The organism is Saccharothrix deserti (assembly GCF_009769385.1).
GTDB classification, from domain to species: Bacteria; Actinomycetota; Actinomycetes; order Mycobacteriales; family Pseudonocardiaceae; genus Actinosynnema; species Actinosynnema deserti.
On record NZ_VKAB01000049.1, the window covers coordinates 1 to 57,671 of the forward strand.

A 57,671-nucleotide genomic window follows, 5' to 3' on the forward strand; every position below is an offset into this window, starting at 1 on the left:
GCGACACGCTGACCAGCACGAACACCCCCCGTCTAGTGACACGCCATGTCACCGGGCAACCACGTATTTCCGCAGGTCAACCCGCCAATTCGTGGACTAACCAACACCCTGATCTGTGGAACCCAGGTTCGTTGAGCAGCGCAATTTGCAGCTTTTCCGCCAGGGCGCGCTTTTCGGGGTCCTTGTGGAGTGACATCGCGGCGAGCACGTCCTCGAAGTAGTCGCGCCTGCCCTGGTTGACCCGGGTCCCGTCGGGAAGCGTGCGGGCGCTGTAGTCGCCGTCCGGCCCTTTGGTCTCCTGGACGATGTAGCGAGGCTCGTCCACCCCTCGATCGTGGATCTCGAAGATCTGGTCGAACTCCCCGCTGCCCGCACCGGTGTCGTGCAGCGGCCGGACCGTCGCCAGCGGCTCGCCGGGATTGTTCGGGTCGACCACGTCGAACACTTCGCGTTTCGGGTTGTCCGGATCGGGGCGTCGCACGAACTCGACGTCCTCGCCGTACTCGCGGGCCAGTCGGTTGCGCAACGCGTACTCACCCACGTCCTCGCCGAGGTCTTCGCCCGCGTCCCTCCGCCGGGACATCGCGTCTTTTACCTGCTTCGAGTCTTCGTCGAACGACTCGGAGGTCGTCTTGTAGTGCTCGGCGGCGGCGTTGCGCTCCTCCATGGCCAGCCGGATGCGCTCGCGGTGCTCCTCACGCCACCCGTTCGTGCTCGGCCGCTCCGGGGCCTCGGCGGTGTTCGCGGGATTGTCGACGGGATCCGCCGGCCTGTCCGTGCCATCCGTGCGGTTCGGCGTGCTGATGTCCTCCGGCTCCTTCGGCAGCACTCGGTTGCCGTCCTCGTCGAACCGCTCGTGCCTGCTCTTGTCGAAGTCGGGGCGCAGCGGGGGTGGCTGGCTGTCGGCGAAATCGAGTTCGCCGTTCTTCCGGATCAGCTTGTGCGTCTCCTTGCCGTCCGAGTCCCGACGGGCGTCGCCGGGCTTGCGGGCGATGACGTCCTTGCCGTCTTTGTTCTTGTACTCGATGTAGTGCTTGTCGAAGTACTCCGGGTCGTTGATCTTCTGTCGCGGGGTCAGCCCGGACGGATGGTCCGGCTCGTCCTGCCAGGCGGTGTCGTCCGACTTCCCCCGGTCTTTGGCGGCCGCGGGGTCGAGGTCGGTCTTGTCGGTGTCCTTGGTGCCGGGGACGAAGCCGTCGTCGCTTGCTTTGGTGGTGGTGCCGTCGGGGCGGTGGGTTTGCCATTCGCCGTTCGGCGGGATCTTGGGTTGGCGGTTGCCGTCGGGGCCGATTTCGGCGTCGCTGGTGTAGACGCGGCCTTGGGTGTCGGTCCAGGCGGGTTTGGTGGGGGCGAGGACGTCGGCGCCGGTGTGGGTGGAGAGGCGGTTGGCGAAGTCGTTGCTGCCGGCATCGCAGCCGATCAGGCGGATGGGGGTTTTGCCGTCCCAGCCGTTGCGGCGCAGCAGGTCGCCGTATTCCTCCGGGGTGTAGGTGTGGTTGCCGATGCGCGCCCGGCCGTCCGGGGTGACGTGGACGTCGGCGGTGAAGTAGCGGGGGTCGTGCGGCACGCGGTGGGGCAGGTCGCCCATGTCCGGGTCGCCCCGGTGGTGCGAGATGCCCGCCGGGGTCGTCTCGCCGTGGCGGGTGTGGGCCTCGTCGATGTCCGGCCGATCCCCGTCAGGCCGGTCCGGGTTCGGCTGGTCGCCGTCGGGATCGCGGTGCGATCCGTCGGGGTCACGGTGGGGCGTGCCGGAGTCGGGGTCGCGGTATGGCGAACTGTCGGGGTCGCGGTGCGGTGGGGTCCATTGCTCGGGTTCCCTGCGCGGTCCGGGCGCGCCATCCGGGTCGCGGCGGGGTGGCGGGACATTCCCGGGGGTGCGGGGTGGGCGGGGTCCTGGCGTGGTGGTGTGCCGTCGTGGGGGCGGGGTCCGGGAGCGTCGGGGTGGCGCGGAGGCGTCGTACCACCCGGACCGGAATGGGTCGGACCGCCGGTGTGAGCAGGACCGCTGGTGCCCCTCGATGGCGCGCCTCCGGGGCTGGGGCTTCCAGGACCGACGTGGCTGGGGGCGGGGCGTGAGGGCGGCGTGCCGCCGGGACCGGTGGGGGCGGTGCTTCTTGCGGGTGGGCTCGCTGGGCCGCTACCAGGGCTTGCGTGTGCGGAGGGTGGCGTGGGGCCGGTGTTGGCGGGGCCGTACGGCGGCGTGTTGGTCGGTCCGTGCGGTGACGTGGACGTGGACGGGGTGGTCGTGTGCGGTGTGGAGGCGCTGGACGGGGCAAAGGATGACGGGCTGGCGTTGTCCGGTGTTCGTGTCGGGGGGAGGCCGGAACCCAGGTCGCCTCGGCTGCCCGGTGTTCCGGTCCAACCGCCACCACTGCCCGGCCTTGCGCCCGCGCCGCCACCATTCGGTGCGCCACCGCCGGGTGTACCGGTGGGTGTGCCGCCGGGGGTGGGTTGGCCGGTCGGTGTGACGGGCGGGTTGCCGTGCGGGTTGCCGTGCGGGCCGGTGTTCGGGCCGCCGGTCTGGGGTTGTCCGGGACGGCTTGGTGCTTCCGGTGTTGTGGCTGTGGCCGCTGCGGTGTTGTCGACGCGCGACGGCGTCGGCGCGGCGGGGGAGCCGGTGCCGCCGGTGCCACTGCCGGGAGAGCCGCCTCCGCCGGCAGGAGTGGGGCCAGGAGTGCTCGGCTGCCCCATTGGTCCGCCGCGGTGTTCGCCCGGCGGGGTGGACGGGCCCGGAGTGGTGCTGCGCGGGGCGTCGGAGTCGGTGTTGTGGGGGTCTCGGCCGGGACGTGGTGCGGAGGCGGGCGTGTCCGTCGGGTCGCCGCGTCCGGGGCGGGACGTGGCGGGGTCGGCCGTGGGTGCGGTGCCCGATGTCGTGGTCGTGTCACGTGGGCGGTCGGACGGCGGCGAGTCCGAGCCCGGTGAATTCGAGCCAGGTGAGTTCGAGCCCGGCGTGGTCGAGCCCGGAGTCGGTGAGCCAGGCGTCGTTGAGTCCGGCGTCGTCGAGTCCGGGGTGGTGTTCGGAGTGGTGTCCGGGGTGGCCTGGTCGGAAGACGGCGAGTCGCCGTCCCCGCGGCCGGTGCTGCCGGACGGGGTGTCGACATCCGCCCTACCGGTCTGGAGGAAGCCGCCCTGGCGGACGTTCTTCGAGCTGAGCACGTCCAGACCGGTGGCCTTGCCCGCCAGCTTGCCGACCGTCTTCATGATCTTCTCGAAGACCTCGACCAGGCGCTTCAGCAGCGGCGAGACCTTCTTGATCGTGTCCAGCAGGTCCTGGATGATCTTGGCGATCTTGGTCGCCCACTTGGAGATCGCGGCCACCGCCTGGGCCACGATCACCGGGGTGCCGAAGCCCAGCGAGAACACCGCTTCCAGCACCCACGCGATGAGCTTGCCCACGAGATCCGCGATCAGGTCGCGCACGATCTCGCGCACGAACGCGACGACCATGCCCATCATGCCGACGACGGTGCCCACCGTGCCCGCGGCCGACGCCGCGCCGGTCAGCGCGTCGCCGTGCACCTTCGAGTTCGCGAGGTAGCTCTCCGCCGCCGCACCGGTCCAGCCCTCCGTGCCGGACTTCACCCCCGAGGAGTACTCCTCGGCGATCTTGCCCAACTCCTCGGAGACCTTCCCCCACGTCGCCGAGTACGACTCGATCACCGGCGGGTTCCCGGCCAACCAGTCCAACATGTCCTTCAACGGCTGCACGTGCTCCATCAGGAACGACGCCGCCGACGACATCAGCGTGCCGAACGGGTCGATCGCCATGGCCGCCGCGTCCGCGGCCAACCCGACCATGCCCAGCCCGGCCTGGACCCAGTTGCCGTCCTTGATCCCGTTGAACGTGTCCATCGCCGACTCCGCGATGGAGATCCCGGTCATCCAGCCGTTGTCACCGGTGCCGGCGTTGAACAACCCGCCGGGCTCGGCGTCCGGCTTGACCACCAGATCGTTCGGCCCCGTCACAGCGCACCCCCGCGCCACCCGGATCCGCGCGCGTCACCACGTGCAGCCATGGCGCAGTCCTCCCCAGTCCGTCCGCCAGGCGATACCACCCAGGTTGACGCAAAAGGAGTACGACCGGTTCCGGAACGCCGTCGGACAACCCGGTCGGAGCAATGCGCCCGATTGTCCACAATGGACAAATGGGACCAGTCAGAGACGACCGGACGGGCGATTGCCCGCCCTGATGACCTCGACCTGCTCGGCGGTGAACGGCGGGTCGAGCAGGTCGCCGCGTTGGGCGTGACAGCGGATGTCGGCGATGTAGTGCATGCGGTCGGGCAGGTCCGCCCAGTCCCGCGCGGCGGTGTCGGTCAGACTGTCGGACGTCGGGTCGACCATTCGGAGCAACGCGAGCAGTTCGGGGTCGGACAGCTCCGCGAGGATCGGCGGGAACCGCGCCGGCAGGTCCTCCCCCAGGTCGAGCACCTGGCCGTCGGGCAACGCCATCGTCATCAGGTGCTCGGTGACCGCCCGCCGGACCAACGCGCGCACGTGGTCGGCCAACTGCTCACCGGCGATGCGAACGGCGTTCCTCCGGCCGAGCACGGTCAACAGCGCCAACCGCAGCCACCTCACCACCCGGTTGCCCGGCAACAGCAGTTCGAACAGCCGGCGTTCGAGTTCACGGGGATCGACGACCGGCGCTTCGAGCGCGGCGGCGATCTCCGGTTGCAGCCGGGTCTGCTCGTGCAGGCCGATCTCGATGTCGGCCAGGAGCAGGAGTTCGGCCCGCTGCTTGGCGTCCCGGGTGAACATCGCCCGGTAGTATCGGCCGAACGCCTGCCGCAGGTAACGCTGCCCCTCGGGCGGCTCACCCGCCCGCAACCCCGCGCAGAACTCCGCGATCCGCCCCTCGTCGGCAACGGTGTCACCGGCAAAAGTGGCCACGAAGCGGGCGAACTCGCGGGCGATCTCCTCGAAGACCTTCAGGTTGCCCCGTGCCGCCGCGCCACTGGCCGCGTCGAGCCGCGCCGTCGTCAGCACGGCCTGCCGCACCAACCGCTCAGCGCCCTCGACGGCGTCCCGGGGAACGATCCGCCGCAGGCCGCGCACCAGCAGCTCGACCCCGGCGGCCACCTCGGGCGAGGAACGCAGCAGCCGCTCCAAGGTGCGCGCCAGGTCCTCCTGCCGGATGGTCTGGCCGATCTGCTTGGACGCCCACACCGCGAACGTGCACCAGTTCGCGGACCCGCCGGTGAGACCGGCCAGCGCCCGCGACAACTCGTGGTAGCAGTGGGTGATCCGGAGGTTGCGGACGACGGGCTCGGCGTGCGCGGCGATCCGGTCGACATCGGAAACCGCGGGCGGCGCCCCGGCCGGGAGGAGTGGCCGGGGCGCCGCCGTGTCCGAGCGGTCAGGTCAGGATCAGGTCCGGATCAGGTGGGGGCCAGGTCGGGATCAGGTGTAGCAGGGCTTCTCGAACTTGAAGTCCTTCGCCGTCGGCCCGGTGAAGAAGTCCTCCACCAGGCTCACCGCGGTCGGCGCCGTCTCGTCCGGCTTGTAGATCAACGTCTGCCGGAACGTGCTGTCGTTCGCGTTCCCGGAGAAGTTGCCCGCACCGGACGGCAACATGCCCTCGTAGTCCACCGAGTTCAACTGCCGCACCGCGCCCAGCAGACCGGCGCGGGTCAGGTCCTTGTTCTCCGCCGCCTTCGTCAGCGCCGCCTTCAACGGGTACGACCACACCCACCCGGCCGTGTAGCCGTCGTTCGGCGTCACGCCCGGCAGGGCTTCACGCATCGCGTTGTGCCCCGGCGTGTCCGTCGCCCACGCCTTCCACGGCGCCGACTGCAGGTACAGCGCCTTGATCGCGGGCGCGGCGGGGCTCGCCATCAGTCCCGGGTTCCACGTCGGCGACGTGCCGATGAACTTGCCCGTGAAACCACGCGCCGCGGTCTGGCCGATGATCACCGCCGCGTCGGTCGGCCCGGTGGTCAGGATGACGACGTCCGGCTTGTTCGCCAGCACCGCGTCGATCGCGCCGCCCTGGTTGTCCTGGCCGGTCTGGGTGACCGCGTTCGTGAACGGCACCCCGCGCTTCTCCGCCGCGAGCTTCGCGCCCGCCGCCGCGTCGTCGCCGTAGTCACCGGGCAGGTGCACGGCCATCACGCTCTTCGCGCCGAGCTTCTCCACCGCGTAGTCCACCGAGTTCATCGACTCGATGCAGTAGTTCGCGCCGGATTCGAGGACGACCTCCTCCACGCCCCACAGCGACGTCCACGACGCGGGCACGCTGACCATCTGCGTGTTCTCCAGGTCGGGCAGGATCGCGGCGGTCGTGGGCGAGCCGAGGGTCTGCGCCAGGGCCAGCACCTTGCCCTTGATCTCCTGGTACACCTGGTTGTGGATCTGCGGGTTGTACTTGTTGTCCTTCACGTGCGTCGTGACGTCCACGTCGTACCCGGCGATGCCGCCCTGGTCGTTCACCCGCTTCCAGAACGCCTTCTGCGCATCGGTGATCGGCACCGCCAGCGTCTTGAACGGCCCTTCGGTCAGGTCCGAGATCGACCCGAGGTAGATGCAGCCGCGGTCACTGTGGCCGGTGTTCGGGCACGGCTCGCCGGTCACGCCGAAGTCGACCTTGATACCGCCCTTGCCCTCCTGCGGGGCCGCGCCGTCGCCACCGCGACACGCGACGGCGGCCAGCGCCACCACGGAGAACACCGCCAGCACCACTCTGTGCCTTGCCATCCCATCCACCCTTTCAGTACGAGAAAGGCCACGTGCGCCAGTAGTTGCGGACGCGCACCCAGATACCGAACAGGCCACGTGGCTCCACGATCAGGAACACCACGATCAGCAGCCCGTAGAGGACCGCCTCGACCTGGAACACCGTGACCGCCCCGGTCGCGTCGGCGCTGATGAACGGCAACACCGCGGGCAGTTCCCGGGTGATGCGCGGCAGCAGCGTGATGAACAGCGCGCCCATGATCGCGCCGGAGATCGTGCCCGCGCCGCCGATGAGCACCATGGCGATGTACTGCACCGACAGCAGCAGGCCGAACGAGCCGGGGTCGAAGAACCCGTTGACCACGAACAACAACGAGCCCGCCACCCCGGCGTAGAACGACGACACGGCGAACGCCAGCGCCTTGTACCGGGTCAGGTCCACCCCGATCACCGCCGCCGCGAGGTCGCGGTCCCGCACCGCCGCGAACGCCCGCCCGATCCGCGACCGCACCAGGTTCCGCGCCAGCACCCCGAAGATCACCAGCAGCACGAACATCAGCAGGTACAGCTGCTGCGGCCCGGTGAACAACTCCGACGGCCGGTCCAGTCGCACGCCGAACAGCTCCGGCACCGCCGCCGGCCGCCCCACGCCGGGACCACCGGTCAGCGACGTCCACTCCCGGAAGATGTGCTCGCCCAGGAACACCAGCCCCAGCGTCACGATCGCCAGGTACAGCCCGCGCAGCCGGACCGCGATCGGCGCCACGACCAGCCCCGCGAGCGCCGCCACCAGCCCGGACGCCAGCAGCCACACCGGCAGCGACGTCACACCGAACCCGAGCACCCGCCCGTCCGGGTCGCCCGACAGCGCCGCGCCCGTGTACGCGCCGATGGCCAGGAAGAACGCGTGCCCCAACGACACCTGCCCCGCGTACCCGGTCACGATGTTGAGCCCGATCGCGCCGATCGCCGCGACGAAACCCGTGGCCAACAGCATCAGCAGGTCGTCGGTGATGGCGAACGGCATCAGCAGCGCCACCACCACCAACACCCCCGTCCACGCCCGCTTGGGCCGCGTGTTCAGGAACGCCGTGTCCTGCGCGTAAGAGGTGTACAGCTCCGGACGACCCTTCACAGGCGTTCGACCTCCTTGCTGCCGAACAGCCCGTAGGGCCGCACGAGCAGCACGATCAGCATCAGCACGTACGGCGCGACCAGCGCGAAGTTCGGCCCCAGCCACGGCGCGACATCTCCCTGGTAGGTGCCGACGAGCGATTCCACGACCCCGACCGCCAGCCCGCCGACGACCGCGCCGCCCAGCGAGTCCAGGCCGCCGAGGATGATCGCGGGCAACGCCTTCAGCGCGATCACCCACAGCTGCTGGTCGACACCGGCGCCCGTCGCCACGAACACGCCCGCCAACGCCGCCAGCCCGCCCGCGATCGCCCACGACAGCGCGAACACCGAGCCGACCGAGATGCCCTGCGCCAGCGCGACCTCCTGGTCGTAGGCGACCGCGCGCATGGCCAGCCCGATCCGGGAGAACCGGAAGAACGCGAACAGCACCGCCACCACGACCACGGTCGTCCCGAGCATCACCAGGTACCGCTGCTGCACGTCCACACCGAGCAGCGACACCGTTGACAGCCCCCACGGGTCGCCGACCTGCCGCACGTCCAGCCCGATGAACGCGTTGGTCACCACCCGCACCACCACGTCCACGCCGATGGTGATGATCGCGACCACGAACACCGGCTTGCCGATCATCGGCCGCAGCACGGTCCGCTCCACGCCCAGCGCCAGCGCCGCGATCAGCACCGCCGCGACCGGCACGGCCACGAAGAACCCGACCTCCGCGGCCAGGTAGCTGACCAGCACCGCGCCCGCGAGCATGAACGCCGGCTGGGCGAAGCTGATCACGCGCGTCGACTTGTAGATGATGACGAAACCCAGCGCCAGCAACGCGTAGATCGAACCCGAGCCCAGACCGCGGATCAGCGATTGCAGGAACTCGCTCATCCGCGCCCCCCGAGGTACATGTCCTCCACGAGTTCGCCGAACACCTTGGCCAGCGCCGACCGCTTCACCTTCTGCGTCGCGGTCAGCTCGCCGTCCTCGTGGTCGAGTTCCTTGGGCAGCATGCGGAACTTCTTCACCTGCTCGACGCTGGCGAACCGCTCGTTGACGCCGTTGACGATGCCCTGCACCAACTCCCGCACCTCGTCCTTCTCCGCCAGGTCGCGGTAGGTGGTGTAGGCGATCCTGCGCTGCCGGGCCCAGTGGCCGACGGTGTCGTACTCGATGCCGATCAACGCCACCAGGTACGGGCGCTGGTCGCCGACCACGATGGCTTCCTTGATGTACGGCGAGGTCTTCAGCGCGTTCTCGATCTCCGACGGCGCCACGTTCTTGCCGCCCGCGGTGATGATGATGTCCTTCATCCGGTCGGTGATCCGCACGTGCGTGCCGTCGACCCACTCGCCGACGTCACCGGTGCGCAGCCAGCCGTCCGGGGTGATCGCGCGCCGGGTGGCGTCCTCGTCGCGCCAGTAGCCCGCGAACACGCCCGGGTGCCGGGTCTGGATCTCGCCGTCGTCGGCGATCCGCAGCTCCACGCCGGCGTGCGGCTCGCCGACCGTGCCGACCTTCACCCGGCCGGGCAGGTTGCCGGTGGCGATGGCGCTGTTCTCGGTCATCCCGTACACCTCGTGCATCGGCACGCCGATTCCCATGAAGAACCGCAGCACCTCCGGTGCGATGGGCGCGGCGCCCGACGCGGCGTAGCGGACGTGCCGCATCCCGATCCGCGCCTTCAGCGCGCGGAAGCAGAACAGCCAGCCCACGCCGTACCTCAGCCGGGTGGCGAACGTGTGCCTGCCGCCGTTGCGCACCAGCCGCTCGCCGATGCCGTCGGCCACGCGCAGCCAGAACCGGGTCGTCACGCGCTTGAGCCGGGTGGCGCTGGACGCGCTGATCGTGATGGCCGCCAACACCTTCTCCCAGATGCGCGGCACGCCGAACAGGATCGTCGGCTGCACCTCGCGCAGGTTCGCCTGCACGGTCTCGATGGACTCGGCGAAGTGCACCTGGATGCCGGCCGACGCGCTGAACCACGTGGTGAAGATGCGTTCGGCGACGTGGCACAGCGGCAGGTACGAGAGCGTGATGTCCTCCGGCGACGGCGGTGGCGAGGTGAACCCGCCGCCCTCGACCAGGGTCTTGATGGCGAACTCGACGTTGGCCACGGTGAGCATCGCGCCCTTGGGCGGCCCGGTGGTGCCGGAGGTGTAGATCAACGTCATCACGTCGTCCGGCTCGACCTCGCGCATCCGGCGCTCCACCGCGTCCGGGTGGCTGTCCCGGTGTTCCGCGCCGAGCGCGAGGAAGTCGTCCCAGGACATCAGCTTCGGGTTGTCGTAGCGGTGCCGGATGCCGCGCGGTTCCAGGTAGACGATGCGCTCCAGGTCGGGCAGGGCGTCCAGCACAGCCAGCGCCTTGTCCACCTGCTCCTGGTCTTCCGCGATGAGCACACGTGCGCCGGAGTGCGACAGCAGGTAGGCGACCTCGCTGGCCGGGTTCGTGGGGTACAGGCCGACGGTGATCGCCCGCACGGCAACCGTGCCGATGTCGGCGTAGAGCCATTCGCGGCGGTTCTCGGAGTGGATCGCGACCCGGTCGCCCGCGTCGATGCCGAGCGCCAGCAGGGCGTGCCCGGCGAGTTCGGCCTGCGCCCAGTACCGGGCCCAGGTGACCTCCTGCCAGATGCCGAAGTCCTTGGCGCGCAACGCCACCGCGTCCGGCGTGGCCTTCGCCCGGTCCCGCACGCGGGTGGCTATGGTGGTGAGTCCGGTGGCGGTCGTGGTCTGCGTGGTCACGCGGCACCTCCCACGGTCTTGTGCGCCTCGCCGAGGTAGGCGCGGACGACGTCCGGGTCCTGCTGCACCTCGTCGGGCGTGCCGGTGCGGATCGGCTTGCCGAAGTCCAGCACCATCACCCGGTCCGCGAGGTCCATCACCAGGCCCATGTCGTGCTCGACCATGACCATCGCGATGCCGAGTTCGTCGCGGACGTCGAGCACGAACCGCGCCATGTCCTCGGTCTCCTCGACGTTCATGCCCGCGACCGGCTCGTCGAGCAGCAGCAGCTTCGGCTCCATCGCCAACGCCCGCCCCAGCTCCACGCGCTTCTGCACGCCGTACGGCAGCAGGCCCACCGGCAGCCGCCGCCACTGCTCCAGCTCCAGGAAGTCGACGACCTCCTCGACGGCCTCCCGGTTGGCCAGCTCCTCGCGCCGGGCCCGGCCGACCCACGCGAACGCGGCCAGCGCGCCGTAGCGCATGTGGTTGTGCCGTCCCAGCATCAGGTTCTCGACCACGGTGAGGTGCGCGAACAGCTCGATGTTCTGGAACGTCCTGGCGACGCCCATGGCGGCGATCCGGTGCGGGCGCCTGCCCAGCAGGTCTTCGCCCAGGAACCGGACCGCGCCCGACTGCGGCCGGTACACGCCGGACAGCACGTTGAAGATCGACGTCTTGCCCGCGCCGTTCGGCCCGATGATGGCGAACAGCTCGCCCGCGGCGACGTGGAACGACACGCCGTCCACGGCGGTGACGCCGTCGAACGCCAGCGTCACGTCCTCGACCTCCAGCACCCTTTCTTCCGCCGGGGTGCGCACGTCTGGGGTGCGCAGGTCTGGGCGGCTCACGTCTGGGCGACTCACGTCTGGGCGGCTCACGACAACCACCGCTTCCGCCGCTTGTAGTGCTTCACGTCGCGGAACGACTGCGCGGTCGCCTCACCGCGCAGGCCCAGGTAGAACTCGCGCACGTCCTCGTCGGCCAGCAGCGCGGCGGCCGGTTTGTCCATCACGACCTTGCCGGTCTCCAGCACGTAGCCGTGGTCGGCGATGGACAGCGCCATGGTCGCGTTCTGCTCGACCAGCAGCACGGTCGTGCCCGCCGCGTTGATCTTCACGATGAGGTCGCGGATCTGCTGGACCATGAGCGGCGCGAGGCCCAGGCTCGGCTCGTCCAGCAGCAGGTAGCGGGGCTCGGACATGAGCGCCCGGCCGATGGACAGCATCTGCTGCTCGCCGCCGGACAGGTACCCGGCGCTCTGCCTGCGCCGTTCCCTCAGCCGGGGGAACAACTCGTACATCCGTTCCAGGTTCTGCTTGATGCCGCGCGGCCTGCTGTGCCCGCCGATGCGCAGGTTCTCCTCGACCGACAGCTCGGCCAGGATGCGCCTGCCCTCCAACGCCTGCTTGACGCCGAGCGACGCGATGCGCGTCGGCGACGAGCGGTGGATCGGTTTGCCGTCCAAGGTGATCCGGCCTCGGGTCACCTTGCCGTCGTGCACGTCGAGCAGGCCGGACAGCGCTCTCAGCAGGGTCGTCTTGCCCGCGCCGTTCGCTCCGAGCAGTGCGACGATCCGCCCCTCGGGGACTCTCAGGCTCACGCCGCGGAGCACCAACATCACATCGTCGTAGACCACCTCAAGGTTGTTCGCCTCGAGCACCAGGCGCCTCCGGGGGTGTCGGGAGGCGATCAGTATGACTCCGATCACACCATTACCTACCACCGTTCGCAAACCGTGATGAACCAGCGCACGGCGTGTTCGGCTTTCACGATTCTGTTGCTGAGTCCTGTGTGGACTGGTGTAGCGGGAGGGGTGCGTGGGTATGCCCCCGGCGACGACACTGGGCTTGTGAGGAGCGTTCGCCACACATGGACGGCTCGGAGGTGGAGCTCAGGGTGGCGGCGAGACCCGTCCACCTCTCGACCGTCCGCGCGGTCGCCGGGGCGATCGCCCGGTCCACCCCGGAGCTGGCAATCGACCTGGTCATCGCGGTCGACGAGGCGTGCACCGCGCTCATCGCCCGGTCGCTCGACCCTTCCGCCGAATTGCGGTGCCAATTCGCCCGGGAAGGTGATTCCGTGCGCTTTCGGGCGGAGGTCCGGTCATCGGCCGTCACCGTCCCCGATCATGACTCGTTGTACTGGAGGGTCGTCAGCTCCGTGACCGACGCGGTGGCCACCTGGGTCGACGGGGAGGGCCGGTTGCGGGTCGAGCTGAGGTGCCGGGCATGAACGCGGTGGACTACCAGCCGTTGTTCCACGAGTTGGCGGAGGCGGAACCGGACGGTGAGCGGTACCAGCGGCTGCGGGACCGCCTGGTGACCGAGCACCTGCCCATGGCCAGGCACATCGCCGACCGGTTCGCCGAGCGCGGCGAGTCCGTCGAGGACCTGCGGCAGGTGGCGGCGGTCGGGTTGATCAACGCGGTGGACCGGTTCGACGTGAACCGCGGTATCGACTTCCTCGCGTTCGCCGTGCCGACCATCACCGGCGAGGTGCGGCGGTACCTGCGCGACCAGGGGTGGGCGGTGCGCGTGCCGCGCCGGTTGAAGGAGCTGTGCGTCGCCATCGACACCGCGCGGGTGGAGCTGTCCCGGCACACCGGCCGCACGCCAACGCCCAGCGAGGTCGCCCGGCACCTCGGCATCGAGGTGGACGAGGTGTACGAGGGGCTGCACGCGACGTCGGCGAACCACCTGCTGTCGTTGGACGAGCAGTCGATCAGCGACGAGCTGAACCACGCCGACGCGCTGATCTGCGACGATCCGGCGCTGGAGGTCGTCGAACTGCACCACGCGCTGGACCCGATGCTGCGCGGGCTGCCCAAGCGGGAGAGACGGATCGTGGTGCTGCGGTTCTTCCGGAACATGACGCAGAGCCAGATCGCGGACTCGGTCGGCGTGTCGCAGATGCACGTCTCGCGGCTCTTGAGCCGATCTCTGGCCCGTTTGCGGTCTCTGCTCGATGATGAGTAGCGCTCGGGTGGCGGGGTGGCGCTCGGGTGATGGGTGGTGCTCGGGTGACGGGTGGCGCTCGGTGACCGACGGATCTTCCGGCGAGACGAAAAGGGGTGGTCGCAGTGGTGACAAGCCTGACCGGGCTCGCGTGGCCGCAGCGGACAGCCCTGCTCCTGGGCGTGGGACTGGCGCTGTGGGGGCTGGCCGACTTCGCACGCGGCGAGGCACCGCTGGGGGTGCTGCACGTGGTGACCGGGCTGGTGATCGGGGCGGCGGCGGTGCGGACCCGCGTGGCCCGGCTCGTGGGGAGCTTGATGGGCGTGGTGTTCCTGGTCGTGTTCGCGTTCGGCGTGGGTGAGGCCGGCGGGGCGATGGATGCCGGCATCGTGGGGAACGCGGTGCACCTGCTGGTCGGGTTCGCGTCCGTGGCGGTGGCCGAGAGCTGCGCGTGGTGCGAACAACGCGCCCGCCGCGCCACCGGCTCCCGCTGACCGACCACACCTGCCGCACTCCCCCGTCCACGTTGCATCCCCCCTTTCCGCCCGCGCTGCCCCTCCCGGCCCGCACCGACCTCCCCTCTCCCGCCCCCACCGATCTCCCCTTCCGACCCTGCCGACACACGGCCGTTCCAACCTTGCCGAAACACCGCCACCGAGGCCGAAGGCGGTTGCGTGGCCCCCCTTTCGGGTATCTCCCGTGTGACCCGAACGGGGAGGACCGATGCACACGGCGAGTCTGCACAACCTGGTCGACGTCGAGGGGCCCTTCATCTCCCTGTTCCTCGACGTGGGCGACCACGTGGACCTGCGGTGGCGGGCGATGCGCGACCAACTCCAGGCGATGGCGGCGGACCCGTACCTGGTGGCGTTGGCGCACAAGGCGATCACCTCGGGCGTGACACCACGCGGCCTCGCCGGACGCGGCCTGATCGTGGGCGGCGGCCAGGTGCTGGTGGACCGCTACGTCCCCGTGCCACCCGCCGGCTACACCGCCCGCTCCGGGCCGCTGCCCTACGTGCTGCCCCTGATCGACCTGTCCGAACCCCTGCTGCCGCACGTGGTCGTGCAGGTCGGCGAACACGGCGCGGACCTGCGCGGCGTGGACCCGACCGGCCGGCCGGTGGCCGTGGCGTCGGTGGGCGCGCGCAGGCCGGGACGGCGGTTGGACGCAGCGGAGTTGGCCGACGTCGCAGAGGAGGCGACCGCGCTCGTGGACCGGCTGGGCGCGCCGCTGCTGGTGCTGGCCGGGCCGCCGGCCGGCCGGCAGTCGCTGCGGGTGGCGCTGCCGACCCGCTACCACCACCTGGTGGTCGAAGTCGAGGGATCACCCGACCGGGCCGTGCTGCACCTGGCCGGCCGGGCGAACCAGGACGCGCGGCGGGTGGTGGTCGAGCGGTTCCGCGACGAGTCGACCCGGCTCACCGGACGCGCGGTGCACGGGCTGGAGGCGGTCGGGCGGGAGCTGGAGGCCGGCCGGGTCGAGACGCTGCTGCTCACCGACACCCTCGTCGGCTCGCGGGAGGTCGACGGCGGGCGGGCCGACGAGGTGCTGCCGTTGCGGGCGGTGGAGTGCGAGGCCGAGATCATGCTGGTCGGCGGGGCCGTTCGGCTGCACGAGGACGTCGGGGCGTTGCTTCGCGAGTGAGGCGTCACTTCGTCAGTGAGCGTGTTGCTTCAGCGAGGGCGTTGCTTCGCGAGTGGGCGGGGCGAGTGGGCGGGGCGAGTGGGCGGGGCGAGCGGGTGGGCGAGCGGGTCGGTGGCCGGGTGTGCGGACGGGGGTGGCGGTCTCGGGGCTCCTCATGGTTTTACCGACGTTTGAGGTGAAAAATAACAGCGTTTCCCTTATGTCGTTTTACCATGATCACCCGATCGTGTCGCGAGACTTCCTCAGCATCCTCATGACCGCACGTTCCACTGTCTCACGATCATCCGACTTCGGCTTGATCACCGTCCCCTCGTGGAACAGCCGCACGACCCTCGGATCGACATAGGACTTCCGCGCCACCGCGGGCGTGTTCCCCAACTGCTCGGCCACTTCCCGCATCACCGCCACCTCCACCCGCTTCCGCCCGCGCTGCGACTCCGGCCGACCCTCCCGCGCGAACGCCACCGCCGCCGACACCGTCGCGTGCCACGTCCGCAGGTCCTTCACCGAGAACTCCGCGCCCACCAGCTCCTTGAACCGCTCGTTCACGTCATCCGACCCGATCTGGTACCCGCCCACGTCCGTCAGCAGCCGCTCCTCACCGGACCGCCCGCGCAGCAACGACTTCACCGCCCGCGTCACCGCCTCGTCCTCCACCGAAGTGGTGAACTCGATCCCGCCCTTCACCGGGTAGCTGAAGTCCACAATGGACCCGCGCACGGTCACGTGCGAGCACAGCAGCGTGGCAACGCCGTACGTGCCGTTGTCCGCCGCGTACGTCTCACCGCCCACCCGGAACACGCCCCGGTCGAGCAGCGCCAACGCCACCGCGAGCACCCGTTCCCGCGACCGCCCCCGCCCCTCCAGCTCCCGCGCCACCTCCGCCCGGAACGCGGGCAGCGCGGGCGCCAGCGCCAGCACCCGGTCGTGCTTCTCCTCGTCCCGGTCCTGCCGCCACCGCTGGTGGTACAGGTACTGACGACGCCCGGCCGCGTCCGTGCCCATGGCCTGGATGTGGCCGTTCGGGTAGGGGCACACCCACACGTCGCGCCACGCGGGCGGGATGGCGAGGGACTTGATCCGCTCCACCGACTCGGCGTCGACCGGCGCGCCCTCGACATCGGTGTAGCTGAAACCCCGTCCGCGGGCGCGGCGGTGCCAGCCGGGGCCGGACGGGTCGCTGCGGCGCAGTCTCACAGCGGGCAGGTTCCCGGACGCGCTGATCTGAAACACCTTCACGACCAGCGAAACGCAACAACGTGGTTGAACCCGCCGCCGGCTGGGTATGGGATCGGCATGACCCAGCCGTGGACCGCGGGCGTCGAACAGGAGTTCCTGCTCGTCGACCCCGACACGCGCCGACCCGTGCCACTGGCCGAGTCGGTCGCGCAGCACGCGGGCGACAGCCTCGACGTGCAGCGCGAGCTGACACCGTTCCAGATCGAGGTCGCCACCCCGGTGTGCGCGACGGCCGAGGAGTTGGCCGAGCAGGTCCGGCTCGGCCGCACCCACCTGGCGAAGGCCGCGCACGCGGCGGGCTGCCGGCTGATGGCCGCGGCGGTGCCGCCGATCGGCACGCTCGGCCCGCCGCCGGGCACCGACGACCGCCGCTACCGGCTGATGGAGTACTCGCACCGCAAGATCATCGGCGGTCAGGGCGTGTGCGGGATGCACGTCCACGTGGGCGTGCCGGACCGGGACGTCGCGGTGCGCGTCGCGAACGCCCTGCGGCCGTGGCTGCCGACGCTGCTCGGGTTGAGCGTGAACTCCCCGATCGAGCAGGGCGAGGACACCGGGTACGCGAGTTGGCGTTCGATCGTGTGGTCGCGCTGGCCGATCAGCGGTCCGCCGCCGCACCTGGCCTCCGCCGCCGAGTACGACCGGCTGGTGAGCGCCCTGGAGTCGACCGAGGTGCTGCTCGACACCGGGATGGTCTACTGGGACGTCCGCCCGTCCGCGCAGCACCCGACGGTGGAGGTGCGGGTGTCGGACATCCCGATGACGGCGCGCGAGGCCGTCGTCATCGCCGAGATCATCCGGGCGTTCGCCCGCACCGCCGCCGAATCGGGTGAACCCGAACGGGTTGACGACGTATTGCTGCGCGCCGCTTACTGGCGGGCCGCGCGCGACGGCGTGGACGGCCTGGCCGTCGACCCGCGCACCGGCCACCTGGTCCAGGCCCGCGAACGCGTCGCCGAACTCGTGTCCTGGTGCGCGGACGCGCTCGGTGACGCCGACGCACTGTCCACTGTGGAAGATCACGTGGCGTGGCTGGACGCGCACGGCAGCGGCGCGGCACGGCAGCGCCGGGCGTTCGGGGCCTCACCCGACGCCCGTGAGCTGGTCGATCGGGTCCTGGCCGAGACCGTCGGCGAAGCCGGTTGAGGTCTACCGTGGAAGTCGACGCCGCGCCGGCGTCGCTGAGTGAGAGGAGAACCGGCGTGCCTGAACCCGCGGCGACGCTCGCTTCCGTGCGGGTCGACAGACCCTCGGACGGCGTGGTGGTGCTGCACGTGTCGGGTGAGTTGGACACGAGCAGCGCGGACGAGTTGGCCAGGCCGCTCAAGGAGCACCTGGTCGAGAACGTGCGGGCCGTGGTGGTGGACCTCGGCGGGGTGCGCTTCCTCGGTTCGGCCGGACTGGAGTCGCTGGTCGTCGGCAGTCAGCGGGCGAGAGACCTGGGCATCGCGCTGGTGCTGGTGGCGACGAGTCGGGCGACCCAGCGGCCGATCGAGGCGACCGGACTGGACTCCGTGTTCACGGTCGTCGGTTCCGTCGACGAGGCCCTGACCCGGTTCTAGAGATCCTGTTCCGGAAGAACCGGCGGATCTAGAAGAACCGGCGGACCGTCCTGATGGCGCAGCGCACCGCCCCCAGCGGGGGCAGTGCGCCCGCCGGGGGCACGACCCACCTGGATTCGGCCGCCGGGATCCGGCGGGGGCCGTGCCAGTAGCGGACGTGCGGCGGCAGCACGTGGCGCGGCGCGGGTTCGGGGTCGGGTCTGGCCAGGAACAGCCAGCGCAGCCTCGGGCCGGGGATGGCGAGGATCGGTCCGAGGGGGCCGGCCGAGCGGAGTTGGTGGCTGACCTCGGCGCCCCAGCTGGCGGGCACCTCCACCGCCACCGCGCCTTCGTCCAGCACCAGGGAATCCAGGGATTCGTCGACGTGCCAACGTTCCATGCCCGCTGATGTTGGCCACGCCCCGTGTCGGAATTGTGTCGGCGTGCGGCCTGCCGCGTTAATCCTTGCCGATGTCCTCGAACCAGAGCTCCGGTTTGGCGGCGATGAAGTCCGTCATCATCCCGACGCACTCGGGGTCGTCCAGAAGGGTGATTTGGACCCCGTGTTCGGCGAGCCAGTCGTGACCGCCGTGGAACGTCCGGGCCTCTCCGATCACCACGTGGGGGATCCCGAATTGGCGAACGAGACCGCTGCAATACCAGCAGGGTGACAACGTGGTGACCATGATCGTGCCCCGGTAGGTCGCCCGACGGCCTGCGTTGCGGAACGCGGCGGTCTCGGCGTGGGTGGAGGCGTCACCGTCCTGCACCCGCCGGTTGTGGCCGCGCCCGAGCAGCGTGCCGTCGGCGGCGAACAGCGCCGCGCCGATCGGGATGCCGCCCTCGGCGAGCCCCGCGCGGGCCTCGGCCACCGCCACCGCCAGCATGTCGCGCGTGTCCACGCGCCGAACGTCGTCCACGCGAATCGACCTCGTCCTGTGCTCGACCCCTTTGGCGTGCCAACCTACTTGGGCGGCAGCGTCTCCACGAACTCCCGCGCCCGCCCGATCCAGTCGGACAGGCCGGAATCCTCGTCCAGCACGGCGCCGTCGACCACGACCCAGCCGCTCATCGCCCGGCCCCCGTTCTCGAAGGCCCTGGCGCCGGGCAGCGCGAGGCACGCCTCCGCCGCGTCCGTGCCGACGCGGGCGATCAGGTCGTCGTCGCGCACACCGACCAGCATGTTGCCGTGGAGCAGGAACGCGATGCCGCCGAACATGCGCTTGGCGCTGAGGCCGGGCAGGTCGCCGATCTCGTCACGGATCCGTTCGACGAGGTGCTCATCGAAGGCCATCTCCACTCCTCCTCTTGGGCGGCCGGCAGTTGTCCACAGGCCAGGGTCGGCCGGCCGGGGATTGTCGGCCTGTTCTGGCATGATCAAAGCAAGGGATCCCCTTGCCGGGGACCCCTGCGAAGCCGTCGCGATCGACACCGCGATCGGGCGCACCGGTCGGCGTACCTTCGGTGGTGTCCGGACTGCTCGGCGAAGCAGCCCGGCTATCCTCGGACTTGCGGGGAGGTGCGGATGGACGACACAGACAGCCCGGGGCCGGAGCCCAGTCCGTCCGAGATCGGCGAACGGGTACAGACGATCCGCAGGCGACGCGGCCTCGGGCTCGACACCGCCGCCGGACTGGCCGGGATCACCAAGAGCTACCTGTCCATGCTCGAACGCGGACAGCGTCGGTTCGAGCGGCGAGGGCTGCTGGAGGACATCGCTCGCGCGCTGGGCTGCTCCGTCGCAGACCTCACCGGGCAGCCGTATCTGCCGGGCGACCGCGCCAGCGCCGACGCCTTGGCCACGCTGCCCGGAATCTCCGTCGCCCTGTACGACGCCACCCTTGACGACGTGCCGGACATGCCTGCCCGACCGCTGCGTGACCTCGTGGACCGGGTGGCACGCGCCAACGAGCACACTGCGCACAGCCGCTACGGTGCGGCGGGGCGTGACCTTGGCGCACTGCTCACCGACCTGCACGTCCACGCCGTCACCGGCAACGGTGATGATCGCCGTATCGCGCTGGCGGCCTTGGCGGAGGCGTGCGTTGTGGCGTGCGGCGTCGCGCGCAGCCTCGGCAGCATGGACCTGGCGGTGACGGCAGCCGCACGCGGCCAGGACGCGGCACGGCGGCTCCAATCCCCGGCGGTGGCCGGGTTCACGGCGATGACCAGCACCGGGGCTCTGAGTCGGCTGGGTGCCAGGCATCGTGCGCAGCGGGTGGCCGCGGTGGCCTTGAACGAGCTGCTGGACACTGCGGACCCGACCGCGCCGGACACGGCGACGGCGGAAGCCGCCGGGATGCTGCACTTGTCGTCCGCGCAGATGGCCGCGAAGTCGGGGCGGGCGTGGGACGCAGCGGCACACCTGGTGGAGGCCGCCGAGTTTGCGGAACGCACCGGCGAGCGCAACACCCTCTGGTTCAGCTTCGGCCCTGCGAACGTGCGGGCGTGGGCGCTGTCGGTGGCGGTCGAATCGGGCGATGGCCCGGCGGAGGCGGAGCGGATCGAGGCCACCCCCGGCTACGCCGACGCGCTGACCGCCGCCGACCGCCGAGCCGCACTGCACTTCGACCTGGCCCGCGCCTACGGCCAGGCAGGCGGTGCGCGGGACGCGGCAGCGCTGCGGCACCTGGACACCGCCGACCGGATCGCGCCGCAACGCATCCGCCACGACCCCGTGGCCCGCGAACTGCTGGTGGAGTTGGACCACCGCGCCCGTGTGCGGGCGTGGGAACTCAAGTCGTTGAAGAACAGGCTCGGGGTTCGTTCACAAATTGTGAACGGCTGACCATCCGAGGGTCCTAGCGTCCCCGTTGTGATCGTCGTCCTGATCCTGATAGGCGCGGGCGCCGTGCTTGCCGCCGCCTTGTGCAGGCACCACGTCCGCCGTGAGGTGTTGCGCCGCCGCCAGATCACCCGCGTGCCGGCCGCCGGGGAACCGCCCCGATATCCGCGACTCCGGCCGGTAACCCAGGCTGCCGGCTCGGTCGGCACCGTCACGAAGGCGATGGAGGGGACGTGGTGAACCTGATCGCGCCCGGTGCCGGTGACGCGGCGGTAGTGGCTGCGTACCCCGAGCTCCAGCACCTGCTGGACTTGCGAGACGGCGGCTGGCGGTTCCTGCCGATCGAGGCCGGGCGGGATCGGATCGACGGCTTTCGACAGTGGCCGGGTGGTTGGCGTGACGCCATCCGGTTAAAGGACTCCGGCGACGCGCTGGGACTGCGCCTGGACCGTGACTACGCGATCACGTGGGAATACACGGGTTCACTCGCCGATGTCGTCCAAGAGCTGCTGTTGCTGCCGAACCCTGGTTCACGACTCGCCCCACGTTTGGCGAGGGGACGAGGGCCACGCCTGGGCTGACGCGAATGCCGACCACGCACTCGCGACGTCCGTCTGCCTCCCTGCCGAAGTTACCAAGATTCCTGCCCTCGATCCGGTCCGCTTCCGGTCGGGGAGCGCACTCGCGCGGTGCCGTTCGTCACCGCACAAGCCAATGAATGAGGAGACCGTGAAGGCCGAGGACAAACAGCAGCAGCCCACCAGGATGAGCACCGCGCACAGCCGGGAACTGGGCGAGGAACTACGCAGGGTCCGGCACCGGGCGCGGATGTCGTCCGGTTCTGTCGCCGAGGCGTTGGGTTGGTCGTTGGGCAAGTTGTCCAAATTGGAGACGGGCAGTCGCGGTACCGGCTCGTGGGACATCGCGACCCTGCTGGGCCGGTGCGGCGCGGACAAACCGAGCCGCGACCGCGTCATGGCCCTCGCCGTCGAGCAGGACACCGGCAACTTCCTGCGCATGCACGGCCAATTGCCCGACACGCTGGCCGCGCTGTCGGTCCACGAACGCGCCGCCGCCACGATCACCACCTACGAGCCCTTGGCCATCCCGAACCTCGCCCAGACCGAGGACTACGCCCACGCGCTCACCGGCGATGCCGCGATCGCCCGGACTCGTATCGGACGTCAACAGCAAATGGGACCGAGCCGCCCACGGACGGTCTTCTACATCCACGAGGCCGCCCTACGCCTACCAGTCGGCTCACGGGAGGTCATGCGCGACCAACTGCTGCACCTGACCTTGATGTGCGGATGGGCCAGGACCACCCTCCGGATCGTCCCGATGACCGGCCGCTCCCACACGGTGCTGCGCAGCCCGGCAACCCTGCTGACCTTCGACGCGCCCATCCGCCCCCTGGCCTACACCGAGGCTGAAGCCGCCACCATCTTCCACGACGCCCCCGACGCGGTAGCCGCCTACCAGCACAAGATGCGGCACCTCGATGCGGTGGCCCTCGACCTCGAGGAATCCCGCCAGCTGCTCGCCCGATGGGCCAACGCCTACGACCATCAGGCCGCCTGAGATCGCCTCAAGACTTCCGGGACAGCGCGAGGAATGACGACGAGCCCACGACCCCCGACCCTGTCGGAGCTGCTGTACGACATCCGGCAGGCACGACGTGTGCCCGACTGGTTCGCCGAGGAACCCGACAACGTCCTCGACGCTCTGCACACGGGCATCCTGGACGGTCAACCGGAAAAGGCGGCGGAGCTGTTGGTCGAGATATGGCCACTGATCCCCGACGACGTCGACGACGACTGGCTGCGCCGCCTGCACGAGTGCGGTGTCGCCGTGGCCCCGGTGCTGCCCACCTCACTGCTGCTTGCCAGGGCGTTCCGTCTGGGTGCGGGCGTACTGCGCGCCCGAGGACTGCTCCGGCTCGCCGCCGCCCAGGGCATGCGAGAACTGGCCGTCCACCGCCTGCACGACGACCCCGACGCCACCGCGTCCGCCCTGGCGGACTTGTCCACGACCTACCGCGCGCAGGGGCTCATGCACAAAGTGATCGGCTGCGCCGACGAGACACTGGAGACCTACGGCCACCACAACCACCCGGTCGGCTTCGCCCGCACCCTGACCCACCTCGGCAGCCTCATGATCGAGGTCGGCCGGTACGACTCGGCGGCCGACTACCTCACCCGCGCGACCGCCGCCCACGAGCAGTGGGACGACGTCGTGTCCCTGGCACTGTGTCGCGCCCTGCTCAGCCGAGCCCACCGGCTGTCCGGCGACCACCGCGCCGCGGACCGGCACCTCAATCGCGCACTCGCGCCCGTCGTCGGGTTCGATGACGCCACAGCCCAACAAGTCCGCGACCTCGCCGCCGGCAGATGTGCGCCCACAGCTCGGCCGTGAACTCAGCGCCGGACACCGTCGTCGCCCGCACCGACGTGACCGTCCACGTGATCCCACACAGCGCCAGCGTGTGCCCCGGCGTACTCACGATCGACACGACGAAACGCAACAGAGCAGGTCAATATCATGATCATCAGACGGATCCCGACTGGCGGCCACCCCGACAGGTCCCAGACCACGTGCCCCACCCACGAGGACCCATGGCCGACCGTCACCTGATCGACGTCCACATCCTCCTCGTGCACGACAACCGCGTGCTGCTCACCCGCCGCCGGGACGGCGACCCGGCCTTCGACGGCCTGTGGCACCTGCCCTCCGGCAAGCTCGACGCCGGCGAGTCGGTCCTCGACGCCGCCGTCCGCGAAGCCGAGGAAGAAGTCGGCGTCCACCTCGATCCCGCCGACCTGCGCCTGGTCCACACCCTGCACGTCAACGGCTCCGGTCCCGAACCGCGTCTCGGTCTCTTCTTCGAAGCTCGGCGCTGGACCGGCAACCCCGCCAACCTCGAACCCGACAAGTGCTCAGCGGTGCGCTGGTTCCCGCTCGACGCCCTCCCCGACCGGATCATCGACTACCCGGCCGCCGGCATCCGCGCCTACCGCACCGGGACCGCCTTCGGCACCCGGGGCTGGGCCCGCCGGCCGGCCACGCGCTGAAACCGGACAAGGCAGCGATCAAGCGCCGAAGCACAGGAAGCCGGCGCTCGCGGCGAACGCGGCGTCGCCGTTCTCCCGGTGCGCCTCCTGCGCGCCCGCCAGCGCCACCGCGGGCGAGTCGCCCTTGCCCAACCTGCGGTGCAGGTCGATCATCAGCGGGGTGGTCACCTCGGCCGGTACCGGGATGACGGGGGCGACCAGGGTGCGGGTGCCGAGGCCCAGCAGTGCCGCGGTGAAGCCCATCAGCTCGTCGCCCGGCCGCACCGCCGACAGGCCCGAGTCGCACGCCGACAGCACGACCCGCGCCGGCGGTGTGCGCAGGCGTTCGAGGTCGTAGACCGTCAACGGGCCGTCGGCCAGTTCCAGCGCGGAGAACAGCGGGTTGTCCGCGCGGAACGAGCCGTGCGCCGCCACGTGCGCCAGCGGCGCGCCGTCCATCGCGGACGCCACCGCGTCGACGGTCGCCGAATCCCCCACCAACACCGACGCCGGACCGGCCAGCGGCGTGATGGCCGAGATCTCCGTCGGCGCGGCCGGCAACCGCGGACCCGCCGCCAAGACCGCCCGATCGTGTGAAACGAGGGTGGACGTCGCGGCACGCAGCCACACCGTCGCCGACGGCACCACCGTCACCGAACGACCCCGGCACGCGGGCAGCGCCGACCACGGCAGACCGCCCAGCCGCCCGGTCGGCGCGAGCACCAGCGGCCGGTCGTCCAGCCGACGTCGCAGCGGCTCCAGCAGCCTGGTCTGCAGCAACCGGGCCGCGTGCTCCGCGCCCGCGCGCACCGCCGTCCGGTCGACGTGCTCGGGCAGCGTCACCAGCCGGTGCAGGGCGAACCGCAGCAGCCGCAGCTCGCGCAACGCGCCATCCGACCGCCCGAGCCGGTGCAGCGACGCCCGACCACCCGCCACCACCACGGCCAGCAGCGCGCCGTCGTGGTCGATGTACTCCACCAACGCCGACGAGCCCAGCGCCCGCGCCAGGTCCCGCACCGCCGGCGGCTTGAACACCGCGCCCCCGCCGCTGGTCCGCCGGGTCAGCTCGCGCACCCGCTGCTCACCGCGCACCTGCCGTTGCCGCAACGCCGCCGACGGACGCCCCGACGTGGACGCCGCCTCCAGGTCCGCCGTCACCGCCCGCAGCTCCGCCAGCGCGTCGGCCAGTCCGGAATCCTCCGGCGGCCGGGCCGGCGTCATCCGCAGCGCGCCCGCCCGCCACGCCTCGGCCCACGAGAGCACCCGTCCCGCCCGACCGCCGGCCACCGCCGTCCGCAGGCCTTCCAACGCCAACGCCTTGCCCTGGGCCCCGCTCAACGCCCGCAGTTCCAACGCGCCCAACGACACCCGGTACTCGTCCAGCAGCGCCAGCCCGCGCCGCAACGCGATCTGCGCCCCACGCGCGTTGCCGAGGAGATCGCGCCGCAACGCCTCGGCGTACCAGCCCTGCACGCGGTGCGCCGCCGGGCCGCCGCGCCGGGCCGCGCCCGCCGTGGTCAACTCCGCCACCGCCCGTTCGCGGTCACCGAGTTCGCTGGCGACCAGGGCCGCGTCGACCCGTGCCTCCAGGCCCGCCATCGGCCGGCCCAGCGAGTCCAATCTGGACGCCACCCGCGTCAACGCCGTCACCAGCGCCCGCGTCCGCTGCCCGCTCAAGTACGCCGCACGCAGCTCCAGGTGCCGCGCGCCCTCCGCCCACACCTCGCGCTTCTCCCGGCGGAACCACTTGCGCGCCGCCACCGCCATCTCCACGGCCGACTCCAGATCACCCTCCAGCAAAGCGATCCGGGCCCGGTAGAACAACGCCTCCGACCGCGCCAGCACGAGCGAGCCGCCCAGTTCCTCCAACGCCCGGTCGGCCGCCGCCCGCGCCTCCTCCAGCAGCGGCACGGACACCAGCAGCTCCAGCCTGTTGATCAGCAGCGCGGGCCGCGGCACCTCCAGCCGCCGGTACTCGCGCTCGGCCTCGGCGAACATCGTCAACGCCCGCGGCACGTCACCCGCCCGCGACGCGGAGATGCCCGCGTTCCACCGCACGTCCGCCACCGCGAGCGCCTGGTCCAACTCCCGGTACAGCACGGCCGCGCGGTCGAAGTCCTCGTCCGCCGCGCGCAGGCCGCCGGTGTAGGCGCGCAGCAGCCCCCGGTTGTTCAGCGCCCGAGCCTCGCCGAGCTTGTCGCCGCTGCGCCGGGCCGCGTCGATGGCCCAGTTGTACTCGCGCCGCGCCTCGTCGTAGCGGCACAGGTAGTGCAGCACGAGCCCGCGCTGCATGCGGGCGATGTCCGCGTCGCCGCCGCGCAGCTCGGGCAAGGCGGCGTTGACCGTGCGCAGCGCCTGCGCGTGCCGCCCGGTGTTGGACAGCACGAACGCCAGGCTCACCCTGGCGAGCGCGGCCAGCCGCGCCGAACCCGCGCGCTCGGCGACCCGGATCGACCGGCGCAGGTGTCTCAGGGCGCCGTCGAAATCGTGCAGCTCGCGCAGGGACAGCCCGATCGCGCGCTCCGCGATCGACGCCTCACCCGCGTCCCCCGCCGCCCGGGCCGCCTTGAGCGCCGAACGACCCATCTCGATCGCCGCGTGCGGATCCCGTTGCCGGGCTTCCAGCGCTGCGGCGGCGGAAACCCCTGCCACGAACCCACCTTATTACCAGGACCGCCGTGGTAGCTTGCTCTGGCTCAGCACCCGTCGACGCTGCTGTGAGGCCCTCGGTGTCCGAACCATCGAACAGATCGGCGCTCTACCAAGAAGCCTTCCAACAGGCGATCCTCGACCACAAGAGCTACCGGCTCCACGCCGAGCGCGGGCGGGAATTCGTGTTCGTCGCCGGTGAGCTGCTGACCATTCGCGAGGACGCCGACCGGGTCAGCCGGAAACTGGTGCAGAACAACATCGGCAACGAGCGCGGCAAGGATTTCGACGGAATGGTCCGGTTGGTGCTGCCGCGCAATTCCGACGACATCCCGGACATCGTCCGCCTGCTGCGCGACCCGCGGCAGTGGCCCGGCGAGCGCACGCCGTTCGTCCAGCCGCACCACGTGCTGTTCGGCCACGGCGGCAACATGCACGGCCACCCCGGTCAGCCGCCGCACGTCGGCACGCCGCTCGCGGACCCGGACAAGAGCACCTCCGAGCACGGCAAGGGTGTGGTCGTCGGCATCCTCGACACGGGCATCTCCCGGACCGCCGGGAGCGATCACCCGCTGTGGCTGGCCGACGCGTTCATCCCGAAACCCGAAGAGGTCGACGCCGCTTACGCGCACGACGACGTGTTCGCCTTGGAGGGCGGGCACGGCACGTTCGTCGCGGGCGTGATGCGCCAGGCCGCGCCGGGCGTCCGGTTCGACCCGGAGAAGGCGCTCGACCCGACGGGCCTGGGCACCGAGGAGGACTTCGTCCGGGCGCTGTCGTCGTTCGACGAGAAGGTCCGGATCGTCAACATCTCGATGGGCTGCTTCACCCAGGACGACACGGCGTCCGAACCGATCCGCCGGGCGCTCGCGACCCTGCCCGACGACGTCGTGGTCGTCGCGTCGGCGGGCAACCAGGGCACCACCAGACCCAGCTGGCCCGCCGCGCTCTACGGCGTGGTCGCGGTGGCCGCGGTCGCCGAGGAGCGCGACGGCAGCCGTGCGCCCGCCTGCTACTCCAACCACGGGCACTGGGTGGACGCGTGCGCCGTCGGCAACCGGACCAGCACGTTCCTCAAGGGCCGGTGGGAGCTGCCGGGCCTGCCGGCGGACGTCTACGACCGGTTCGCCTACTGGCTGGGTACCTCGTTCGCCGCACCGCACGTCGCCGGCCGGATCGCCGCCACGATGACCGAGCACGGCCTGTCCGCGATCGACGCGCGGGACAAGCTGCTCAGCGGCCGACCGGAGTTCTTCCCCGGCTACGGAGTTCTGGTCGAGTAACCCGCCGGGCACGAGTGTCCGCCGGTGCGTGTATCTGCCGGTGCGTGTATCTGCCGGTGCGTGTATCTGTTGGTGCGTGTATCTGTTGGCCGGGTGGTCGCTCCGTAGTGTGTGGCAGCAACGAATCCGAAGTCCGTGACCCGGCTGGGGTCCGCGCCGGCGACGACCGGGGCGGAGGCGCAGCATCCCCTGGACAAGAGGAGGGGACGTGACCCCTGCATCCCCGATCGCCACGCTGGTGGCCGCCGCCGCGGAGGGCGACCGACGAGCGTGGAACGAGATCGTGGAGCGCTACACGCCCCTGGTGCTGGCGGTGGTCCACCGGCACCGGTTGCGTCCCGCGGACGTGGCGGACGTGAACCAGACGGTGTGGTTGCGGCTGGTCGAGCAGGTCGGCAGGCTCCGCGAAGCGGACGCGCTGCCCGGCTGGATCGCCACCACGACCCGCAACGAGTGCCTGCGGGTGCTGCGGGTGCAGCAGCGCGTCCAACCGTTCGACCCGCAGTCCGAGGACGAGCCGGTGAGCCCGGACGACGCGGTCGCGGACCTGGACGAGGAGATGGAGGCCGCGCAGCGGCGGCAGGCGCTGCGCGAGGGTTTCCGGTCGCTGTCCCGGCAGTGCCAGGTGTTGTTGACGAGGTTGATGGCGGACCCGCCGCCCAGCTACGCGGTGGTCAGCGAGCAGTTGGCGATGCCGGTGGGCAGCATCGGGCCCACCCGGATCAGGTGCCTGGACAAGTTGCGGAAGACTCCCGCGGTGCTGAGGCTGGTCAGCCCGCGACCGGTGGACGGAGGAGGTGTGCTCGGTGTTGAGGGACGATCCGGGGTGGGAAAGCGATGAGGTGCTGCTGCGGGAGCTGCGGGCGGCGCTCGCCGAGGAGCACGACGTGCCCGAGCACATCCTCCAGGCGGCGCGTGCCGCGTACACGTGGCGCACGGTCGACGCCGAGCTGATCGCGCTGACCAGCTACGACTCGGTCCTGGACACGGAGTTGGCGGTGCGGGCGCGGGCGGCGACGACGGCGCGGCAGCTCGTGTTCGACGCCGAGGGCGTGTCCGTGCAGGTCGAGGTGACCGAGGCGGGTGTCGCGGGCCAGGTGCTGCCCGCGCGGCCGGGCCGTGTGCTGCTGGTCACCGCGACCAGGCCGGGGAAGGAAGCGGAGTCGGAGGAGGCGGAGTTGGACGAGATGGGCATGTTCCTGCTCGGCCCGCCGCCCTCGGGTCCGGTGCGGTTCCGGTGTGAGATCGACGGCACGACCGTGGTGACGGACTGGGTCAACGTCTAGTTTTGTCGCGGTCGTCCGCGCCGCGGCGGTTTCGGGTCGGCGCAAGCCTTGACGGCGGTGGCTGTGGGTCCGGAAGATTCACCCACCCGATCTTCGACCCCACCACCGCACCCCACTACCGCACACACCCCGCACACCACCACATGACCAAGCCGGACGGAACCACCCTCGCCGCGGCGAACGCTCCCGCGGTGGCCGAGGTGTGCCTGGACGACGAGGCGTGGACACACGCGCTGCCGGCGATGTTCCGGCAGGTCTTCATCGACTCCGCCGCGGGCATCGCGGTGTTCGACGCGGACGGCACGCTGGTGGGGGTCAACCCGGCGCTGGTGGAGATGCTGCCCTCGGTCGACCCGGCGAAGTTGTTCTCCCCCCGGACGGGCCGGGTGCAACGGCAGTTCACCAACGCCGACGGCGATCCGGTGTGGACGACCGTGGCGGTGTCCGTGGTGCGCGACCCGGACGGTCGGCCCCAGTGGCACGTCGCCGTGGTCGAGGACACGACCGAGCAGCGGGTGCTGCGGGACTACCTGCGCCACCAGGCGCTGCACGACGTGCTGACCGGTCTGCCGAACCGGCAGAGCTTCCTGCCGAAGCTGGAGCAGGTGCTGAGCCGGCCGGGCTCGATCACGTTGTGCTACCTGGACGTGGACAGCGTCGCCATCGTCAACGACGGCCTCGGCTACGAGGCCGGTGACGAGCTGCTGAAGGTGGTGGCGCAGCGGCTGACCGCGGTGGTGGCCGACGAGAACGCCACGGTGGCGCGCATCGGCGGCGACGAGTTCGTGGTGCTGATCGAGGACTCGCCCACCACGCCGGGGATCTCCGCGCTGGCCGAGGCGATCGAGGCCGCGCTCACCGAGCCGGTGCACCTCGCCGGGCACGGTGTCGGCGTGTCGGCGGGCATGGGTTTCGTCCGCACGTCGGCGCGCGGGTCGGACGCGATGGCGTTGCTGCGCCAGGCGCACAGCACGCTGCGCCGCGCGGAGAGCGGTGGCAAGGGCCAGTGGGGCATCTACGACGCCGGGCAGGACGCCCGCGACCGCACCCGCCTGTCGCTGCTCGCGACGATGCCGGGCGCGTTGCAGAACGGCGAGATCGCGCTGGACTACCCGTCGGTGGAACGGGACGGCGAGCGGGTCGCGGTGGCGGTACGGCTGCGGTGGCACGAGGCGGAGTTCGGCCCGGTGTCGCACGAGGAGTGCCTGCGGTTCGCCGACGAGCTGGGCCTCAGCGGTCAGCTGGCCGAGTGGGTGCTGGAGGAGGCGTGCGGTTTCGCGGTGTCCGAGGAGCTGCCGGTGCTGGTGCGGCTGTCACCGGACCAGTCGCGGGACCCGGACCTGACCGCGCAGGTCGCGGAGGCGTTGCGCGCCTCGGGCCTGGCGCCGCAGTGGCTGTGGCTCAGCCTGGCCGCGCCGACCCTGGTCGAGGACCTGGACGCGGTGGAGGACAACCTGACCACGTTGGCGGACATGGGTGTCCGCCGCCTGCTGCACGGGGTCACGTTCGCCCTGCCGGAACTGTCCGTTGTGGAGCGTCAGGTGCTGCACGGCGTGGAGCCCGCCGCGCTGCCGCCGGAACCGTTGGCGCGCAAGGCGTTGGCCGCGGTGCTGCCGCTGGTGCGGGCGACCGGCGCGCTGGTCGTCAGCGACGGGGAGCTGCCGGAGGCGGACCTGGTCGTGCGATCGAGATGATCTCGCGGCTGGTGTCGGTCAACGGGCTGCGATCCCAGAAGCCGTAGCGCTCGGCCACCTCGAACCCGGTCTCCCGCAGCAGCGCGTCGAGGTGATCGGCCTCGGTGAACCGGAGCGTGCCCCAGTCGACGACCGGCTCGGGCCAGTCGGGGCTGCTGTGCGTCTCGCTGAACCGCACCAGGCCGTTCTCCACGCTCGCCACGTGGTGCTCGACGCGCACCCGCTCGCCGCGCTCGCCGACGATGTCCATGCCGTACTCGGGCGCCCACCGCTCCCACGCCCGCGCGCCGGGGTTGCGGGTCTCGAACGCGAACCGCCCGCCCGGTCCGAGCGCCTGGCGGATGGCGGTGAACTGCTCGCGCACCTCGTCGTCGGTGAGGAAGATCTGGAAAACGTGCCCCGCCATGACGACCAGGTCGAACTCGCCGTCGAACGACACCGTGCCGAGGTGGCCCTCGACCCATTCCACGTCGGGGGTCCGGCGGGCCACCGCGAGCATCGCCGGGTCGGGGTCGAGCCCGACGAGGCGGCCGGGATGACCGCTGGTCCGCGCCACGCTGAGCAGCATGCCGGTGCCGCAGCCGACGTCGAGCACGGCGTCCGCGGCCATCACCAGGTCGAGGTAGAAGTCGTCGCTCGGGCCCCACTCGTTGACCAGGTCGTAGTAGGCGGCCACGTCCTGGTTCACCGGTTGCTCGGTCACCCGCCCGAGTGTGGCCCGGACACGCTCCGGCCGCGAGCGAATTTCCGCTCGCGGCCGGAGCGGCGGGTCTCGGGTCGGGTGTCAGGCGAAGGTCGGCTGCATCATCGCGTGCTGGACCAACGTGATCAGCGTCTGCTTGGTGGACTGCCGGTTGCGCGCGTCGCAGGGCACGATCGGCACCGACTGGTCGATCGTCAGCGCCTCCCGGATGTCCTCGATGCGGTGGTGCAGCAACCCGTCGAAGCAGTTCACGCCCACCACGTAGGGCAGCTCGCGGTCCTCGAAGAAGTCGATCGAGGCGAACGCGTCCGACAGCCTGCGGGTGTCGACCAGCACGACCGCGCCGATCGCGCCCCGCACCAGGTCGTCCCACATGAACCAGAAGCGGTGCTGGCCCGGTGTGCCGAACAGGTACAGGATCAGGTCGCTGTCCAGCGACACCCGGCCGAAGTCCATGGCCACCGTGGTGGTCATCTTGTTCGGCGTGGCCGACAGGTCGTCCACGCCGACGCTGGCCTCGGTCATCACCGCCTCGGTGGTCAGCGGCACGATCTCCGAGACCGACCCGACGAAGGTCGTCTTGCCGACACCGAACCCACCCGCGACCACGATCTTGGTCGATGTGACGGACAGGCTCGCCGCGGATGACCCCGGCCGTCCGGGAGCGCCACCGCTCATGTTGCTCTGCTTTCCCTTAGTAGTAGGACCTCGCCGGGTGGTGGGACCTCAGACCTCAGCCGCGCATGGCGACGTGCAGCTGCGAGCGGATCTCCGGGGTGAGCTGGACGCCGACCCGCTCGACCAGCCGCGTCATCGCGTAGCCGATGAGGCCGATGTCGCAGTTGGGCGCGGCCAGCACGGCCAGGCACGAGCCGTCGCTGATCGACATCAGGAACAGGTAGCCCCGCTCCATCTCCACCACGGTCTGCTTGACGTCGCCCGCCTCGAAACAGCGGGCGGCGCCGAGGTTCAGGCTCACCAGACCGGACGCGACCGCCGCGAGCTGTTCGGCGCGGTCGATCGGCAACCGCTCCGAGGACGCGAGCAACAGGCCGTCCGCGGAGACCACGATCGCGTGCGCGACGCCCGCGACCCGGGCGACGAAGTCATCGACCAGCCAACTGAAGTTGTCGAGTTCCTCGGCTGCGGTGGTCACTTCTGCTCCTTGGTCGGATTGCCGCCTCGGGCGGCGTTGTCTTCAGTACCGAACGACGGGCCTTCCCAGGGCATTCCGGCGTCGTCGCCGGATTGGCGGCCGAGTTGCACGCCGCGCTGGTAGGTGGCGAAGCGCTGGCGCAGCCGGTCGGCGGAACGGCGCGGCGGCGCGGCGGTCGCGACACCGGACGGCGACGTCGAGCCGTTCGCGGACGGCTGGGCCGTCGTCGGCGTCGACCCGCGCGGCGCGGGTGCGGTGAGCGAACCGGGCATCAGGCGCGCCTTGGGGACGCGCTTGGGCAGGCCCGCGGTGGTGGTGTCGTCCACCGGCGCCTTGAGCGCGTTGCTGGCCACCGACCAGCTGTCGTCGCCCCAGCCGGGCGACGACGCGCCGGACGACGGGATCGCGGACGGCGCGGGCTCGCGCTTGGGCAGGCCCGCCGGCGTGGAGCCGCGCGGAGCGGGCGGCGTCGGCTTGGCCGGTGCGGGCGGCGGCGTGATCAGGTCGGAACTGTTGGTGTAGACGGTCTGTTCCGACGCCGTCCGCTCGTGGCCGTTGGAGCCGGCCTGGTTGTCCGTGCCCATCAGCTCGGCGCGGTCGGCGAACATCGTCTTCTCGGCGGCGGTCTCCGGCGGCACGGCGGACGCCGGCTGTTCGCCGCCCTGTTCGCCGCCGCCCAGCTCGCCGTGCACCCCGGCCTCGGCCTCGCCGCCCTGGAACCAGCGCGACAGCACGTCCTCGTAGATCGGCAGCCGCTGGGTGGAGGCGTCGTCTTCCTCCACCTCGACCACGGCCGGTTCCGACTTCGCGGCCGACGGCGGGTAGGAGTAGTCCGGCACCTGTTCGCCGGGCGGCGGCACGGTCTCGGTCACCGTGGCGGTGAACAGGTCGGCCGCCGGGGTCTGCTCGATCTCGAAGTAGCCGCCCGGCTCGGCCTCGTGCGTCTGCACCACCTGCGGGAACGGCGCGGGCGTCGTCTCCAGCGGCTGGTAGCCACCGGGCGCGATCTCCGGCGTCCACTTGGGCACGCCGGCCAGCACGCCGACACCGCTGTCCTCCAGCTGCGGGTTGGCCTGGCGCTGCGGCAGCGCCAGCGGCGCCGGCCGGGGCGCGAGCGGTTCGGGACCGCGGTGCAGCAGTCCGACCGGCAGCACGACCTGCGCCGTAACCCCACCCTCTATGTCGTCGTTGTTGCTCAACGTGACCCGGATCTCGTGCCGCTTGGCGAGCTGGCCGACCACGTACAGACCCATCTCGCGGGCCACCGACACGTCGACCTCGGGCGGGTCGGCGAGCTTGATGTTGGCGTCGACGACGTCCTGCTCCTGCATGCCGACACCGCGGTCGTGGATGCGGATGGACACCTCGCCGCGCCGGGTCTCGATCGCCCGCACGGTCACCTTGGTGGTGGGCTTGGAGAACGCGGTCGCGTTGTCCAGCAGCTCGGCGATGAGGTGCGCGAGGTCGTTGACCACGCGGCCCTGGACCTTCAGCTCCGGCGCGGGCGCGATCTGGATGCGGGCGTACTTCTCCACCTCGGAGACCGCGGCGCCCAGCACCTCGGAGATCGGCACCGGCCGGGTGACCCGGCGGTTGACCGTGGTGCCGGACAGCACCAGCAGGTTCTCGCTGTTGCGGCGCATCTGGGTGGCCAGGTGGTCCAGCTCGAACAGGCTGGCCAGCTGGTCCGGGTCCTGCTCGTCCTGCTCCAGCCGGTCGATGACGGTGATCTGCCGCTCGACCAGCGCCTGCGAGCGCCGGGACAGGTTGATGAACATGTCGTTGACGTTCGCGCGCAGCGCCACCTGCTCGACCGCGAGGCGGACGGCTTCGCGCTGCACGGCGTCGAACGCCCGCGCCACCTGGCCGACCTCTTCGGTCGTGTTGATCGGCACCGGCACCAGCGCCTCTTCCGCGGCACGCGCCGGGTCGCGGTGGGTCCGGATCCTCTTGATGGCGTCCGGCAACCGGTTCCGGGCCACGTCCAACGCGGTGCGGCGCAGCACGCGCAGCGGCGTCAGCATCGAGCGGGCGACGAAGGCCATGAGGGCGAACGCGATCACCAGCGCGGCGGCGACCAGTGCCGCGTCACGCCACGCGGACGCGCGGGCCTCTTCGGTCAGGTCGAGCGACGCGCGGTCGGCCTGCCGCTCGATGTCCTCCGACACGTCGCGCAGCAGTCCGGCGGTCTCCTCGCCGACGCGCAGGACGTCGGCGTCCGAAATGGACACCGAATCCGTGTCGGCCTGCTGCACCAACGCCAGCTGCACCAACAGGTTGCGGCCGTCCACCGAGGCGCCGGACACGGTGTCCGACAGCAGCTGGCGGTTCTCCTGGCTCGCGGTGTTGGCGAAGTCGGTGAGCGCGGCGTCCAGTCGGGACTGGGCCGCGCGCAGCGCGTTGGCCTGGCCGGGGGCGAACTCGCCGCGCTCGGCCGTGGACAGCAGGATCGAGTTCTGCTGGGACAGCTGCTCCTTCGCGGTGTAGAGCGCGAGGTTGGCGCCGGCCAGCGGGGTGATCGTCTCGTTGCTCAGGCTGCTCGCGGTGGCGCGGTGCACCTGGGCGAGCGCGGCCAGGATCTGGCTGTAGGCGCTGTGCACCGAGATGTCGGGGTACTTGGTGGTCTTCACCGTGTTCCGCAGCGCGTTGAGGCCGTCCAGCGCCTGCAGCGACTTCTGGAACGACTCGCGCACGGCGTCGTCGATGCCGGTCGTGGAAGCCGCGACGTCCCGCAGCCTGAGGACCTCGGTGTCGACCTTGCTCGACCGGGTCTCGAACTCGGGCTGGTTCTCCTGCCTACCGCCCGCGACGTACCAGACCGCCGCGTCGCGCTCCAGTTGCAGCGCGTCCGAGGCCGACGCCACCTGGGCGGACAGCTGGAGCTCCCGCTGGACCTGGCCGAACAGCTCCACGTCGTCCAGCTGGGTGTTCAGCCGCAGCCCCGCGAGGGCGAGCGTGCTCAGCGCGGGCACCAGGAGCACCACGGCCAGTTTGCTGCGCAGGCGCCAGTTCCGCAGACGCCACCGGGAGACTCCCCGGTCGGCGGTCACGGCGCCTGTGCTGGGACCCGAGTCGGGTGGACCGCTCTTCGCGGCACCCGTGTCGAGTTGAATCCGCTCCGGATCTCTCCCGGAGGCGTGGTCATCGTGACCGCGCACCGTCAGCACACTCCCCAGCCCGGAGAAACGACACATCCCTACAAACCCGGTGGATCTTGGTGGAAAATCCAGCCGAGTCATACCGCCGTTCGGACGAGATGGCCGGTACTTTGCAAATCAACCATTGTCGCGCAGACCACAGCGGGACGCGCTAAACGATCGCTAACCGGCGTTCATGGTTTTTTCACGCTCTCGACCCGAACGGGAAACACCCGAGGGGGAGCCCGGCGACGGGCTCCCCCGTCGGATCAGCCACCCGGCGTACTGACCAACATCGACTTGACGTCGAAGTCCTTCTCCAGCAAGCCGTAGGTTCGCATCAACGTCGCGACCCGCTGCAGGCGGGTGGCGTCCAGGGTCGTCGGGAACTCGCCGAAGTGCACGAGGCTGGCGGTTTCCTTGTCGACCTTGGCGTACTCGACCAGCAGCGGCTCGACCGTGGGGCGGTCAGCCGCGTCGCGCTGACCCTTCGCCATCGCGCGCTGGAACGCGGCGACGGTGTTGGGGTTCTCCTTCACGAACTTGCCGGTCGTGCCGTAGCCCGCGATCGGGATGCTGTCCGTCGGGCCGGACGCCGCGTCGAGCACCGTGATCTGGCCGCTCGCCCGCTGGGCGCGGCTGATGAACGGCTCCACCATGAAGGCCGCGTCGACCGTGCCGTTCTGGACCGCGGCTTCCATGTCCGGGAACGGGAACTCCTTGAACGTCACCTTGTTGGGGTCCACGTCGTTGGCTTGCAACGTGGCCCGCGCGGTGAGCTCGGCGATGTTCTTGAACGTGTTGATCGCGATGGTCTTGCCCTCGAGGTCCTTCGGCGTCTTGATCGACGAGTCGGCCTTGGCGAGGATCAGGAACATCTCGGGCTTGGCCTGGTAGCCGTCGTTGATCAGCTTGAGGCCGTCGACGTCCTTGGCGATCCCCTTGACCTCGGCACCGAAGAACGAGACCCAGTTGCCGAAGGAGATGTCGAGGTCGCCGCTGATCAGACCGGGGATGGCCGCGGCGCCACCCTGGATGATCTTGGGCTCGACCTCGAGGCCCTCCTCCCTGAAGTAGCCGTTCTTGATCGCGACGTGGACCGACGCGACGTCGAGGATGGGGAGCAGGCCGAGAGTGATCTTGGCCTTTTCGACCTTGCCCGGGGCGGCGGCCGTGGTGGTCTCGATCGTGGAACCACCGAGGAGACCGCAGCCGGAGACCACGGCGAGCATCGCGACAGCGGACGCTACGCCGAAGATCCTTCGAGCCGAGAGGCCGACTCTTCGAGTCATGGGGGGCATCTCCTGTTGGAGTGACGACTTTGCGGGGCAGGATGCACGGGCGACAGTGGCGTGCGGAACCACTCTGAGTGTTGCGAGCGGTTCGGCAAGACCCCAGTCGACCGACACTCGAAGGCTGATCCACTACCTTCGGTGAGCATCTTTGCACAGGCTGTCCAGAGGTTGGGGTATGCGGTGAGCGATCTTGACGCGGAATGGGCCGTACAGAGCAACCGGCGTCCCGTGGGTATCGTCGGAGCGGGCCCGGCGGGATTGACCTTGGGGAACCTGCTGCGCGAGGCCGGAATCCCCTGCGTTGTGCTGGAAAAAGGCACTCGGGAGCACATCGAGACCCGGCCGCGCGCCGGGGTGCTGGAGCACCGCGCGGTGCAAATGTTGACCGAGCACGGGCTCGCGGACCGGTTACTCCAAGAGGCCGACAGACACGGCGCCTGCGAATTCCGGGTCAACGGCGAGGCGTACGAAGTGGACTACGCCACGCTCTACGACGGCCAAACGCACTACATCTACCCGCAGCAGGAGGTCGTCCAGGACCTCGTGCGGCACTACGTGGACGAGCGCGGCGGTGACGTGCGGTGGTCCGTCACGGACGTCGAACTGCACGACATCGAGTCACCGGAACCGGCTCTGACCTGGACGACCGCCGACGGCACGCGGGAGCGGCTCGACTGCTCGTTCATCGCGGGCGCGGACGGGTTCCACGGCGTGACGCGGGCCAGCATCCCGGCCGGCGCGGTCCAGGAGTTCACCCACCAGCACGGCATCGAGTGGCTGAGCATCCTGGCCGAGGCGCCGCCATCCACCCACAAGGTGATTTACGCACTTCACCCGGATGGATTCGCAGGTCATATGCTCCGCAGTTCTACGGTTTCGCGCTACTACCTCCAGGTTCCGGTGGACGACACGGTGGACAACTGGCCGGACGAGCGGGTGTGGACCGAGCTGCACAAGCGGCTGGCGCTGCGGGACTCGGACTGGAAGCTCACCGAGGGCCGCATCGTGGAGAAGCGCATCCTGGACATGCGCAGCCACGTGGTCGAACCGATGAACCACGGCAGCCTGTACCTGCTCGGCGACGCCGCCCACATCATCACTCCGGTGGGGGCCAAGGGAATGAACCTCGCATTGCACGACGCCGAGGTCCTGGCCGCCGCCCTGACGAGCTACCACCGAACGGGTGATGAGACGGGCCTGCGGAGCTACTCCGAGGTCTGCCTCCGGCGCGTGTGGCGTGCGCAGGAGTTCTCGCAGTGGATGGTGTTCATGATCCACCGGTCGCCGGAGCCGTTCCTGAGCCGGTTGGGTCAAGCCCGGCTCGAACACCTCATCGCCTCCGGGGCGTCCGCCGGATATTTCGCGCAGAACTACGTGGGCCCCTGAAGGAACACCTCGCGACGATCCGGACCGTTCTCCGCGGCAACGGGCCGCAAAGGCAGGGAATGTCGCCGCCTTGTTCTCCGCCGAAGCACATCGGAGTGCTTCCCCGGAGAACAAGGCGAGGGCCCCGTCAATGAGCCGCCCCCATTCGAAGTCGCAATGAATACAACAGTGAAGACCACACCGAATGTCACGCTGTGCATCACGCCGGACGCGACACTCGCACGCGAAGCCCGAATGCATTCGCCGCCGATTCCACTCCCCGGACGGTCGAACCCGTCCCGCGACACTCTCCCCGCCGCCCTCGCGACCCATGCGAATCACTGATTGAATGCCCCGCCACGGCCGCGAAAAGCCGTCGACGCCCACTGAACGTGATCAACCCGCCACCGCCCGATGATCATGCCTGCGCGATTTCGTCACGGTCCGCGATCTTCCCGCCGGCGTCCCCCGAGGCAGAACGATGTCGAATTGTTGCGAACGATCCCCGTCGAATCCCAGCCTTCGGACCACCCCGCCGACCCACACCCCGACCGCACCCCGACGCACTCCGACCGTCCCCGGACACGACAACGGGCGACCCCCGGCGCCGCCCCTGAGAGGGCCGACGAGCCGCGGATCGCCCGCTGGGCGCTCCTTTTAACCTACGTGAGGACGTTTCACGTCGTAGCGCGCTCCTCGGCCTCGTCCCGCGAGACCTCCGCGCGCTCCGTCTCTGCTCTTTCGGCTTCGGCCCACTTCGCCGCCTGCTGCTCGTTCGCCTTGCGCCGGGCCTTGACCTCCTCCGAGGTCTTGCCGACGTTCAGCAGCCGCGCCACCTCGGCCCGCAGCGCGACGAACGCCTCGGACTCGCGGGTGGTGATCTGGTCGCGCTGCGCGGGCAGGTCGACCTTCAGGTCCGCCACCACCGACGCGGGCGACGTGGACAGCACCAGGATCCGGTCGCCCAGGTAGACGCTCTCGTCGATGTCGTGCGTCACCACGAGGACCGTGGTGTCCTGCTCGGTCCGCACCTTCAGCAGCAGGTCTTCCAGCTCGAACCGGGTCTGCGCGTCCACCGAGGCGAACGGCTCGTCCATCAGCAGCAACGCGGGCCGGTAGGCCAGCGCCCTGGCGATCGCGACGCGCTGCTGCATGCCGCCGGACAGCTGCCACGGGTACTTGCGGTCGGCGTCGGACAGGCCGACCCACTCCAGCGCCTCCGCCGCGCGCGCACGGCGTTCGGCGCGGCCCAGGCTGCGGCGGAGCGGGAACTCCACGTTCTTCTGCACCGTCAGCCACGGGAACAGCGAGCGGCTGTAGTCCTGGAACACGACGGCCAGGTCGTCGGGCACGCCGCGGACCTCGTTGCCGTGCAGGCTGATCTCGCCGCGGGTCGGGCGGATCAGGCCGGAGATCGTGCGCAGCAGCGTGGACTTGCCGCAGCCGGACGGGCCGACCACGCAGACCAGCTCGCCGGTTCCGACGGTGAACGACAGGTCGGCGATCGCGGTGTGCGCGCCGTCCTTCGCCTGGTACGTGTGGCCGAGGTCGGCCACTTCGAGCATCGCGGTCATACTTTTTCCTCCACCGTCGCGGGGGTGCGCTCCTGCTTCGGTTGCCACGCAAGGGCTTTGCGCTCGAAGGCGAGGAGCACGGTGTTGAGGGCGTAGCCGAGGACTCCCAACAGGAGGATCCCGGCCCACATGTCGGGGAAGTCGAACTCCCGCTGTGCGACGAGGAGTTGCGACCCGATCCCGTTGTCGGTCCCGACCAGTTCGGACACGACCATGAGCACCAGCGACAGCGACAGGGAGACCCGCAGCCCGGCGAAGATCTTCGGCGCCGCGGAAGGCAGGACGACACCGAGGATCCACTGCGCCTTGGGGATGCGGAACACCGCCGAGGTCTCGAACTTCGTGGTGTCGACGGAGCGGGCGCCGTCGACGCTGTTGAGCAGGATCGGCCACAGCACGCCGAAGACGATCGTGGCGAGCTGCATCTGGGTGCCGGCGCTGAACACGAGCAGGAACACCGGCACCAGCAGCGGCGGCGGGATCGAGCGCATGAACGTCAGCAGCGGCCCGGCGTAGTCGGTGGCCGTCGCGGAACGGCCGAGCGCCACGCCGAGCGAGATGCCGAGCACGGCGGCGATGGACCACCCGGCGAGCAGCCGACCGATGCTCGGCAGCATGTGCTCGAACACCGCGTCGGTCAGGAACAGGTCCCCGGGAGGACCGGAGAACCACAACCCGTGCGCCGCCACGACGATCTCGGACGGGCGCGGGAAGAACGGGTCCTCGGCGAACCAGGTGAGCAGTTCCCAGACCACGACGAGGCCGACGAACACCGCCCACCGCTGCACGAACCGGTTCACGACCGACCTCCGGTGACCGAGCTCCAGCCGACCCAGCGGCGCTGCGCGCGTTCCAGCCCTTCGTTGAGCAGGTACCCGATCACGCCCGCGACCACGGTGCCGGCCAGCACGATGTCCATCCGCCCGGCGCCGCTGCGCGCGTCACCGATGAACTGCCCGATGCCGCCGGAACCGCCGGCGAGCAGCTCCACGCTGACCACCACGACCAGGCTCGTCGTGGCGGCCAGCCGGATACCGGTCAGCACGAACGGCAACGCGCTGGGCAGCGCCACGGACACCAGCACGCGCAACCGGCCGGTGCCGAACGCCCGCGCGGTCTCGACCAGCAGCGGGTCCAGCTCGTCGAGCGCGTAGATGGTGTTGAACAGGATGGGCCAGATCGCCGCGTACACCGCGAGGGTGATCTTGGTTTCCGGCCCGATGCCGAGCAGCACCATCGCCAGCGGGATCAGCGCCACCGACGGGATGGGGCGCAGGAACTCGACCACGGCGCGGGTGGCGTGGCGCACCGAGGCCACGCTGCCGAGCACGAGGCCGAGCGGGACGGCGATCCCGACCGACAGCCCCACCGCGATGAGCAACGCGAGGACCGTCGCGATGACGTCCCTCAGGAAAGCCTCATCCACCAACAACTTCAGCAGTTCCACCGCTACTACGGACGGCGGTGGCAAGTACTCCGCGGGAACCAGCGCGGACCGGCCGAACAGCTCCCAAACTACGAGGAACCCGGCCACACCGAGCAGTCCTCGGGTGAGCGCACGCACGCGCAACGCCTCTTCCCAGTTGATCAACGCCAGCCAACCCGGCTCAATCTAGAGAGTGAAGTCCTTCGCCACAATGAGTGGCGGTGAAACTTCAGCATGTGATCTTGCCCTGTGCTGTCGGCTCACACTGACGTGACCAAGCCCCCTTCCGCCCAGTGGGATGAGGGGTTGGCGCAGGGCGGATCGCAGGGCAGGCGGATCGCAGGGCAGGTCGGGGAAGCAGCCGGGGTGCTACAGACCGACGGTGCCTACAGACCGACGGCTTTGTAGAGGGAGCCGACTTCCTGGCGGTTGAGGACCCGCATCGAGCCGGGGCGCTGGTTGCCCAGCCGGACGTCGCCGACGGCGGTGCGGACCAGGTGCTCCACGGGGTGGCCGACGTGGTCCAGCAGGCGGCGCACGATGTGCTTGCGGCCCTCGTGCAGGACCACCTCGACCAGCGCCTTGCCCGGCATGGAGGAGACCAGCTTGAACGAGTCGACCTGGATCGGGCCGTCCTCCAGCTCGACACCCGCGCGCAGGCGCTTGCCGAGGTCCTTCGGGATCGGACCGGGCACCTCGGCCAGGTAGGTCTTGGAGATCTCGTAGGACGGGTGCATCAGCCGGTGGGACAGGTCGCCGTCGTTGGTCAGCAGCAACAGGCCCTCGGTGTCGGCGTCCAGCCTGCCGACGTGGAACAGGCGTTCCTTGCGGTTGTGCAGGTAGTCGCCGACGCACGGGCGGTGCGCGTCGTCGTGCATGGTGGAGAGCACGCCGCGCGGCTTGTTGAACGCGATGGTGACCACGTCCTCCTTGAGCACCACGCGCACGCCGTCCACGTGCACGACCGCGGTGTCCGGGTCGACGCGGCGGCCCTGCTCGCGGACCACCTCGCCGTCGACCTGGACGCGGCCGAGTTCGATCAGCTCCTCGGCGACCCGCCGCGAGGCGATGCCCGCCTTGGCGAGCACCTTCTGCAGCCGGATCCCCTCCGACTGTTCTGAGGGGTTCGGGCCGGCCTGGTCAGACATCGTCGATCGCATCCACTTCGGGCAGCAGGGGAGCGATCGGTGGCAGGTCGCCCAACGACGACAGCCCCAACCGCTCCAGGAACAGTTCGGTCGTGCGGTAAAGGATGCCACCCGTGTCGGAGTCCGTGCCCGTCTCGGCGATCAGGCCGCGCGCGACGAGCGTGCGGATGACCCCGTCGACGTTCACCCCGCGCACCGCCGCGATCCGGGCCCTGGTCACGGGCTGCCGGTAGGCGATGACCGCGAGGGTTTCCAACGCGGCCCGGGTGAGCTTGGCGCGCTGCCCGTCGAGCAGCAGCTTCTCCACGAATGGCGCGAAGCGGTCCCGCGTGTAGAACCGCCAGCCGTCTCCGATTCTACGCAGGTCGATGCCACTGTTCTGCTCGGTGTACCGGGCGGCCAGCCGGTGGAGGGCGGCGGTGACGCGCTTCACGGACTGTTCGAGGACTCCGGCGAGCTGCTCCTCGGCGATCGGGGTGTCCACGACGAGGAGGATGGACTCCAACGCGCCCTCGAACTCGCCCTCATCAGCGAGGTCGGGCAGCCCACCGGCCTCGACCTCCTCATCCGCAACCGCCTCAGGCAGCCCCGCCCCAGCCCGCTCGGCCCGCTCATCCAGCTCGGCCTGCTCGACGGCGGGCTCGGGCCCGGTTGCTCGGTGGTCGCTCACCCGTACTCCTCGTCCTCGTCGCGGGCCTCGGCCTGTGCATCCTCGATCGTCCCGCCGACCCACGTGATGCGCAGCTCACCCAGCGGGTCCGGCTGTTCGAAGGCCAGGGACCTCTCGCGGTACAGCTCCAGCAGCGCCAGGAACCGGGCGACGACCTCCATCGTCTCCGTGCAGTCCGCGATCAGCTCGGTGAACGTCGCCGTGCCCGCCTCGGCCAGCCGCGCGCGCAGCATGTCGGCGTGCTCGCGCACCGACACCCGGTGCTGGTGGATGTGCGACGTCGACACCGTCGGCGGCGGCTTGGGCCGGAACACGACCGCCGCGATCTCGGCGAACCTCTGGGCGTCCACACCCAGCATCACCTCGGGCAACAGCCCCTCGTACCGCTGCTCCAACGCCACCGACCGCGGGTAGCGCCGGTACGCGCCCCGCTCCAGTTCCGCGAACAGCGCCGCGACCTGCTTGTACGCCCGGTACTGCAGCAGCCGCGCGAACAGCAGGTCCCGCGCCTCCAGCAGCGCCAGGTCCTCCTCGTCCTCCACGTCGCCCGAGGGCAGCAGGCGGGCCGCCTTGAGGTCGAGCAGGGTCGCCGCGATGACCAGGAACTCGGTCGTCTCGTCCAGGTCCCACTGGTCGCCCAACGCCCGGATGTACGCGATGAAGTCGTCCGTGACCGTGTGCAACGCCACCTCGGTCACGTCCAGCGTGTGCTGCGAGATGAGCTGGAGCAGCAGGTCGAACGGGCCCTCGAAGTTGGTCAGCTTGACCTTGAACCGGCCGTCGTCCGGCGGCGCGGCCACCACGGGCTCGGGCTCCGCCGCCACGGGCTCCGCCGGCACGGCTTCGGCAGCTACCGCCTCGACCGGCACTTCGGTTTCGGTTTCGGTACGGGGTGCGTCACCGCTCACTGCTCGCGCAACCTACGCACCAGGAGCGAGTCCTCGCCGTGCCCTTCGAGGTCGTCGAGCACGATCGCGATGGCCTCGCGCACCACACGTCCCCGGTCGACCGCCAGCCCGTGGTCGCCGCGCAACGCCAGCCGCGCGTGCTCCAACGCCAGCAGCTCCTCGTCGGACACGTACACGGTGATCTTCGTCGAGTGCTTCTGCCGCCCGGTCCCGCGACGCTGCGCCGGCTGCTCCTGCGCCGGGACGTCGGCCGCGTCCGAAATCTCGGGCACGCCGGTGGAAGCGGAACTGGTCGTGAGGCGGAACAGCTCGGACGCGCCCGGCAGTGATGGGCGTCGGGTCACCGGGCGATCACCTCGCGCGCCAACGCGCGGTACGCCTTCGCACCCGCCGAGCGCGGCGCCCAGCTGGTGATCGGCTCACCGGCGACGGTCGTCTCCGGGAACCGGACCGTGCGGTTGATCACCGTGTCGAACACGACGTCGCCGAACGCCTCGACCACGCGCGCCATCACCTCGCGGGAGTGCAGCGTGCGCGGGTCGTACATGGTGGCGAGGATTCCGGTGATCTCCAGCTTCGGGTTCAACCGCTCCCTGACCTTCTCGATGGTGTCTATCAACAAGGCGACCCCGCGCAGGCTGAAGAACTCGCACTCCAGCGGGATGAGGACGCCGTCAGCCGCCGCGAGGGCGTTGACCGTGAGCAGGCCGAGCGACGGCTGGCAGTCCACCAGCACGTAGTCGTAGTGCTCTATCACCGGCCGCAGCGTGCGCACCAGCGTGTGCTCCCGGCCCACCTCGGACACCAGCTGGATCTCCGCGGCGGACAGGTCGATGTTGCTGGGCAGCAGGTCCATGCCCTCGACCGGGGTGCGCATGATCACGTCGCCGACGCCGACGTCGCGTTCCATGATCACGTTGTAGATCGTCTGGTCGAGCTGGTGCGGGTGCACGCCCAGGCCGACCGACAGCGCGCCCTGCGGGTCGAAGTCGACCAGCAGCACCTTCCGGCCGTACTCGCTGAGGGCGGCGCCGAGGTTGATGGTGGACGTGGTCTTGCCGACCCCGCCCTTCTGGTTGCACACCGCGAGGATCTTCGCCGGACCGTGCCCGGCGATCAGCGGTGGTTCGGCGACGAAGCGCAGCGGGCGGCCGGTCGGCCCCATCTCGCCCGCGACCTGCTCGGTGTGGTCCTCGTCCGCGGGTGCGGCGTGCGGGGCGAGGCTCAGCTCGACCGAGGCGCGCGGCACACCGGACGGGGACGGGGGCGGTGGGGGCGCGCCCCACGTCTGGCCCGCGTGCTCCGGTGTCGACATCGCCTTCCCGATTCCTAGTCCTCTGCCTGGGCGCAGCCTAGGCACACCGAGGTCCAGCAGCAACGCGCCCCGCCGAAGCGCCCGCAGTCGTTCTCAGCGCGTCTCAGCGGGTCTCAGCGCGTCGCATCCGCCCGGTCGTCTACCCGGTCGTCTGCCCGCTCGTCCGTCCGGTCGGCCGGCGCGCCGGTCCGGTCGACGGCGCGGAGCACCACGTCGAGCAGTCCGGGGAACAGCTCGTCGAGGTCGTCGCGCCGCAGCGACACCCACCGCTGGTTGCCGCACGCCCTGGTCCGGGTGATACCGGCCTCCCGCAGCACGCGCAGGTGCTGCGACAGGGTGGACTTGGCGACGTCCACCATCAGCGCGCCGCACAGGCGCTCGCCGTCGGCTTCGATCTGCCGCACCACCGCCAGCCGGGTGGGGTCGCTCAACGCGTGCAGCACCGCGCTCAGCTCGATCGCAGTGCGCTTGGGCTCGTCCAAGTTCGGCACCTGGTCGGCACCTCCAGCTCGTCGGGCTCTGTGAATCGTGGGTGGGTACCCGGTCAGGTGTGCGCCCACGGTACCCGTGGCGCGCTCATGTTCCACCCGATGCGCGAGGATGAGCGGTCGCGTAGACCTCGCGCAAGGTGTTGACCGTGACCAACGTGTAGACCTGCGTCGTCGTCACGGAGGCGTGGCCCAGCAACTCCTGCACGACGCGCACGTCCGCGCCGCCTTCCAGGAGGTGGGTGGCGAACGAGTGACGCAGCGTGTGCGGCGAGACTTCGGCTTCGATACCCGCACGGTCGGCCGCCGTCTTGAGCACGTGCCACGCCGTCTGCCGGGACAGCCTGCCGCCTCGCGCGTTGAGGAACAACGCGGGCGTGCCGCGTTTGGCCAGCACGGGGCGGGCCCGCACCAGGTAGGCGTCCAGTGCTTCGAGTGCCGGGCGTCCGACGGGCACGATGCGCTGCTTGCCGCCCTTGCCGTCCAGCAGCACGGTGCGCTCGGCGGCGTCCACGTCGTCCACGTCGAGGCCGACGACCTCGGAGATCCGCGCGCCGCTGGAGTACAGCAGTTCCAGCAGGGCGCGGTCGCGCAGGTGCGCGGGGGTTTCGCAGGGGCCTTCGAGCAGCTTCAGCACGTCGTCCACCGGCAGCGCCTTGGGGAGCCGGCGCGGCGGGGTCGGCGGGTGGACGGCGCGGGCCGGGTCGTGCCCGGTGATGCCCTCGCGGTGGGCGAACCGGTGCAGCCCGCGCACCGCGACCAGGGTGCGTGCGGCGGAGGAGGCGGCCAGGCCCGCTTCGCGCAGCGACGCCAGGAAGTCCCCGACCAGGGCCTCGGTGACGTCGGCCAGGTCCTCGACGCCCTTGCCCACCAGGTGCTCGGCGTACCGGCGCAGGTCCCGGCCGTACGACTCGAGCGTGTTGCGCGACGTGCCCCGCTCCACCGTCAGGTGGTCCATGTAGGCGCCCATTGCACGCCCCGCAGGGGTCCCCGCCAAGGGGACCCCTGCTTTTACCTTACCGACGGGGTCCGACAATTCCGGCACCTCGACGCCGCCCACCACCGAACCACCCACCGCCGGACCACCCACCACCGGACCGTCCACCGCCGGGCCACTCGACACGACGCCACTCGACTCCGGGCCGCTCACAGCTGGGCCAGCGGAACGTGCCGCATGTGGTGCGCCTTGGCCACCTCGGCCTGCACGATGGTGCCGCGCACCGCGTTCACACCCTTCGCCAACGCCGGATCGTCGCTGATCGCCCGTCGGAAACCCTTGTCCGCCAACGCAGTCACGTACGGCAGTGTGACGTTCGTGAGCGCCCACGTCGAGGTGTGCGGCACCGCGCCCGGCATGTTCGCCACGCAATAGAAGACGGAATCGTGCACCCGGTAAGTCGGATCGTCGTGCGTGGTGGGCCGCGAGTCGGCGAAGCACCCGCCCTGGTCGATGGCGATGTCCACGAGCACCGACCCGGACCGCATGGTCGACACCAGGTGGTTGTCCACCAGCGTCGGCGCCTTCGCCCCCGGCACCAGCACCGCGCCGATCACCAGGTCCGCCCACCGACAGGCCTTCTCCACCTCGTACGAGTTGCTGGCCACCGTCTGCAGGTGGCCGCGGTAGCCGAAGTCGATCTGGCGCAGCCGGTTGACGTTGGTGTCCAGCACGACCACCTCCGCCTGCATGCCGAGCGCCACCGCGGCGGCGTTCATCCCGGCCACGCCCGCCCCGATCACCACGACCTTGCCCGCCGGCACCCCCGGCACGCCGCCGAGCAGCACACCGCGCCCGCCCTGGTTGCGTTCCAGGCAGTGCGCGCCGACCTGGGCGGCCATCCGTCCCGCGACCTCGCTCATCGGCGCGAGCAACGGCAGCGAACCGTCGGCCAGTTGCACGGTCTCGTAGGCGATGGCGTCGATCCCGGAGGCGACGACAGCGCGCGTGCACTGGGCGTTGGCGGCGAGGTGCAGGTAGGCGAACAGGGTCTGGCCCGGTCGCATCCGGTGGAACTCCTCGGTGACCGGCTCCTTGACCTTGAGCACCAGCTCGGCGTCGCCCCACACGTCGTCGGCGTGCGGCGCGATGTGCGCGCCGGCCGCGACGAACTCGTCGTCCGGGATCGAGGACCCGTCGCCCGCGCCGGCCTCGATCAGCACGCGGTGCCCCCGCCGCACCAGTTCCACCACACCCGCCGGGGTGATGGCGACCCGGTACTCGCGGACCTTCACCTCTCGTGGAATTCCGACCAGCACCTTTGAAGCGTAGGTCGACCAGCGAGTTCCGGCTCGACCAGCGCTCGCGGGCTGTTAGCGTTTTACCCGTGTCGGAACCACACCAGGTGCGCATCGGCGACCAGCAGCGCGAAGAGGCGATCAGTGCGCTGAACGACCACTTCGCGGCCGGTCGGCTTGAGATCGGCGAGTACGAGCAGCGCGTCGGCTACGCGTCCGCGGCCCAGTCCGCGCAGGAGCTGGCCGCCCTGTTCCACGACCTGCCGCTGCCGCACCCGGTGTTCGTGCCGCCCACGTACCCGCCGACGGCCACGTACCCGCCTCCGCCGCCCGGCTACCCGACCACTCCCGGCCACGGCATCCCCGGCCACGGCACCGCGGGCTACCCGCCTCCCGGCTACGCGCCCGGTTACGCGGACCCGTCCCAGGCCTACCCGCCCGGCTTCAACCCGAACGCGCCGTACGGCGTGGACCCGTTCACCGGCCAGCCGCTGTCGGACAAGTCGCGCATCGCGGCGGGCGTGCTGCAACTGGCGCTGCCGTTCGGCATCGGCCGGTTCTACATCGGCGACACCGCGATCGGCATCGCGCAGCTGCTCACGTGCGGCGGCTGCGGCATCTGGTCGTTGATCGACGGGATCATCCTGCTGGTCAACGGCGGCACCGACGCCCAGGGCCGCAAGCTACGCGACTAGGTTCCGCACGAGCATCCACGTGACGGCCAGCGCCACCACCGGCACGCCGACCTTCCGCGACACCGGAGGCGTCGGCCTGCCGTCCCTGGCCGCCCGGAACCACCGCACCCACAGCCACGCCAGCAACGGCAGCCCGGCGACCAGCATGACGGCGTTGAAGTGCCAGGCGCCGACCAGATCGCCGTGCAACAGGGCGTGGACCATCCGGGTCGACCCGCAGGCCGGGCACTGGATCCCGGTCAACGCATAAAGCGGACAGGGCGGCAACAACGACCCGGGCTGGTTGGGGTCGACGACCAGCAGCACCCCGCACCCGACCACCGCCGCCGCGGCCACCGCCAACGGACCTCGCACCCCGCCCACACCCCCATCATCCCGAGAGTCCTACGTTCAGAACGCGTGTGTCCTACATTCAGAGCGCGAGTGTCCTACATTCAGAACGCGAGAGTCCTACATTCAGAACGCGAGAGTCCTACGTTCGCGTACCCCGAGTTCAACACTCAGGTTCGCCGGCCGCCGTTCTGAGCGTTGAACTCAGGTGTTCTGAACGTAGGACACACGCAACGCGAACGTAGGACACACCGGTGGGTTGTGCGGTCAGGACTGGCGGGCGGCGAAGCGGGTCGGGCGGTCGCGGAACGGGGCGTCGGACGGGCGGCCGTGGGCGTGGCCGGTGACCACGGCGTGCGCGGCGAGGAGGCCGGACACGGCGGGGCCGTTCACGATCTCCCCCGCCAATGCCATGTCCACCGCCTCGGCCAACGGGAAGCTCTTCGCCTCCATGTCGGCCTCTTCCTCGCCTTGCACGTCGCGGTCCACCACGGTGATCCCTCGGGCCAGGAACACCCGCACCACCTCGTCGGTGAACCCGGGCGACACGGCGACGTCCACCAACGTCACCCACTCCGACGCGGCGAGCCCGACCTCCTCGGCCAGTTCCCGCCGCGCCGCCGCCAACGGCGACTCGTCACCCTCGTCCAACAACCCGGCCGGCAGCTCCCACAGCCGCCGCCCCAACGGGTGCCGGTACTGGTGGACCAACGTCACCGCACCGGCCTCGTCCAAGGCCACCACCGCCACCGCACCGAGGTGTTCCACCACCTCGCGCGACGCCGTACCGCCACCAGGCATGGCGACCTCGTCCACCCGCAACGCCACGACCCGCCCGACGTGCACGTCCCGGGACGACACCGCCTCGAACGCGTGCCGCCCCAACCCGGAACCGCCCGACGCCGAACCGCCCGACGCCGAAGAACCGCCCGACACCCCGGAACCGCCCGACGTCACTGCGCGGCCCCCGCGGTCTCGGGCAGCGGCAGCCGGTCGGCCAGCCGGTAGTCCAACGCCGCCTTCACGAACGCCGCGAACAGCGGGTGCGGACGCGTCGGACGCGACTTCAGCTCCGGGTGCGCCTGCGTCGCCACGAAGAACGGGTGCACGTCGGCGGGCAGCTCCACGAACTCCACCAGCCGCCCGTCCGGCGACGTCCCGGAGAACACCAACCCCGCCGACGACAACCGCTCCCGGTAAGCGTTGTTGACCTCGTACCGGTGCCGGTGCCGCTCGGACACCTCCAGCGACCCGTACGCCGAAGCCACCTGCGACCCGGGCACCAGCGACGCCGGGTACGCGCCGAGCCGCATCGTGCCGCCCATGTCCCGCTGCCCGGAGACGACGTCCTCCTGGTCGGCCATGGTGCTGATCACCGGCGAACCGGTGTCCTCGAACTCCGACGAGTTCGCGTCCGCGATACCCGCGAGGTTCCGCGCCGCCTCGATGACCAGGCACTGCAACCCCAGGCACAGCCCCAGCAGCGGGATGCCGCGGGTCCGCGCGTAGGTGATCGCACCGATCTTGCCCTCGATGCCGCGCACCCCGAACCCGCCGGGGATGAGGACCGCGTCGAGCCCGCCCAGGGCGTGCGAGGCGCCGGACGGCGTCTGGCACTCGTCGGACGGCACCCACACGATCTCGACCTTGGTGCGGTGCGCGAACCCGCCCGCGCGCAGCGCCTCGGTCACCGACAGGTAGGCGTCGGGCAGGTCGACGTACTTGCCGACCAGAGCGATGCGCACCTTCTCGGACGGGTTGTGCACGCGGTCGAGCAGATCGCCCCACACGGTCCAGTCGACGTCGCGGAACGGCAGGTCGAGCCGCCGCACCACGTACGCGTCCAGGCCCTCGCCGTGCAGCACCTTGGGGATGTCGTAGATGGACCGCGCGTCCACCGCCGCCACCACGGCCTCGGTGTCCACGTCGCACATCAGGCCGATCTTGCGCTTCAACGCGTCCGGGATCTCCCGGTCCGCCCGGCACACGATGGCGTCGGGCTGGATGCCGATGTTGCGCAGCGCGGCGACGGAGTGCTGCGTCGGCTTGGTCTTCAGCTCGCCCGACGGCGCCAGGTACGGCACCAGCGAGACGTGCAGGAAGAACACGTTGTCGCGGCCGACGTCGTGGCGCACCTGCCGGCACGCCTCCAGGAACGGCAGCGACTCGATGTCGCCGACCGTGCCGCCGACCTCGGTGATCACCACGTCGGGCTTGACGCCGTCGGCGCCGGGCTCGGCCATGGCCCGGATGCGCCGCTTGATCTCGTCGGTGATGTGCGGGATCACCTGGACGGTGTCGCCCAGGTACTCGCCGCGCCGCTCCTTGGCGATGACCTCGGAGTACACCTGCCCGGTGGTGACGTTCGCGTCACCGGACAGGTCGCGCGCCAGGAACCGCTCGTAGTGGCCGATGTCGAGGTCGGTCTCCGCGCCGTCGTCGGTGACGAACACCTCGCCGTGCTGAAACGGGTTCATCGTGCCCGGATCCACGTTCAGGTAAGGATCCAGCTTCTGCATGGTCACCCGAAGACCACGTGCGGTGAGCAGCTGACCGAGGCTCGACGCGGTCAACCCCTTGCCGAGGGACGACGCGACACCCCCGGTGACGAAAACGTGCTTGGTCGTACGTGCCTGCTGCACCAAGGAGGCTCCCCGTGGTCTGGATTTCCGCTAGGGGCCGGCTGCGGTGGTTCCGCACAGCTCAGCGCCCTGTCCACGGGCCCTAACGCTAACACGCCACCGGTCACCCAGCGCGCTGGTGGGTCCGATGGCGTGTCACTCGGATGGCCTACGGCCGCTCGAACAGGAGATCACCGGCCCGCGAACGACGCGGAAACACCCGTTCCACCCCTCCGAACCCCCGGCGTGGTCAGCCCGCCATCCCCGGCGCGGGCCCCTCCGCGTTGCCCGCCACCCCGTACCGCCCGGCCTTGTCCTTCAGCTGCTCCCGCAACGCCAGCACCGTCACCACCCGCCCGGCCGCGGTGTCCAGGTTGTCCACGGTCGACAGCACCGACGTCGCCGCCGTGTCCGCCCGCACGACACCGACCGGGCCGGTCCCGTCAGCCGACCCCGCGCCACCCGCCAGCACCGCGCCCGCACCGGACCGGTCGAGCTGGGTCGCGAACCTCGCCACCACCGCCGCCCGGTCGGCCGCCGAGTCGCCGCCCACCGCGCCACCGGTCAGCACCACGGCCAGCTGCGCCGGCCGCAACCCCTGCCCCGGCCTGACGAACCCGGCGCTCGCCAACCCGCCCAACGCCGCCGCCAGCTCGTCCGGCGTGGCCTGCGGCTGGTTGTCCGCCTTGTCGATCAACAGCAGCGAGCCGAGCAGACCGCCCGCCCGCGTGCCGGGATCGGAACCGGTGGGCAGCTGGGTGCCCGCGGGCTGGAGCCGGGCGACCAGGTTGAGCAGCTGGTCGGCCTTGTCCGGGTCGGCGAACGACTCGGTGAGCTGGAGTTCGCCGGTGACCGTCGCACCCGCCGCGCGCAGCAGCTCGGCCAGCGCGTCCCGGTCGTTCGGCTTGGCGTCGGCGGTGGTGACGAGCACGACGGTCCGCTCGGCCAGCTGCCCCTTCACCGCCAGCGGGCCGATGGAGGTGGCGAACCGGTCCGCGTCGGCGAGCCGCGCGTCCAGCGCGTTGCGCTGCGCCTGCAGCGAGGCGACCTCCTTGCCCAACGCGCTGTTGTCGTCGTTGAGCCCGGACAGCAGCCGGCCGCTGATCGCGGTGGAACCCAGCACCACCCCGACGGCCAGGGACAGGAACACCGCGGTGAGGGAGACGATGTGGTAGCGCAGCGAGATCACCCGAACAACCCCTTCAACCAGTCGACGACGGATCGGAACGCGTCAGCGGCGAGGTCGACGTAGACCTGCCCGATCCCGGACACCGCCAGCGCGGCCACCATCGCCACGACGACGGCCAGCACCAGCAGCACGATCGAGCCCGACGACACCCGGTTGCGGTGCAGCGTCGCGACGGCGTGCCCGTCCACGAGCTTGTTGCCGAGCTTCAACCGGGTCAGGAACGTCGAGGGCGTGGACCCGCAGTTGCCGCGGTCGAGGAACTCGCGCAGACCGGCCTGGACGCCGACGGTCACCACGAGGGTCGCGCCGTGCGCCTCGGCCACCAGCAGCGCCAGGTCCTCGGAGTTGCCGGTCGCGGGGAACGTCACCGCGCCGATGCCCAGGTCCTGGATGCGCTCCAGACCGGGCGCGTGGCCGTCGATCTGCGCGGGCACCACCACCTCGGAGGCGGACTTCAACGTCGCGGTGCCGATGGCGTCCGGGTCGCCCACGATGATGTCCGGTTTGAACCCGGCGTCGTGCAGGGTGTCCGCGCCCGCGTCCACACCGATCAGCACCGGCCGGTACTCGCGGATGTACTTGCGCAGTTTGCGCAGCTCCTCGGCGTGCCGGGGACCGCCCGCGACGACCAGCACCTGCCGGTCGCGGATCGGCACGTACACCTCGGGCACGCCGACGCCGTCGAGGATCAGCGCCCGCTCCCGGCGCAGGAACTCGATGGTGTTCGCGGAGAACGCCTCCAGCTGCGCGGCCATGCCCGCCTTGGCCTCGATCATCGAGTCGGCGATCGACTCGGCGTTCTGCTCGACGCCGCGCGCGACCACCCGCTTTCCGACGAACACCATGCCCTCGTGCAGCCGCAGCTCCGTGCCGTCCTTCACCTCGCGCAGCACCGACGTGCCGACGCCGTCGATCAACGGGATGCCCGCCTCGACCAGCAGCTCCGGACCGAGGTTCGGGAACCGGCCGGAGATGGACGGCGAGGCGTTGACCACGCCCACCACCTCGGCGTGGACCAGGGCCTCGGCCGTGCGGCGGTCGATGTCGACGTGGTCGATGACCGCGATGTCACCGGGACTCAGCCGGCGCAGCAGGTCGCCCGACCGGCGATCGACCCGTGCCACGCCGGTGACGCCTGGCAGTTCGTCGTGCGTGCGGCCGAGCAACCCGGAGAGCTTCATGAACCGATGGTGACTCAGATCGCACGCGGTTAGGCGGCCAACACGCCGAGTGGTCCGGGCTGGTCAGTGGCGTCAGTGCTCCACAGTGGACGGATTACCCCCGGTAGGGTGACGGCGGTCGTCGTCCGCCGGACCGGGCTCGGCGGGCGGCGCGGGGGACACCGGATCGACCACCGGATCAGCCACCGGATCGGCCGCGGGCACGTCCAGCTCGGAGACCGGGATCGCGATGCCGAACGGCGGCGTGTCGTCGTCGTCCACCTGGTACACCGACACCCCGCCGGGACGCGGCGCGCGCGGCGGCCAGTCCTGCGCCAGCACGCCGCCGACGAGCATCACCACGGCCGCGACCCCGAGCACCCACGTGCCCGCGCCGACGAACTCCTTCGTGTTGCTGATGGAGGCCGGGGCGCTGCCGAACAGCAGTCGCAACGTCTCCAGCGCCGTCCACAGCGTGCCGACGAGCAGCCCGAACCCGGCGAGCACACCGAACCGGCCGATCGCCGCCTGCAACGACGAGCGCAGCTGCAGACCAGCGCCGAGACCGGCCAGGACGGCGGCGGCCACCAGGCTGTACCCGTAAGTGGGGTAGACCGACGCGTCGTTCACGTTCACCGGCGGCGCCGGCTCCTCCACCAGCTCCCACGGGGTGAGCGCGTACATCCTCCGCACACCGCCCGGTGGCCCGTCCGTCCCGTACACGACGACGGTGTCCACCCCGTACAGCGGGAACAACGAACCCAGCACCACCAGCAGCGCCCCCGCGCCGATCGTGATGGCGGCGATCGCACGCCGGCTCATGTGGCCTTCTCCTCGGGTCCGGAGGGATGCCGGGGCTCAGCGGGACGCCGAACGGCGGGATACCCAGTGTCCCCGTCGCCCAGCCGCCACACCACCACCGTCCCGGCGACCCGTCGGCACGCGCGGCACGCAGGCCACCCGCCTCACGACGAACCGCCCGGCCCGTCGTCGGACCGGCGCCCGTACTCGGACTCCGGGATCTGCGCGATCTCGATGCTCTGCACCGGGATCCCGAACGGCGGCGTGTCCGTGTCGTCGTCCACCCCGTCGTCCGCGCTGTCGTCCACCCGGTACACCACCGGCCCCTCGGGACGCGGCTCCGCGCCGCCGCGACCCCCGTGCACCAGCACCACGCCCGCCACCGCGACCAGCACCGCCCCGATCAGCACACCGACACCGGAACCTGCTTCCGTGGTGTAGCCGGGGAAGTCCGAATCGCGGGCGTTGCCGACCGCCGCCACGACGGCCATGACCACCGCCCACACCGCGCCGGCCAGCAGACCCGTGCCGACGATCGCGGTGTAGCGGCCGGCCAGGCGCTGCGTCTCCGGCAGGAACACCAACGCCGACGCGACCGCCAGCAGCACCGCGGCGATCACGATCGGCACCCCGTACTGCGGGGTCCGGAACAACGCGAGGTCCGCCTCCGTGGTCCCGCCCACGCCGGTGACCTCCCACGACGTCATGGCGAACCCGAGCCGGATGCCCGCGACCTCGTTGCCCTCCCAGAACAACGGCAGGAACGTGCCGACCGCGGCCGTGACACCGGCCACCACCAGCAAGGCCGCGCCGAGCGGCCGCCGGCTCACTTCTTCTTCGCCTTGCGCCGCACCACGGGCACGCTCTCCTTGTCGGCCTTCGCCGCCGCCAGCAGCTCCTCGGCGTGCGCACGGCCCGTGTCGGTGGAGTCCATGCCCGCGAGCATCCGGGCCAGCTCGACCACCCGCTGCGACTCGTCCAGCCTCCGCACACCGCTGCGGGTCAGCACGCCGTCCGCGGTCTTGTCGACCACCAGGTGCCGGTCCGCGAACGCGGCGACCTGCGGCAGGTGCGTGACCACGATGACCTGGTGGCTGCGCGCCAACCGGGCCAGCCGGCGGCCGACCTCCACCGCCGCCCGACCGCCGACACCGGCGTCGACCTCGTCGAACACCAGCGTGGGCACCGGGTCGGAGTGCGACAGCACGACCTCCAACGCCAGCATCACCCGCGACAGCTCACCACCGGACGCGCCCTTGTGCACCGGCAGCGCGGGCGCGCCGGGGTGCGCGATCAGCCGCAGCTCCACGTCGTCCACACCGCTGGCGCCCGCGTGCAGCAGCTGCCCGCCGACCTTCAACGCCTGCGCGTCACCCTGCTCGGCCACCCGCGGCCGCACCGCGACCTCCACCGTGGCGTGCGGCATGGCCAGGCCCGTCAACTCCTCGGACACCGCCCGGCCCAGCTCCGCCGCCGCGGCGACCCGCTCCGCCGTCACCTGCTTCGCGTACCCGGCCAGCTCCACGGCCAGCTCGTCACGCCGCGCGGCCAGCGCCGCCAACGCCTCGTCCGACGTGTCGAGCCCGGCCAGCCGCGACGACGCGTCCTGCGCCCACGCGATCACACCGTCCACGTCCGCCGCGTACTTGCGCGTCAACGACTTCAGCTCGGCCTGGCGGGCGAGCACCTGCTCCAACCGCGCCGGGTCCGCGTCCAGGTGCTCCAGGTACGACGCGATCTCCGCGCCCACGTCGGCCAGCAGCGTCTCCGCCTCCACCAGCCGGGACTCCAGGTCGCGCAGCTTCGGGTCGTCGGAGGCCACCAGCCGCCGCCGCGCCTCGCCGATCAACCCCAGCGCGCCGGGGACGTCCGGGTCGCCGTCCGGCGAACCCGCCACCGCGTACTGCGCGCCGGACGCGGCCTCGCGCAACTGGTCGGCGTCGGCGAGCCGGCGCGCCTCGTCGACGAGTTCCTCGTCCTCACCCGGCTTCGGGTCGACCGCGGTGATCTCGGCCAGGCCGTGCCGCAGCATCTCGGCTTCACGGGCCAGCTCGTGCGACCGCGCGGTGCGCTCGGTCAGCTCCGTCGCCACCCGCAGCCACTCGTCGCGGACCTTCCGGTACGACCGCAGCGGCTCGGCGACCTCGTCACCGGCGAACCGGTCGAGCACCGCCCGCTGCTCGGCGGGCCGCAGCAGCCGCAGCTGGTCGTTCTGCCCGTGCACCGCGAGCAGCTGCTCGGCCAGCTCGGCCAGCACGCCGACCGGCACGGAACGACCGCCCAGGTGGGCCCGCGAACGACCGTCGGCGCCGACGGTGCGGATCGCGATCACGCTGCCGTCGTCGTCCGGCTCACCGCCGACCTCCTCGGCGACCTTCGCCGCCGGGCTGCCCGCGGGCGCCTGGAACCGCCCCTCGACCACCGCCTTGTCCGCGCCGTTGCGCACGCGGGACGCTTCGGCCCGACCACCGCTCAACAGGTGGAGCCCGGTGACCACCATCGTCTTGCCCGCACCGGTCTCGCCCGTCAACACGGTGAAACCGGCGTCGAGCTCAAGGGTGGCCTCGTCGATCACACCGAGGCCCTGGATGCGCATCTCGGCCAGCACATCGGAAACACTACTGGGCGACGCGGACAAAGCGTGTGTTCGGGGGCGGGTGTCCTCGTGTTGATCTAGCGGTAACCGGACCTCCCCGGCCTGATCGGGCTAGCCGGCGGGCGGACCGCGCCACCCCTGCACCGGCAGCTCGAACTTCTCCACCAGCCGGTCGGTGAACGGCCCCTGCCGCAACCGG

Annotated in this window: 56 protein-coding genes (1 of these 56 running past the window's edge); 18 read left to right on the forward strand and 38 right to left on the reverse strand. The window is 70.9% G+C overall.

The features are described from left to right. Positions 1 to 1,419: 1,419 nt before the first annotated feature. The 8 genes from FM051_RS43500 to FM051_RS43535 form a co-directional block, all read right to left on the reverse strand. Entirely contained in the window at positions 1,420 to 3,966 is a 2,547-nt protein-coding gene (locus FM051_RS43500; RefSeq protein WP_158852953.1) for a hypothetical protein, read from the reverse strand. A 189-nt stretch (positions 3,967 to 4,155) separates the two neighbouring features. Continuing rightward, positions 4,156 to 5,226 carry a hypothetical protein gene (locus FM051_RS43505; protein WP_158852954.1) on the reverse strand — a complete coding sequence of 357 codons (1,071 nt, stop codon included), beginning with the start codon at positions 5,224 to 5,226 and terminating at the stop codon, positions 4,156 to 4,158. Positions 5,227 to 5,403: 177 nt separating this feature from the next. After that, positions 5,404 to 6,696, reverse strand: a complete 1,293-nt coding sequence (locus tag FM051_RS43510; RefSeq protein WP_202919353.1) for an ABC transporter substrate-binding protein — start codon at positions 6,694 to 6,696, stop codon at positions 5,404 to 5,406. 13 nt (positions 6,697 to 6,709) lie between these two features. Next, positions 6,710 to 7,810 carry a branched-chain amino acid ABC transporter permease gene (locus tag FM051_RS43515; protein ID WP_158852955.1) on the reverse strand — a complete coding sequence of 367 codons (1,101 nt, stop codon included), beginning with the start codon at positions 7,808 to 7,810 and terminating at the stop codon, positions 6,710 to 6,712. After that, positions 7,807 to 8,694, reverse strand: coding sequence for a branched-chain amino acid ABC transporter permease (locus tag FM051_RS43520; protein WP_158852956.1), 888 nt, complete (start codon positions 8,692 to 8,694; stop codon positions 7,807 to 7,809). Before FM051_RS43520 ends, FM051_RS43515 begins: the two co-directional genes overlap by 4 nt. Further along, positions 8,691 to 10,550 (reverse strand): AMP-dependent synthetase/ligase, encoded by a 1,860-nt coding sequence (locus FM051_RS43525; protein WP_158852957.1) that lies wholly within the window; start codon positions 10,548 to 10,550, stop codon positions 8,691 to 8,693. Before FM051_RS43525 ends, FM051_RS43520 begins: the two co-directional genes overlap by 4 nt. Beyond that, a complete protein-coding gene (locus FM051_RS43530; RefSeq protein ID WP_158852958.1) occupies positions 10,547 to 11,380 on the reverse strand; it encodes an ABC transporter ATP-binding protein in 834 nt (277 codons plus the stop codon). Before FM051_RS43530 ends, FM051_RS43525 begins: the two co-directional genes overlap by 4 nt. 26 nt (positions 11,381 to 11,406) lie before the next feature. After that, positions 11,407 to 12,192 (reverse strand): ABC transporter ATP-binding protein, encoded by a 786-nt coding sequence (locus FM051_RS43535; protein WP_158852959.1) that lies wholly within the window; start codon positions 12,190 to 12,192, stop codon positions 11,407 to 11,409. A gap of 209 nt (positions 12,193 to 12,401) precedes the next feature. On the opposite strand from FM051_RS43535, the gene FM051_RS43540 reads away from it, so the two are divergent. From FM051_RS43540 to FM051_RS43555, 4 genes are all read left to right on the forward strand, one after another. After that, a complete protein-coding gene (locus FM051_RS43540) occupies positions 12,402 to 12,764 on the forward strand; it encodes an ATP-binding protein (protein WP_158852960.1) in 363 nt (120 codons plus the stop codon). Further along, positions 12,761 to 13,507, forward strand: coding sequence for a SigB/SigF/SigG family RNA polymerase sigma factor (locus FM051_RS43545; RefSeq protein ID WP_158852961.1), 747 nt, complete (start codon positions 12,761 to 12,763; stop codon positions 13,505 to 13,507). Before FM051_RS43540 ends, FM051_RS43545 begins: the two co-directional genes overlap by 4 nt. Positions 13,508 to 13,614: 107 nt before the next feature. Beyond that, positions 13,615 to 13,980, forward strand: a complete 366-nt coding sequence (locus tag FM051_RS43550) for a hypothetical protein (RefSeq protein WP_158852962.1) — start codon at positions 13,615 to 13,617, stop codon at positions 13,978 to 13,980. 229 nt (positions 13,981 to 14,209) lie between these two features. Next, entirely contained in the window at positions 14,210 to 15,133 is a 924-nt protein-coding gene (locus FM051_RS43555; protein WP_158852963.1) for a baeRF2 domain-containing protein, read from the forward strand. 216 nt (positions 15,134 to 15,349) lie between these two features. Here the strand turns inward: FM051_RS43555 and FM051_RS43560 are convergent, their stop codons facing one another. Continuing rightward, entirely contained in the window at positions 15,350 to 16,330 is a 981-nt protein-coding gene (locus FM051_RS43560) for a DNA topoisomerase IB (protein WP_158852964.1), read from the reverse strand. A 99-nt stretch (positions 16,331 to 16,429) separates the two neighbouring features. Here FM051_RS43560 and FM051_RS43565 point away from each other — a divergent pair, with 99 nt between their 5' ends. Both FM051_RS43565 and FM051_RS43570 read left to right on the forward strand, forming a co-directional pair. Beyond that, positions 16,430 to 17,518: a carboxylate-amine ligase gene (locus tag FM051_RS43565; RefSeq protein ID WP_158852965.1), complete on the forward strand. Its 1,089-nt coding sequence runs from the start codon at positions 16,430 to 16,432 to the stop codon at positions 17,516 to 17,518. Positions 17,519 to 17,574: 56 nt separating this feature from the next. Further along, positions 17,575 to 17,934: an STAS domain-containing protein gene (locus tag FM051_RS43570; RefSeq protein ID WP_158852966.1), complete on the forward strand. Its 360-nt coding sequence runs from the start codon at positions 17,575 to 17,577 to the stop codon at positions 17,932 to 17,934. Between the two features lie 28 nt (positions 17,935 to 17,962). Here the strand turns inward: FM051_RS43570 and FM051_RS43575 are convergent, their stop codons facing one another. The 3 genes from FM051_RS43575 to FM051_RS43585 form a co-directional block, all read right to left on the reverse strand. Next, complete coding sequence (locus FM051_RS43575) at positions 17,963 to 18,313, reverse strand: hypothetical protein (protein ID WP_158852967.1); 351 nt, start codon at positions 18,311 to 18,313, stop codon at positions 17,963 to 17,965. Positions 18,314 to 18,371: 58 nt separating this feature from the next. Beyond that, the gene (locus tag FM051_RS43580; RefSeq protein WP_158853004.1) at positions 18,372 to 18,800 is read right to left on the reverse strand and encodes a nucleoside deaminase; all 429 of its coding nucleotides are present in this window, start codon (positions 18,798 to 18,800) and stop codon (positions 18,372 to 18,374) included. 77 nt (positions 18,801 to 18,877) lie between these two features. After that, on the reverse strand, positions 18,878 to 19,207 hold the full coding sequence (locus FM051_RS43585) for a TfoX/Sxy family protein (RefSeq protein ID WP_158852968.1): 330 nt from the start codon (positions 19,205 to 19,207) through the stop codon (positions 18,878 to 18,880). A 231-nt stretch (positions 19,208 to 19,438) separates the two neighbouring features. Here FM051_RS43585 and FM051_RS43590 point away from each other — a divergent pair, with 231 nt between their 5' ends. The 6 genes from FM051_RS43590 (at position 19,439) to FM051_RS43615 (ending at position 23,769) form a co-directional block, all read left to right on the forward strand. Further along, the gene (locus FM051_RS43590) at positions 19,439 to 20,701 is read left to right on the forward strand and encodes a helix-turn-helix domain-containing protein (RefSeq protein ID WP_158852969.1); all 1,263 of its coding nucleotides are present in this window, start codon (positions 19,439 to 19,441) and stop codon (positions 20,699 to 20,701) included. A gap of 27 nt (positions 20,702 to 20,728) precedes the next feature. Next, positions 20,729 to 20,938, forward strand: coding sequence for a hypothetical protein (locus FM051_RS43595; protein ID WP_158852970.1), 210 nt, complete (start codon positions 20,729 to 20,731; stop codon positions 20,936 to 20,938). Continuing rightward, positions 20,932 to 21,279: a hypothetical protein gene (locus FM051_RS43600; RefSeq protein ID WP_158852971.1), complete on the forward strand. Its 348-nt coding sequence runs from the start codon at positions 20,932 to 20,934 to the stop codon at positions 21,277 to 21,279. The genes FM051_RS43595 and FM051_RS43600 overlap by 7 nt, the downstream gene beginning before the upstream one ends. A 133-nt stretch (positions 21,280 to 21,412) precedes the next feature. Further along, a complete protein-coding gene (locus FM051_RS43605; protein WP_158852972.1) occupies positions 21,413 to 22,279 on the forward strand; it encodes a helix-turn-helix domain-containing protein in 867 nt (288 codons plus the stop codon). Positions 22,280 to 22,312: 33 nt separating this feature from the next. Then, positions 22,313 to 23,113, forward strand: a complete 801-nt coding sequence (locus FM051_RS43610) for a tetratricopeptide repeat protein (protein WP_158852973.1) — start codon at positions 22,313 to 22,315, stop codon at positions 23,111 to 23,113. A 200-nt stretch (positions 23,114 to 23,313) separates the two neighbouring features. After that, positions 23,314 to 23,769 carry an NUDIX hydrolase gene (locus tag FM051_RS43615; RefSeq protein ID WP_158852974.1) on the forward strand — a complete coding sequence of 152 codons (456 nt, stop codon included), beginning with the start codon at positions 23,314 to 23,316 and terminating at the stop codon, positions 23,767 to 23,769. Between the two features lie 18 nt (positions 23,770 to 23,787). Here FM051_RS43615 and FM051_RS43620 read toward each other — a convergent pair whose 3' ends face one another. Then, positions 23,788 to 26,400, reverse strand: a complete 2,613-nt coding sequence (locus FM051_RS43620) for a CHAT domain-containing protein (protein ID WP_158852975.1) — start codon at positions 26,398 to 26,400, stop codon at positions 23,788 to 23,790. 77 nt (positions 26,401 to 26,477) lie between these two features. Between FM051_RS43620 and FM051_RS43625 the strand changes: the two genes are divergently transcribed. From FM051_RS43625 to FM051_RS43640, 4 genes are all read left to right on the forward strand, one after another. Next, complete coding sequence (locus tag FM051_RS43625) at positions 26,478 to 27,680, forward strand: S8 family peptidase (protein WP_158852976.1); 1,203 nt, start codon at positions 26,478 to 26,480, stop codon at positions 27,678 to 27,680. Positions 27,681 to 27,888: 208 nt separating this feature from the next. After that, a complete protein-coding gene (locus FM051_RS43630; RefSeq protein ID WP_158852977.1) occupies positions 27,889 to 28,521 on the forward strand; it encodes an RNA polymerase sigma factor in 633 nt (210 codons plus the stop codon). After that, complete coding sequence (locus tag FM051_RS43635) at positions 28,487 to 28,966, forward strand: hypothetical protein (RefSeq protein ID WP_238413087.1); 480 nt, start codon at positions 28,487 to 28,489, stop codon at positions 28,964 to 28,966. The genes FM051_RS43630 and FM051_RS43635 overlap by 35 nt, the downstream gene beginning before the upstream one ends. Before the next feature lie 143 nt (positions 28,967 to 29,109). After that, positions 29,110 to 30,660 carry a diguanylate cyclase domain-containing protein gene (locus tag FM051_RS43640; protein ID WP_158852978.1) on the forward strand — a complete coding sequence of 517 codons (1,551 nt, stop codon included), beginning with the start codon at positions 29,110 to 29,112 and terminating at the stop codon, positions 30,658 to 30,660. On the opposite strand, the gene FM051_RS43645 is transcribed toward FM051_RS43640, so the two are convergent. The 5 genes from FM051_RS43645 to FM051_RS43665 form a co-directional block, all read right to left on the reverse strand. Continuing rightward, a complete protein-coding gene (locus FM051_RS43645) occupies positions 30,611 to 31,363 on the reverse strand; it encodes a class I SAM-dependent methyltransferase (RefSeq protein WP_238413088.1) in 753 nt (250 codons plus the stop codon). The two genes, FM051_RS43640 and FM051_RS43645, sit on opposite strands and share 50 nt — an antisense overlap. Before the next feature lie 81 nt (positions 31,364 to 31,444). After that, entirely contained in the window at positions 31,445 to 32,041 is a 597-nt protein-coding gene (locus FM051_RS43650) for a GTP-binding protein (RefSeq protein ID WP_158852979.1), read from the reverse strand. A gap of 55 nt (positions 32,042 to 32,096) precedes the next feature. Next, a complete protein-coding gene (locus FM051_RS43655) occupies positions 32,097 to 32,519 on the reverse strand; it encodes a roadblock/LC7 domain-containing protein (protein ID WP_158852980.1) in 423 nt (140 codons plus the stop codon). Beyond that, positions 32,516 to 35,569 carry a sensor histidine kinase gene (locus tag FM051_RS43660; protein WP_238413089.1) on the reverse strand — a complete coding sequence of 1,018 codons (3,054 nt, stop codon included), beginning with the start codon at positions 35,567 to 35,569 and terminating at the stop codon, positions 32,516 to 32,518. The genes FM051_RS43655 and FM051_RS43660 overlap by 4 nt, the downstream gene beginning before the upstream one ends. A 356-nt stretch (positions 35,570 to 35,925) precedes the next feature. Further along, positions 35,926 to 36,888 carry an ABC transporter substrate-binding protein gene (locus tag FM051_RS43665; RefSeq protein ID WP_238413090.1) on the reverse strand — a complete coding sequence of 321 codons (963 nt, stop codon included), beginning with the start codon at positions 36,886 to 36,888 and terminating at the stop codon, positions 35,926 to 35,928. Positions 36,889 to 37,179: 291 nt separating this feature from the next. On the opposite strand from FM051_RS43665, the gene FM051_RS43670 reads away from it, so the two are divergent. Further along, entirely contained in the window at positions 37,180 to 38,337 is a 1,158-nt protein-coding gene (locus tag FM051_RS43670; RefSeq protein WP_238413091.1) for a 4-hydroxybenzoate 3-monooxygenase, read from the forward strand. 656 nt (positions 38,338 to 38,993) lie between these two features. Here FM051_RS43670 and FM051_RS43675 read toward each other — a convergent pair. From FM051_RS43675 to ald, 11 genes are all read right to left on the reverse strand, one after another. Beyond that, the gene (locus FM051_RS43675; RefSeq protein ID WP_158852984.1) at positions 38,994 to 39,890 is read right to left on the reverse strand and encodes an ABC transporter ATP-binding protein; all 897 of its coding nucleotides are present in this window, start codon (positions 39,888 to 39,890) and stop codon (positions 38,994 to 38,996) included. After that, positions 39,887 to 40,690, reverse strand: coding sequence for an ABC transporter permease (locus FM051_RS43680; RefSeq protein WP_158852985.1), 804 nt, complete (start codon positions 40,688 to 40,690; stop codon positions 39,887 to 39,889). The genes FM051_RS43675 and FM051_RS43680 overlap by 4 nt, the downstream gene beginning before the upstream one ends. Further along, the gene (locus FM051_RS43685; protein WP_158853007.1) at positions 40,687 to 41,454 is read right to left on the reverse strand and encodes an ABC transporter permease; all 768 of its coding nucleotides are present in this window, start codon (positions 41,452 to 41,454) and stop codon (positions 40,687 to 40,689) included. The genes FM051_RS43680 and FM051_RS43685 overlap by 4 nt, the downstream gene beginning before the upstream one ends. A 248-nt stretch (positions 41,455 to 41,702) precedes the next feature. Next, positions 41,703 to 42,464 carry a pseudouridine synthase gene (locus FM051_RS43690; RefSeq protein ID WP_238413092.1) on the reverse strand — a complete coding sequence of 254 codons (762 nt, stop codon included), beginning with the start codon at positions 42,462 to 42,464 and terminating at the stop codon, positions 41,703 to 41,705. Continuing rightward, complete coding sequence (gene scpB, locus FM051_RS43695; RefSeq protein ID WP_158852987.1) at positions 42,457 to 43,134, reverse strand: SMC-Scp complex subunit ScpB; 678 nt, start codon at positions 43,132 to 43,134, stop codon at positions 42,457 to 42,459. The genes FM051_RS43690 and scpB overlap by 8 nt, the downstream gene beginning before the upstream one ends. Next, on the reverse strand, positions 43,131 to 44,003 hold the full coding sequence (locus tag FM051_RS43700) for a segregation and condensation protein A (RefSeq protein WP_420803661.1): 873 nt from the start codon (positions 44,001 to 44,003) through the stop codon (positions 43,131 to 43,133). The genes scpB and FM051_RS43700 overlap by 4 nt, the downstream gene beginning before the upstream one ends. Before the next feature lie 35 nt (positions 44,004 to 44,038). Beyond that, positions 44,039 to 44,386 (reverse strand): hypothetical protein, encoded by a 348-nt coding sequence (locus tag FM051_RS43705; RefSeq protein WP_158852988.1) that lies wholly within the window; start codon positions 44,384 to 44,386, stop codon positions 44,039 to 44,041. Next, positions 44,383 to 45,357 (reverse strand): ParA family protein, encoded by a 975-nt coding sequence (locus FM051_RS43710; RefSeq protein WP_202919354.1) that lies wholly within the window; start codon positions 45,355 to 45,357, stop codon positions 44,383 to 44,385. Before FM051_RS43710 ends, FM051_RS43705 begins: the two co-directional genes overlap by 4 nt. A 113-nt stretch (positions 45,358 to 45,470) precedes the next feature. Further along, positions 45,471 to 45,848, reverse strand: a complete 378-nt coding sequence (locus tag FM051_RS43715) for an ArsR/SmtB family transcription factor (RefSeq protein ID WP_158852989.1) — start codon at positions 45,846 to 45,848, stop codon at positions 45,471 to 45,473. A gap of 85 nt (positions 45,849 to 45,933) precedes the next feature. Beyond that, the gene (xerD, locus tag FM051_RS43720) at positions 45,934 to 46,815 is read right to left on the reverse strand and encodes a site-specific tyrosine recombinase XerD (RefSeq protein WP_158852990.1); all 882 of its coding nucleotides are present in this window, start codon (positions 46,813 to 46,815) and stop codon (positions 45,934 to 45,936) included. Positions 46,816 to 46,991: 176 nt separating this feature from the next. Then, a complete protein-coding gene (gene ald, locus FM051_RS43725; protein WP_158852991.1) occupies positions 46,992 to 48,101 on the reverse strand; it encodes an alanine dehydrogenase in 1,110 nt (369 codons plus the stop codon). Positions 48,102 to 48,169: 68 nt separating this feature from the next. On the opposite strand from ald, the gene FM051_RS43730 reads away from it, so the two are divergent. After that, positions 48,170 to 48,775 (forward strand): DUF1707 domain-containing protein, encoded by a 606-nt coding sequence (locus FM051_RS43730; RefSeq protein WP_158852992.1) that lies wholly within the window; start codon positions 48,170 to 48,172, stop codon positions 48,773 to 48,775. Here FM051_RS43730 and FM051_RS43735 read toward each other — a convergent pair. The 9 genes from FM051_RS43735 to FM051_RS43775 form a co-directional block, all read right to left on the reverse strand. Next, entirely contained in the window at positions 48,764 to 49,138 is a 375-nt protein-coding gene (locus FM051_RS43735; RefSeq protein ID WP_158852993.1) for a DUF2752 domain-containing protein, read from the reverse strand. The two genes, FM051_RS43730 and FM051_RS43735, sit on opposite strands and share 12 nt — an antisense overlap. A 234-nt stretch (positions 49,139 to 49,372) precedes the next feature. Beyond that, on the reverse strand, positions 49,373 to 49,990 hold the full coding sequence (locus FM051_RS43740) for an NUDIX domain-containing protein (RefSeq protein WP_202919357.1): 618 nt from the start codon (positions 49,988 to 49,990) through the stop codon (positions 49,373 to 49,375). A 68-nt stretch (positions 49,991 to 50,058) separates the two neighbouring features. Further along, positions 50,059 to 51,750: a CTP synthase gene (locus FM051_RS43745; protein ID WP_158852994.1), complete on the reverse strand. Its 1,692-nt coding sequence runs from the start codon at positions 51,748 to 51,750 to the stop codon at positions 50,059 to 50,061. A gap of 226 nt (positions 51,751 to 51,976) precedes the next feature. Beyond that, on the reverse strand, positions 51,977 to 52,915 hold the full coding sequence (locus FM051_RS43750; protein WP_158852995.1) for a copper transporter: 939 nt from the start codon (positions 52,913 to 52,915) through the stop codon (positions 51,977 to 51,979). Further along, positions 52,912 to 54,096, reverse strand: a complete 1,185-nt coding sequence (steA, locus tag FM051_RS43755) for a putative cytokinetic ring protein SteA (RefSeq protein WP_158852996.1) — start codon at positions 54,094 to 54,096, stop codon at positions 52,912 to 52,914. Before steA ends, FM051_RS43750 begins: the two co-directional genes overlap by 4 nt. 72 nt (positions 54,097 to 54,168) lie before the next feature. Continuing rightward, complete coding sequence (locus FM051_RS43760) at positions 54,169 to 54,897, reverse strand: hypothetical protein (RefSeq protein WP_158852997.1); 729 nt, start codon at positions 54,895 to 54,897, stop codon at positions 54,169 to 54,171. Positions 54,898 to 55,040: 143 nt separating this feature from the next. After that, positions 55,041 to 55,706 carry a hypothetical protein gene (locus FM051_RS43765; protein ID WP_158852998.1) on the reverse strand — a complete coding sequence of 222 codons (666 nt, stop codon included), beginning with the start codon at positions 55,704 to 55,706 and terminating at the stop codon, positions 55,041 to 55,043. Then, on the reverse strand, positions 55,703 to 57,484 hold the full coding sequence (gene recN, locus FM051_RS43770; protein WP_158852999.1) for a DNA repair protein RecN: 1,782 nt from the start codon (positions 57,482 to 57,484) through the stop codon (positions 55,703 to 55,705). The genes FM051_RS43765 and recN overlap by 4 nt, the downstream gene beginning before the upstream one ends. Positions 57,485 to 57,583: 99 nt before the next feature. After that, positions 57,584 to 57,671: the 3' portion of an NAD kinase gene (locus FM051_RS43775; protein ID WP_158853011.1), read on the reverse strand. It continues 806 nt past the right edge of the window; 88 of the gene's 894 nt are visible here — the last part of the coding sequence; the start codon falls outside the window, past its right edge; it ends in the stop codon at positions 57,584 to 57,586.

Excerpts from the sequence above, each read along its gene's own strand:
- FM051_RS43510 (WP_202919353.1), bottom strand. The coding sequence starts at position 6,696 with ATGGCAAGGCACAGAGTGGTGCTGGCGGTGTTCTCCGTGGTGGCGCTG.
- FM051_RS43520 (WP_158852956.1), bottom strand. The coding sequence starts at position 8,694 with ATGAGCGAGTTCCTGCAATCGCTGATCCGCGGTCTGGGCTCGGGTTCG.
- FM051_RS43540 (WP_158852960.1), top strand. The coding sequence starts at position 12,402 with ATGGACGGCTCGGAGGTGGAGCTCAGGGTGGCGGCGAGACCCGTCCAC.
- FM051_RS43545 (WP_158852961.1), top strand. The coding sequence starts at position 12,761 with ATGAACGCGGTGGACTACCAGCCGTTGTTCCACGAGTTGGCGGAGGCG.
- FM051_RS43555 (WP_158852963.1), top strand. The coding sequence starts at position 14,210 with ATGCACACGGCGAGTCTGCACAACCTGGTCGACGTCGAGGGGCCCTTC.
- FM051_RS43565 (WP_158852965.1), top strand. The coding sequence starts at position 16,430 with ATGACCCAGCCGTGGACCGCGGGCGTCGAACAGGAGTTCCTGCTCGTC.
- FM051_RS43575 (WP_158852967.1), bottom strand. The coding sequence starts at position 18,313 with ATGGAACGTTGGCACGTCGACGAATCCCTGGATTCCCTGGTGCTGGAC.
- FM051_RS43580 (WP_158853004.1), bottom strand. The coding sequence starts at position 18,800 with ATGCTGGCGGTGGCGGTGGCCGAGGCCCGCGCGGGGCTCGCCGAGGGC.
- FM051_RS43585 (WP_158852968.1), bottom strand. The coding sequence starts at position 19,207 with ATGGCCTTCGATGAGCACCTCGTCGAACGGATCCGTGACGAGATCGGC.
- FM051_RS43590 (WP_158852969.1), top strand. The coding sequence starts at position 19,439 with ATGGACGACACAGACAGCCCGGGGCCGGAGCCCAGTCCGTCCGAGATC.
- FM051_RS43605 (WP_158852972.1), top strand. The coding sequence starts at position 21,413 with ATGAATGAGGAGACCGTGAAGGCCGAGGACAAACAGCAGCAGCCCACC.
- FM051_RS43610 (WP_158852973.1), top strand. The coding sequence starts at position 22,313 with ATGACGACGAGCCCACGACCCCCGACCCTGTCGGAGCTGCTGTACGAC.
- FM051_RS43615 (WP_158852974.1), top strand. The coding sequence starts at position 23,314 with ATGGCCGACCGTCACCTGATCGACGTCCACATCCTCCTCGTGCACGAC.
- FM051_RS43640 (WP_158852978.1), top strand. The coding sequence starts at position 29,110 with ATGACCAAGCCGGACGGAACCACCCTCGCCGCGGCGAACGCTCCCGCG.
- FM051_RS43650 (WP_158852979.1), bottom strand. The coding sequence starts at position 32,041 with ATGAGCGGTGGCGCTCCCGGACGGCCGGGGTCATCCGCGGCGAGCCTG.
- FM051_RS43665 (WP_238413090.1), bottom strand. The coding sequence starts at position 36,888 with ATGCTCGCCGTGGTCTCCGGCTGCGGTCTCCTCGGTGGTTCCACGATC.
- FM051_RS43675 (WP_158852984.1), bottom strand. The coding sequence starts at position 39,890 with ATGACCGCGATGCTCGAAGTGGCCGACCTCGGCCACACGTACCAGGCG.
- FM051_RS43690 (WP_238413092.1), bottom strand. The coding sequence starts at position 42,464 with ATGTCTGACCAGGCCGGCCCGAACCCCTCAGAACAGTCGGAGGGGATC.
- FM051_RS43710 (WP_202919354.1), bottom strand. The coding sequence starts at position 45,357 with ATGTCGACACCGGAGCACGCGGGCCAGACGTGGGGCGCGCCCCCACCG.
- xerD (WP_158852990.1), bottom strand. The coding sequence starts at position 46,815 with ATGGGCGCCTACATGGACCACCTGACGGTGGAGCGGGGCACGTCGCGC.
- steA (WP_158852996.1), bottom strand. The coding sequence starts at position 54,096 with ATGAAGCTCTCCGGGTTGCTCGGCCGCACGCACGACGAACTGCCAGGC.
- FM051_RS43760 (WP_158852997.1), bottom strand. The coding sequence starts at position 54,897 with ATGAGCCGGCGTGCGATCGCCGCCATCACGATCGGCGCGGGGGCGCTG.